Source organism: Celerinatantimonas marina (genome assembly GCF_046054165.1).
Taxonomy (GTDB): domain Bacteria; phylum Pseudomonadota; class Gammaproteobacteria; order Enterobacterales; family Celerinatantimonadaceae; genus Celerinatantimonas.
Genome location: NZ_JBFNXK010000014.1, coordinates 1 through 57,671, shown reverse-complemented (window position 1 = coordinate 57,671; position 57,671 = coordinate 1). Strand labels below are relative to the sequence as shown.

57 protein-coding genes (1 of these 57 running past the window's edge) are annotated in these 57,671 nt (G+C 44.3%); 19 read left to right on the top strand and 38 right to left on the bottom strand.

Going from position 1 to position 57,671, the window contains the following annotated elements:
• The 3 genes from ABUE20_RS14725 to ABUE20_RS14715 all read right to left on the bottom strand — a co-directional run.
• Positions 1-436, bottom strand: partial view of a sigma-54-dependent transcriptional regulator gene (locus tag ABUE20_RS14725; protein ID WP_408620708.1) — the 5' end (the start) only. Its footprint begins 926 nt before the window's first position; 436 of the gene's 1,362 nt are visible here — the first part of the coding sequence; its start codon is at positions 434-436; its stop codon lies off the left edge, out of view.
• 4 nt (positions 437-440) lie between these two features.
• Positions 441-1,475 carry a sensor histidine kinase gene (locus tag ABUE20_RS14720; protein WP_408620707.1) on the bottom strand — a complete coding sequence of 345 codons (1,035 nt, stop codon included), beginning with the start codon at positions 1,473-1,475 and terminating at the stop codon, positions 441-443.
• 121 nt (positions 1,476-1,596) lie between these two features.
• Entirely contained in the window at positions 1,597-3,042 is a 1,446-nt protein-coding gene (locus ABUE20_RS14715; protein ID WP_408620706.1) for a sigma-54 dependent transcriptional regulator, read from the bottom strand.
• Positions 3,043-3,349: 307 nt separating this feature from the next.
• Here ABUE20_RS14715 and pseB point away from each other — a divergent pair, with 307 nt between their 5' ends.
• Genes pseB through ABUE20_RS14700 form a run of 3 tightly spaced genes read left to right on the top strand, consistent with a single transcriptional unit; the run spans position 3,350 to position 5,951 of the window.
• Entirely contained in the window at positions 3,350-4,333 is a 984-nt protein-coding gene (gene pseB, locus ABUE20_RS14710; protein WP_408620705.1) for a UDP-N-acetylglucosamine 4,6-dehydratase (inverting), read from the top strand.
• Between the two features lie 2 nt (positions 4,334-4,335).
• Positions 4,336-5,538: a UDP-4-amino-4,6-dideoxy-N-acetyl-beta-L-altrosamine transaminase gene (pseC, locus tag ABUE20_RS14705; protein ID WP_408620704.1), complete on the top strand. Its 1,203-nt coding sequence runs from the start codon at positions 4,336-4,338 to the stop codon at positions 5,536-5,538.
• A gap of 8 nt (positions 5,539-5,546) precedes the next feature.
• The gene (locus ABUE20_RS14700; protein ID WP_408620703.1) at positions 5,547-5,951 is read left to right on the top strand and encodes a hypothetical protein; all 405 of its coding nucleotides are present in this window, start codon (positions 5,547-5,549) and stop codon (positions 5,949-5,951) included.
• On the opposite strand, the gene ABUE20_RS14695 is transcribed toward ABUE20_RS14700, so the two are convergent.
• The 19 genes from ABUE20_RS14695 to ABUE20_RS14605 all read right to left on the bottom strand — a co-directional run bounded on the left by ABUE20_RS14695 (position 5,941) and on the right by ABUE20_RS14605 (position 25,730).
• Positions 5,941-8,778, bottom strand: coding sequence for a motility associated factor glycosyltransferase family protein (locus ABUE20_RS14695; protein WP_408620702.1), 2,838 nt, complete (start codon positions 8,776-8,778; stop codon positions 5,941-5,943). The genes ABUE20_RS14700 and ABUE20_RS14695 overlap by 11 nt on opposite strands.
• A gap of 11 nt (positions 8,779-8,789) precedes the next feature.
• Complete coding sequence (locus ABUE20_RS14690; RefSeq protein WP_408620701.1) at positions 8,790-9,092, bottom strand: hypothetical protein; 303 nt, start codon at positions 9,090-9,092, stop codon at positions 8,790-8,792.
• Positions 9,092-9,514 carry a flagellar export chaperone FliS gene (gene fliS / locus ABUE20_RS14685; protein WP_408620700.1) on the bottom strand — a complete coding sequence of 141 codons (423 nt, stop codon included), beginning with the start codon at positions 9,512-9,514 and terminating at the stop codon, positions 9,092-9,094. Before fliS ends, ABUE20_RS14690 begins: the two co-directional genes overlap by 1 nt.
• 21 nt (positions 9,515-9,535) lie before the next feature.
• Positions 9,536-11,080, bottom strand: a complete 1,545-nt coding sequence (gene fliD, locus ABUE20_RS14680) for a flagellar filament capping protein FliD (protein ID WP_408620699.1) — start codon at positions 11,078-11,080, stop codon at positions 9,536-9,538.
• A gap of 23 nt (positions 11,081-11,103) precedes the next feature.
• Positions 11,104-11,496: a flagellar protein FlaG gene (locus ABUE20_RS14675; protein WP_408620698.1), complete on the bottom strand. Its 393-nt coding sequence runs from the start codon at positions 11,494-11,496 to the stop codon at positions 11,104-11,106.
• Between the two features lie 55 nt (positions 11,497-11,551).
• Positions 11,552-12,379: a flagellin N-terminal helical domain-containing protein gene (locus ABUE20_RS14670; protein ID WP_408620697.1), complete on the bottom strand. Its 828-nt coding sequence runs from the start codon at positions 12,377-12,379 to the stop codon at positions 11,552-11,554.
• Positions 12,380-12,897: 518 nt separating this feature from the next.
• Complete coding sequence (locus ABUE20_RS14665; RefSeq protein ID WP_408620696.1) at positions 12,898-13,728, bottom strand: flagellin N-terminal helical domain-containing protein; 831 nt, start codon at positions 13,726-13,728, stop codon at positions 12,898-12,900.
• Between the two features lie 204 nt (positions 13,729-13,932).
• A complete protein-coding gene (gene flgL, locus ABUE20_RS14660; RefSeq protein WP_408620695.1) occupies positions 13,933-15,135 on the bottom strand; it encodes a flagellar hook-associated protein FlgL in 1,203 nt (400 codons plus the stop codon).
• Positions 15,136-15,141: 6 nt separating this feature from the next.
• The gene (gene flgK / locus ABUE20_RS14655) at positions 15,142-17,103 is read right to left on the bottom strand and encodes a flagellar hook-associated protein FlgK (RefSeq protein ID WP_408620694.1); all 1,962 of its coding nucleotides are present in this window, start codon (positions 17,101-17,103) and stop codon (positions 15,142-15,144) included.
• Positions 17,104-17,120: 17 nt separating this feature from the next.
• Entirely contained in the window at positions 17,121-18,143 is a 1,023-nt protein-coding gene (gene flgJ / locus ABUE20_RS14650; RefSeq protein ID WP_408620693.1) for a flagellar assembly peptidoglycan hydrolase FlgJ, read from the bottom strand.
• A 12-nt stretch (positions 18,144-18,155) separates the two neighbouring features.
• Positions 18,156-19,253, bottom strand: a complete 1,098-nt coding sequence (locus ABUE20_RS14645) for a flagellar basal body P-ring protein FlgI (protein ID WP_408620692.1) — start codon at positions 19,251-19,253, stop codon at positions 18,156-18,158.
• A 32-nt stretch (positions 19,254-19,285) separates the two neighbouring features.
• Positions 19,286-20,074 (bottom strand): flagellar basal-body rod protein FlgG, encoded by a 789-nt coding sequence (flgG, locus tag ABUE20_RS14640; RefSeq protein ID WP_408620691.1) that lies wholly within the window; start codon positions 20,072-20,074, stop codon positions 19,286-19,288.
• Positions 20,075-20,089: 15 nt separating this feature from the next.
• A complete protein-coding gene (gene flgF, locus ABUE20_RS14635) occupies positions 20,090-20,839 on the bottom strand; it encodes a flagellar basal-body rod protein FlgF (RefSeq protein ID WP_408620690.1) in 750 nt (249 codons plus the stop codon).
• A 110-nt stretch (positions 20,840-20,949) separates the two neighbouring features.
• Complete coding sequence (gene flgE / locus ABUE20_RS14630) at positions 20,950-22,254, bottom strand: flagellar hook protein FlgE (RefSeq protein WP_408620689.1); 1,305 nt, start codon at positions 22,252-22,254, stop codon at positions 20,950-20,952.
• 30 nt (positions 22,255-22,284) lie between these two features.
• A complete protein-coding gene (locus ABUE20_RS14625; protein ID WP_408620688.1) occupies positions 22,285-22,980 on the bottom strand; it encodes a flagellar hook assembly protein FlgD in 696 nt (231 codons plus the stop codon).
• A 16-nt stretch (positions 22,981-22,996) separates the two neighbouring features.
• Positions 22,997-23,416, bottom strand: a complete 420-nt coding sequence (gene flgC / locus ABUE20_RS14620) for a flagellar basal body rod protein FlgC (RefSeq protein ID WP_408620687.1) — start codon at positions 23,414-23,416, stop codon at positions 22,997-22,999.
• Positions 23,417-23,418: 2 nt separating this feature from the next.
• Positions 23,419-23,814: a flagellar basal body rod protein FlgB gene (gene flgB / locus ABUE20_RS14615; protein ID WP_408620686.1), complete on the bottom strand. Its 396-nt coding sequence runs from the start codon at positions 23,812-23,814 to the stop codon at positions 23,419-23,421.
• Between the two features lie 146 nt (positions 23,815-23,960).
• Positions 23,961-24,782: a CheR family methyltransferase gene (locus tag ABUE20_RS14610; protein ID WP_408620685.1), complete on the bottom strand. Its 822-nt coding sequence runs from the start codon at positions 24,780-24,782 to the stop codon at positions 23,961-23,963.
• Positions 24,783-24,806: 24 nt separating this feature from the next.
• The gene (locus ABUE20_RS14605) at positions 24,807-25,730 is read right to left on the bottom strand and encodes a chemotaxis protein CheV (protein WP_408620684.1); all 924 of its coding nucleotides are present in this window, start codon (positions 25,728-25,730) and stop codon (positions 24,807-24,809) included.
• Positions 25,731-25,905: 175 nt separating this feature from the next.
• Here ABUE20_RS14605 and flgA point away from each other — a divergent pair, with 175 nt between their 5' ends.
• From flgA to ABUE20_RS14590, 3 genes are all read left to right on the top strand, one after another.
• Entirely contained in the window at positions 25,906-26,586 is a 681-nt protein-coding gene (gene flgA / locus ABUE20_RS14600) for a flagellar basal body P-ring formation chaperone FlgA (protein ID WP_408620683.1), read from the top strand.
• Positions 26,587-26,674: 88 nt separating this feature from the next.
• Complete coding sequence (gene flgM, locus ABUE20_RS14595; RefSeq protein ID WP_408620682.1) at positions 26,675-27,004, top strand: flagellar biosynthesis anti-sigma factor FlgM; 330 nt, start codon at positions 26,675-26,677, stop codon at positions 27,002-27,004.
• 12 nt (positions 27,005-27,016) lie between these two features.
• Complete coding sequence (locus tag ABUE20_RS14590) at positions 27,017-27,442, top strand: flagella synthesis protein FlgN (protein ID WP_408620681.1); 426 nt, start codon at positions 27,017-27,019, stop codon at positions 27,440-27,442.
• A 430-nt stretch (positions 27,443-27,872) separates the two neighbouring features.
• Here the strand turns inward: ABUE20_RS14590 and ABUE20_RS14585 are convergent, their stop codons facing one another.
• The 3 genes from ABUE20_RS14585 to ABUE20_RS14575 all read right to left on the bottom strand — a co-directional run bounded on the left by ABUE20_RS14585 (position 27,873) and on the right by ABUE20_RS14575 (position 29,798).
• Entirely contained in the window at positions 27,873-28,637 is a 765-nt protein-coding gene (locus ABUE20_RS14585) for a FlgO family outer membrane protein (protein ID WP_408620680.1), read from the bottom strand.
• An 86-nt stretch (positions 28,638-28,723) separates the two neighbouring features.
• On the bottom strand, positions 28,724-29,194 hold the full coding sequence (locus ABUE20_RS14580; RefSeq protein WP_408620679.1) for an LPP20 family lipoprotein: 471 nt from the start codon (positions 29,192-29,194) through the stop codon (positions 28,724-28,726).
• Between the two features lie 19 nt (positions 29,195-29,213).
• Positions 29,214-29,798, bottom strand: coding sequence for a FlgO family outer membrane protein (locus tag ABUE20_RS14575; protein ID WP_408620678.1), 585 nt, complete (start codon positions 29,796-29,798; stop codon positions 29,214-29,216).
• A gap of 152 nt (positions 29,799-29,950) precedes the next feature.
• Here ABUE20_RS14575 and ABUE20_RS14570 point away from each other — a divergent pair, with 152 nt between their 5' ends.
• From ABUE20_RS14570 to ABUE20_RS14535, 8 genes are all read left to right on the top strand, one after another.
• The gene (locus ABUE20_RS14570) at positions 29,951-31,615 is read left to right on the top strand and encodes a response regulator (RefSeq protein WP_408620677.1); all 1,665 of its coding nucleotides are present in this window, start codon (positions 29,951-29,953) and stop codon (positions 31,613-31,615) included.
• Between the two features lie 93 nt (positions 31,616-31,708).
• On the top strand, positions 31,709-32,521 hold the full coding sequence (gene xthA, locus ABUE20_RS14565) for an exodeoxyribonuclease III (RefSeq protein ID WP_408620676.1): 813 nt from the start codon (positions 31,709-31,711) through the stop codon (positions 32,519-32,521).
• Positions 32,522-32,911: 390 nt separating this feature from the next.
• The gene (locus ABUE20_RS14560; RefSeq protein WP_408620675.1) at positions 32,912-33,691 is read left to right on the top strand and encodes a DUF3450 domain-containing protein; all 780 of its coding nucleotides are present in this window, start codon (positions 32,912-32,914) and stop codon (positions 33,689-33,691) included.
• Entirely contained in the window at positions 33,688-35,001 is a 1,314-nt protein-coding gene (locus ABUE20_RS14555) for a MotA/TolQ/ExbB proton channel family protein (protein ID WP_408620674.1), read from the top strand. The genes ABUE20_RS14560 and ABUE20_RS14555 overlap by 4 nt, the downstream gene beginning before the upstream one ends.
• Entirely contained in the window at positions 34,991-35,503 is a 513-nt protein-coding gene (locus ABUE20_RS14550; protein ID WP_408620673.1) for a MotA/TolQ/ExbB proton channel family protein, read from the top strand. The genes ABUE20_RS14555 and ABUE20_RS14550 overlap by 11 nt, the downstream gene beginning before the upstream one ends.
• Positions 35,500-35,916: an ExbD/TolR family protein gene (locus ABUE20_RS14545; RefSeq protein WP_408620672.1), complete on the top strand. Its 417-nt coding sequence runs from the start codon at positions 35,500-35,502 to the stop codon at positions 35,914-35,916. Before ABUE20_RS14550 ends, ABUE20_RS14545 begins: the two co-directional genes overlap by 4 nt.
• A gap of 1 nt (position 35,917) precedes the next feature.
• Positions 35,918-36,565, top strand: a complete 648-nt coding sequence (locus ABUE20_RS14540) for an energy transducer TonB (RefSeq protein WP_408620671.1) — start codon at positions 35,918-35,920, stop codon at positions 36,563-36,565.
• Positions 36,566-36,568: 3 nt separating this feature from the next.
• Entirely contained in the window at positions 36,569-37,762 is a 1,194-nt protein-coding gene (locus ABUE20_RS14535; protein ID WP_408620670.1) for a tetratricopeptide repeat protein, read from the top strand.
• A 237-nt stretch (positions 37,763-37,999) separates the two neighbouring features.
• Here ABUE20_RS14535 and ABUE20_RS14530 read toward each other — a convergent pair whose 3' ends face one another.
• Complete coding sequence (locus ABUE20_RS14530) at positions 38,000-39,463, bottom strand: sensor domain-containing diguanylate cyclase (protein WP_408620669.1); 1,464 nt, start codon at positions 39,461-39,463, stop codon at positions 38,000-38,002.
• 637 nt (positions 39,464-40,100) lie between these two features.
• Between ABUE20_RS14530 and pncB the strand changes: the two genes are divergently transcribed.
• The 3 genes from pncB to cobO all read left to right on the top strand — a co-directional run bounded on the left by pncB (position 40,101) and on the right by cobO (position 44,115).
• On the top strand, positions 40,101-41,312 hold the full coding sequence (gene pncB / locus ABUE20_RS14525) for a nicotinate phosphoribosyltransferase (RefSeq protein WP_408620668.1): 1,212 nt from the start codon (positions 40,101-40,103) through the stop codon (positions 41,310-41,312).
• A 14-nt stretch (positions 41,313-41,326) separates the two neighbouring features.
• Complete coding sequence (locus tag ABUE20_RS14520) at positions 41,327-43,429, top strand: nitrilase-related carbon-nitrogen hydrolase (protein ID WP_408620667.1); 2,103 nt, start codon at positions 41,327-41,329, stop codon at positions 43,427-43,429.
• A gap of 95 nt (positions 43,430-43,524) precedes the next feature.
• Positions 43,525-44,115: a cob(I)yrinic acid a,c-diamide adenosyltransferase gene (gene cobO, locus ABUE20_RS14515; protein ID WP_408620666.1), complete on the top strand. Its 591-nt coding sequence runs from the start codon at positions 43,525-43,527 to the stop codon at positions 44,113-44,115.
• Between the two features lie 117 nt (positions 44,116-44,232).
• Here the strand turns inward: cobO and ndk are convergent, their stop codons facing one another.
• The 11 genes from ndk to trmJ form a co-directional block, all read right to left on the bottom strand.
• Positions 44,233-44,655 carry a nucleoside-diphosphate kinase gene (gene ndk, locus ABUE20_RS14510; RefSeq protein ID WP_408620665.1) on the bottom strand — a complete coding sequence of 141 codons (423 nt, stop codon included), beginning with the start codon at positions 44,653-44,655 and terminating at the stop codon, positions 44,233-44,235.
• Positions 44,656-44,703: 48 nt separating this feature from the next.
• Entirely contained in the window at positions 44,704-46,002 is a 1,299-nt protein-coding gene (pepB, locus tag ABUE20_RS14505; protein WP_408620664.1) for an aminopeptidase PepB, read from the bottom strand.
• A 59-nt stretch (positions 46,003-46,061) separates the two neighbouring features.
• Positions 46,062-46,262, bottom strand: a complete 201-nt coding sequence (gene iscX, locus ABUE20_RS14500) for a Fe-S cluster assembly protein IscX (protein WP_408620663.1) — start codon at positions 46,260-46,262, stop codon at positions 46,062-46,064.
• A 130-nt stretch (positions 46,263-46,392) separates the two neighbouring features.
• A complete protein-coding gene (gene fdx / locus ABUE20_RS14495; protein WP_408620662.1) occupies positions 46,393-46,731 on the bottom strand; it encodes an ISC system 2Fe-2S type ferredoxin in 339 nt (112 codons plus the stop codon).
• Position 46,732: 1 nt separating this feature from the next.
• Positions 46,733-48,586 carry a Fe-S protein assembly chaperone HscA gene (gene hscA / locus ABUE20_RS14490; RefSeq protein WP_408620661.1) on the bottom strand — a complete coding sequence of 618 codons (1,854 nt, stop codon included), beginning with the start codon at positions 48,584-48,586 and terminating at the stop codon, positions 46,733-46,735.
• Between the two features lie 6 nt (positions 48,587-48,592).
• A complete protein-coding gene (gene hscB, locus ABUE20_RS14485) occupies positions 48,593-49,111 on the bottom strand; it encodes a co-chaperone HscB (protein ID WP_408620660.1) in 519 nt (172 codons plus the stop codon).
• A 29-nt stretch (positions 49,112-49,140) separates the two neighbouring features.
• Positions 49,141-49,464 carry an iron-sulfur cluster assembly protein IscA gene (gene iscA, locus ABUE20_RS14480; protein WP_408620659.1) on the bottom strand — a complete coding sequence of 108 codons (324 nt, stop codon included), beginning with the start codon at positions 49,462-49,464 and terminating at the stop codon, positions 49,141-49,143.
• Between the two features lie 23 nt (positions 49,465-49,487).
• Positions 49,488-49,871 carry a Fe-S cluster assembly scaffold IscU gene (gene iscU / locus ABUE20_RS14475; RefSeq protein ID WP_408620658.1) on the bottom strand — a complete coding sequence of 128 codons (384 nt, stop codon included), beginning with the start codon at positions 49,869-49,871 and terminating at the stop codon, positions 49,488-49,490.
• Between the two features lie 26 nt (positions 49,872-49,897).
• Positions 49,898-51,112, bottom strand: a complete 1,215-nt coding sequence (locus ABUE20_RS14470; RefSeq protein ID WP_408620657.1) for an IscS subfamily cysteine desulfurase — start codon at positions 51,110-51,112, stop codon at positions 49,898-49,900.
• Positions 51,113-51,162: 50 nt separating this feature from the next.
• Positions 51,163-51,651, bottom strand: coding sequence for a Fe-S cluster assembly transcriptional regulator IscR (gene iscR, locus ABUE20_RS14465; protein ID WP_408620656.1), 489 nt, complete (start codon positions 51,649-51,651; stop codon positions 51,163-51,165).
• A gap of 77 nt (positions 51,652-51,728) precedes the next feature.
• The gene (trmJ, locus tag ABUE20_RS14460) at positions 51,729-52,454 is read right to left on the bottom strand and encodes a tRNA (cytosine(32)/uridine(32)-2'-O)-methyltransferase TrmJ (RefSeq protein WP_408620655.1); all 726 of its coding nucleotides are present in this window, start codon (positions 52,452-52,454) and stop codon (positions 51,729-51,731) included.
• Positions 52,455-52,708: 254 nt separating this feature from the next.
• Between trmJ and suhB the strand changes: the two genes are divergently transcribed.
• On the top strand, positions 52,709-53,509 hold the full coding sequence (suhB, locus tag ABUE20_RS14455) for an inositol-1-monophosphatase (RefSeq protein ID WP_408620654.1): 801 nt from the start codon (positions 52,709-52,711) through the stop codon (positions 53,507-53,509).
• Positions 53,510-53,582: 73 nt separating this feature from the next.
• Here suhB and ABUE20_RS14450 read toward each other — a convergent pair whose 3' ends face one another.
• Positions 53,583-55,163: an RICIN domain-containing protein gene (locus ABUE20_RS14450; RefSeq protein ID WP_408620653.1), complete on the bottom strand. Its 1,581-nt coding sequence runs from the start codon at positions 55,161-55,163 to the stop codon at positions 53,583-53,585.
• Positions 55,164-55,572: 409 nt separating this feature from the next.
• Between ABUE20_RS14450 and ABUE20_RS14445 the strand changes: the two genes are divergently transcribed.
• Positions 55,573-57,360, top strand: a complete 1,788-nt coding sequence (locus ABUE20_RS14445) for a sensor domain-containing diguanylate cyclase (RefSeq protein WP_408620652.1) — start codon at positions 55,573-55,575, stop codon at positions 57,358-57,360.
• The last annotated feature ends 311 nt before the right edge of the window (positions 57,361-57,671 follow it).

Sequence of the window (57,671 nt, the reverse complement as noted above, 5' to 3'; positions counted from 1 at the left end):
CTTTATCAGCTAACCCTAATAAAGCTTCGGTTGAAGGATCACCAAAAATAGGCTGACAAGTTTCAACCTTTTGCGCCGGGGCATAACGCCCGACCTGATTGAGCAGTACTTCCGGTGAAAATGGCTTGGCAATATAATCAATCGCCCCTTGGCGCATGGCTTCGACAGCTGCATCAATTCGAGCATAAGCTGTCATCAATAATACGGGGAGTTTCGGATATTTCACCTTAATACTCTGCAGCAGATCAAGACCACTGATCCCATCCATTTGCACATCACTTACCACCAGATCGATCGCCTGATCGCCCAGCAGTAATAATGCTTCTTCACCACTTTCGGCTTCAATGCATTCATAGCCGGCAATGAGCAGTGTATCGACCAGCGCCTCGCGCAGGCCTGAATCATCTTCGACAACTAAAATTCTTGATTGACTCATGAGCTTAGCCTCCTACGACTTGAGATTGAGCACAAACCTGATAAACCGGGAAATTCACAGTAAAACAACAGCCCTCTCCGGCACGTGATTCGACTGCAATCGTTCCTTTATGAGCTTGAACCACTGACTTCACAACGGATAAACCTAATCCGGTTCCATTCTGTTTGGTTGTGACAAACGGTTCGAAAAGTTGACTACGAACCTGTTCATCGAGTCCGGGTCCACTATCGACCACTGAAATTTGAACATGCTGGCCATCGGTTCGGGCATATAAGCCAATTAAACCGTCTTTATGACTCACATGAATGGCATTATCGATTAAATTCGATAGTGCAGAGACCAAGCTGTTCGAGTTCGCCATAATCAACACATCCGGATCGCAGTATTCCAGATCAATCCGCAATCGTTTCTGTTGCAGCTTCGCATCCATCGCCTGAGAAAGCTGAGTCATTAAGGTCACGACAGAAACCTGTTCCGCTAACGGTTGTTCACCATTACGCGCAAATAACAACATATCATTGACCTGATTTTCTAAATCGGCCAACCGAGCCATCATCTTGGTCTGAAAGTTTTTACGTGCGGTTTCCGGAAGGTGATTATTCGCTAAATTAGAACCATAAAGCATGGCCGCTGATAATGGCGTCCGAATTTGATGAGCCAACGAAGCCACCATCCGGCCTAATGCTGATAATTTTTCAAGACGGGATATATTCGCCTGAAGCTGGCGAGTAGCAGTGACATCAGTCAGCATAATCAACTGACTTTCAGAATCCAACAACGTGGCGAGCGTCAGTTGGATCCGGCGGCCATTATGTAGAGACAGTTCATGTCCATCATCAGCCTGCGGGACAAAGACCTGCAAGGCAATATTCGACCAACGCTGACCTTCCAATTCGCAATTGAATAGCGTTCGGGCAGCAGGATTCGCCTTGGCAATATAGCCATATTGATCTAATAAAATGAGTCCCGATGGCAGGACATCAAAAACTTGCGCCAGCTGCTGCTGTGAAAATGACTGCTGATGATTCGATACAGGCACGAGGACTGTCCTATGTCAAAAATATGTTCTTGAACAGGATAGAGTCAATTTCTGTGCCAATTTAATCGTAAAGTTTTTGACTAATCTAAAAAATCTTTATATTTCAATGAATAAAGTATAACTAATCCTTAGTTAACTGATACTTTTTCATTTTTTCAACCAAGGTTGTCCGTCGCATTTGCAATTGTTCTGCGGCTCTGGCAACGATGCCCTCTTGTTGCTCCAAGGCCTGTCTTATCAAATCAACTTCAATTTCACTGAGAAGTTCTTTTAGATTCAAACCATCTTCAGGTAAACGGGTTGAAAGTAAGCTAGCATCCACCACCTGTGGCTCATTTGCAGCAGGTGCCATCGGTTCTGGCTCATCGGCAAAAATCGCCATTAAAGCATCTCGTTCAGTCAGCTCATCCTGATATTCCGGGACAAAATCATCCCCTTCAATATGCTGATATTTAGGAGGCAAATCTCGAACATCCACGATCTTATTAGGATGCAAAATAATTAACCGTTCAACCAGATTCGATAATTCCCGGATATTCCCAGCCCAGGGATGTAACATAAGCGATTCAATACTACGCTGCGTAAACCGCACCACCGCACCATGCTGCTGCTCATGACGAGACACCAGCTCCTGAAGTAACAATGGAATATCGTCACTCCGTTCCCGAAGTGCCGGAACTTCAATTGGAAAAACATTGAGTCGGTAATAGAGATCTTCCCGGAATTGACCTTCCCCGATCATTGTTTCCAGATTGCGATGAGTCGCGGCAATAATTCGCACGTCGGCTTCCATGATTTTGCTGCCACCGACCCGTTCAAAAACACGTTCCTGCAAAACCCGCAGCAGTTTTACCTGCATCGGCATTGGCATATCACCGATTTCATCTAAAAAGAGCGTTCCACCACAGGCCAATTCAAAACGCCCTTTACGGCAGGTAAATGCACCGGTAAATGCGCCTTTTTCATGCCCAAACAATTCACTTTCCAAGAGTTCTGCAGGAATTGCGCCACAGTTAATCGGAACAAAAGGACCATCTTTACGGATCGACTGTTCATGAATGGTCCGGGCGACCACTTCTTTTCCCGTTCCTGATTCACCCAAAATCAACACATTCGCACGAGTCTGAGCCACCTGTTCGATCAGATGCCGAATCTCCTGCATCGCAATTCCTTTACCGACCAAATCACTGGTCACGGTTGGAATATGATCTGAAGATGTTGCCGGAAGTTGAGAGAGATAAGTTTGAGCTCGGTGGAGAACCCGAGTTAATTCGTCATAATTAAACGGTTCATGTAATTCCCCCAGAATATTGCTCTGCAACAATATTTCTTGATCAGAACCGATCACAATCAAAGGCATCCCTGGATAATTCCGGGATAATGCCTCAATATCACAAAATGCCGAATTAATCATCAAAACAGGATTTTCCGACTGGCTAATCACCGCAGGCAATGTATCAAACGAACATTGCTCTCCCTGTTCACCAATAAACCCTAAAATTGTCAGTAATGTATCGACGCGTTCACCTCGATCATCACACACTAAAATGGTCGTACTAAAATCCATTTTTAGCCCCTAGACACAGTATTAGTTATTAATTGCTAACCCGATAGCAGCTTGATTCTAGTTACCCGTCAAAATATAGCAAGATAAAAGCGTCAGATGTGCCAGAAAAGTGACACTTTGCTTTTTTTATAGGCAATAAAGAACTAAAACTAATCAAATCATATTTTAATTTAGTTATTGGCACATATAATGCCTTGTTATCATGACGGTACCCTTTGCCTATCATCTATCGAGCAATTTATCAAGGAATACGCTAAGATAGGACACAATCGCGGCAACAGGGCTCAATTAAGTTTAGGACAGCTACATGTTTAATGGAAAGCAGATCTTAATCACCGGGGGAACAGGTTCTTTTGGCAATAAGTTTGTCAAAAATTTGCTGCAAAACTATTCTCCCAAACGGGTGGTCATTTATTCACGGGATGAACTGAAACAATATGAAATGCAGCAAGTCTACAATCAGAGTTGTATGCGTTATTTCATCGGTGATGTACGGGACAAAGAACGGATCACGATGGCGATGCAAGGGATCGATTATGTCGTGCATGCCGCCGCGCTTAAGCAAGTTCCAGCAGCTGAATACAATCCCATGGAATGTATTAAAACCAATATTAACGGCGCTGAAAATATTATTCACGCAGCCGTTGCCAATAATGTGGACAAAGTAATCGCCCTTTCAACAGATAAAGCCGCTAACCCCATTAATCTCTATGGTGCAACCAAGCTAGCTAGCGATAAATTGTTCGTTGCAGCCAATAACATGGTCGGCAGTTGTAAAACCTGTTTTAGTGTCGTGCGTTATGGGAACGTCGTAGGTTCCCGGGGCTCCGTGGTCCCCTTTTTTAAAAAATTAATCGAGCGGGGTGAAACATCACTGCCGATCACCCATCCGGATATGACCCGCTTTTGGATTACTCTAGATCAAGGTGTTCAGTTCGTGATTCAAAACTTTCAACGGATGCATGGGGGTGAAATATTCATTCCTAAAATTCCATCGGTACGGATTATGGATTTGGCCCACGCATTGGCCCCTGATTTAGCCACTCACATTGTTGGTATTCGCCCAGGCGAAAAACTGCATGAAGTGATGGTCCCGGCAGATGACTCCTACCATACCTATGAATTTGACGATCATTTCGTGATTGCACCGAGTATTTCATTTAACAGTCGCCGTAATGATTTTCATATTAATGCTCTGCATCAGCAAGGCCAACAGGTTGAGATCGGATTTTCCTATAACTCTCTAGATAATCCAGTCTTTTTAACCCTTGAACAAATCCGTGATTATTAGTTATGACACATGCGCTGTATTATGGAAAACAGACGATTGAGCAGGCGGATATAGAAGCCGTCACGCGCGTATTACGCTCTGATTTTTTAACCCAAGGCCCTATTGTCAGCCAATTTGAAAATCAATTAGCTGAGACGTTAAATGTCGCTCATGTGATTGCCTGTAGTAATGGGACGGCAGCGCTACATCTGGCCTGTTTAGGACTGAACATCACCGCAGACGATGAAGTCTGGGTCTCTGCGGTCAGCTTTGTAGCGACCGCCAATTGTGCCCGCTACTGTGGTGCCCGAGTGCGTTTTATCGACATTGACCCTCTCACGGCTAATGTCAGTATTCAGGCCCTCTCGGATATGCTTCAACAAGCTCAGCAGCAGGGGAGCCGTCTTCCAAAAGCGGTGATCGTTGTACATCTGGGTGGCTCCAGTTGTGACATGCAGGCGATTCATCAGCTTTGTCATCCGCGTGGAATCGCCATTATTGAAGATGCCTGTCATGCGTTAGGCGGACACTATCAGCAACAACCTATTGGCAACTGCCACTATAGTGATTGTTGTGTATTCAGTTTTCATCCGGTCAAATCCATCACCACAGCCGAGGGGGGAGCCGTCAGTTGTCAGGATCCCCAATTCGCACAACGGATACGGTTACTAGCCAGCCACGGGATCACCAAAGACCCACAGCACTGGTGTGGCGATACCGCCGGAATATCCCCTGGGTATTCAGAACAACAATTACTAGGCTATAACTTCCGGTTGTCGGATCTTCAGGCCGCACTGGGAGTAGCCCAATTAACCCGATTAGAACCATGGATTGAACGTCGCCATCAAATTATCCATCGTTACCGACAGGCCTTTAATTCAATACTGGACATGCAACATATTTTACCGGATAGCTACAGTGCTTATCACTTGGCTATTATTCTGTGTCAGGATCAGCAACAGCGGGATCAGTTATATCAGTCACTCGCTCAGCAGCATATTTTTGCCCAATTGCACTATATGCCAATTTATCGACATCCGTATTATCAACAGCAATCTCCGGAAGATTTTGCGGCATATCCAGGTGCCGAAAGCTATTATCAACGCGCACTGTCGCTACCGATATATCCCCAATTAAGTGATATTGAACAACAACAGGTTATTGATGGTACACTAAGCAGCATAATCGCCTGTAGAAGGCCCAAATTCGCCACCAGCAACCGATAGAGGATACTATGGAATCTGTGAACATTACTGAACTCATGCAAGGATCAGCTAAAGATGCGATGGCGTTTGCTCAGGAACAGAATATCAATTTAGATCTCAGCCTGGACAGCGTTCCTCTTGTTCAGCAGTTACTTGAATTACTGCAAGAACAACCGATGGATGACAAAACCAACTTTACACTTTCTTATATGCTTGGGGCCTATCTGGGTGAACTATTTATTCGCCAATATGGCGGCCACTGGCTCTACGAAGCCGAACAGGGCAACGAACCGCCTCAGACCTTTGTTGTACATGAACCTTACAAATATGCGTTTCCCAGTTTGGTCTATCACTATCTGCAGGGGCGACAAGAACAACCTCTGACCCTTTATTTCGAACAGATAGCCCAGCAACATTCATCCTTTAAAAATTAAGACCGGGAGTCTGATCAAAAACACTCTCGGGAGACTGATAGTGTTTTTGAATCGCTTTAATATAATCGATCCAAATCGCCTGCCCTTGCTGATAACGTTGCATACAAAGCGGTTCATCATCACAGGAAAAAGCGAGCCTTGTCAGATAAGTCAGTGAAAAATTAATCGTGCCTCGCATCAGCACAAAAAACAGTGAACGCGTATTCTGAGCCGAAGCCGCCAGCAACGCCATTTGCTGATTCTGTAATCGCAATGCTTCACTCCAGTTTTGACAAGGTTGTTCGGCTAATTCTAATAATTTATCCAGAAACATCAGCATATGACCATCACCGAACCAATCGGCTAAATGCGCAGCTAACACGGAACTCTGATTATCATAGGCTTCTGACAATAACCATTTGCGAAAGGCCGACTTATCAATGGGATCATTCGTGATCAGCAGATAATCGAGCGGCAGCGGGATGGTCCCTTGAATAAAAGCACCGTGACTAGTGTTATAGCAATCGACCCCACGATATTCCGCCAAGGTTTTTTCAATAATCTCCGCCGAATAACGAAACTCGTATTTGGTAAACACATAATCATCAAAATTACCGGGGACCTGCAACCCAACACCGTGCTTGGTGTAATCATAGATTTCCTTTCCGTCTTGTTCCTTAAAATAAGCCGACTGCTGACTATGATGATAACGAGGATCGGTAAATCCTAAATCCACACCAAATAAATATAACTGTTTAAATCCCAAGGCTAAAACATAGGCCACGGCACAATTAGAAACCGTAGGGTAGGAATATAAAATATCCTGATAACGTCCAGCATCTGGATCCGCTAACAAAGCTGCTAATGTGGCTGCTTCACCGCGTTTAAAACAGAGAAACGTCTGCCGGAATAATGACGAAACATCGGGATGAACCCCATTAACAGTCAGTAAATCAATTTGTTTCAGCCACGCTTTATCCGGTACCTGACAAATCCAGTGATATGTAGAACGGGTCTGTTCGACCTCGGCATGAAAATCCGGCTTGATCCCATATTTATATAATGCTTTTAAACTAGTCCCACAGGAAATGATAATCGCCCGATCCTGATAGGCTTTCAGCACTTCAACCGATTGATCCAATGAAGGTCCATTCCCAACAATAAATACCGGAAGATCAGCCATCTGCTGCCGATAGACCGGCGATAATTGCTTGAGCAAATAGGGACAATTCTGTGTTAATGACTCCCGGGTATGCGTCCAGTTATAAAAGGCATGATCATAATACTCACTAATATTCAGCAACACCTTCATATGTTCACGGGTGTGACGAATATGCTGATCAAAATCGCGCTGATAATAACTAATGTAAAAAAAGGTATAGGAGAGGATATGCATCCCACTGTAATTCAGGCGGCTTAAAATATCATCCACCATATGCTCGCCATTATCCCCGATATTCAAGTATAAATTGCTCTGCAGCGAATCTAGCCGCTGTAAAACATCACACCAATTCATCGTAAATAAAGATGCATAAAAATAGTCGGCATTAGGCTCATACAGAATGAAATTATCAATCTCATAATGCATCACTAACTGTTCCAATTGATATCCCAAGCCACAACCGTACATTAAAAACGAAGGTAATTTATGCGGCAGGCTATGAAATCCATCTTCCGGCAGTTCCTGAACTAGAGTCTTCAGTTGATCGGAATAGCGATAATGCAAATAGGGACTGGCTTTACGAGCGCCGATCCGAGCATCCATTTTTTCCAGTTTAGGATGGGCTTGATAGTGCGCCAGATAATCAAGGCTTGCTTGCTGTCCATCATCCAGATATAGCGTTGTCCCCTGCTCTAAATCCAGTACATTCGGCTGTTGATGAGCATCTGCGAACAGGATCCAGCGCTGCGGCTGATATTGACGAAAGGAGGCTGCAATATCCGGCAAAAATTGTTCAAACGACTCGGCATTGCGTTTAAATAGCGACTGATCCGCCACCGAATGGGATGACTCTGACAAGTAATGAGCCAGTGAAAAACCGAACTCATAATGACGCATTTCCATCGATTCCGATACCGCTAGCTCATCCAAACGAGACCAGTGGATCCGTCCCAATGCCAAATCCAGTTCCAGCCGATTAAACAGAGGATATTGATAGTGACGATACAGATAAAAACCAACCACATCCTGCTGCGTCAACCATTGCGTCACCGAGTGAAGTAATTCATGTCCCTGTTGCTGCGTCTGAATTTCCAATGCAATATGATGAGAATTGCAATAATCTAAAAACGCAGCCCAATCCGCGGATAACAGAGAAACTTTAAGCAGATCAAATTCCGGTTCAACCAGTAATATCGAAGACCAACAGCCCGCTTTAACCAACTCCAATAAGTGCAGTCCCAGTCCACATCCTAAAATCACCAGCGATGCCGAACGCGTCGAATCAACCGCCTGATATCGCGCCTCAATCCCCGGATAAATTGTATTTAAAGAAGCGCCTGGACAAATCTGCGGTTCGATGACCGAATAAGTCTGCTGTTTATCAACATACAAAGCTGCCTGATAAAAATCGGCAAGTTGTTGCTGAACTTGCTGCAAAGGCGTAATACCGTAGAGCGCCCGAGCCCGCATCACATACATAATGTTAAGCTGCTGTTCACGAGTCACAAATGGGGAAAAACGAGTAGGCTGGTATTGCTCCAACTGTTGTCCGAGCTGCGGGAAATACTGCCCTAAAGCCAGAAGATTGGTTCTGTTATTTTGTAGCATAACAGGAGCTAGTTGAGTTTCATTCGCCTGCTGACGAACTTCATCATGACAAAGTTGGTAATCAATCGCATTCAGCATAAAAAATGATCTTAGCGTTGTGCATCATAAGTTTTTGCGAGCCGACGAGTCTGATGAATCGCATTCAACCCTTTTTCCGCATTCTGCTGAATATGCTGGATGGTTTCGACCAGTTGTCGAAGTTTATTTAACCGTTCCTGAAGGCAGACTTCTCCGACATCTAACTCGACCAGCCGAGTTAATACTTGCTGGTGTTCGACTAAGAAATGTTCGACCTGTTCAGGTAAAATATCACCTTCCAATGCCTGGGCCATCAGCTCTAAAATTTGATCAGACTGGGCAACCAGTCTGATTCGTTCACTCTCATTATCCATCAAGAGGCCGCACTATTCCGCATCCGATACGCCGCCTGTTTATCCGCCTCCGGGATCTGATCCCAGGCTGACTTAATCGGAAGCATAATTTCGATCACATCGGCAATAATTGCCGGATTATTGGTCAGTGAAGCTTCGGAAAGTTGCTCTAACATGAAGGTGTATAAACTATCTAAATTCTGGGTAATCTCCCCGCCGACCTCATGATCCAGAGTATTTCTGAGTGAAGAAATAATAGAAGTTGCTTTGGCAATAGGTTTTGCCTTATTCACCAGATCATGGCGCTCCATACACCCTTTGGCAATCGCCAAATTTTCTAGCACAGCCTGCATTAACAGCTGAGTAATCTTATGTGGATCAGCGGTTGCTATTTGATCTTTGATACCAACCTGCCGGTATTGATTGATCCCTTTTTTATACATAATCCTATCTCTCAACAGACATTAACTGAGATGGCTCTGAACATAATTCATCTGTTCATTTAACCCGCCCATCATTTGGTCGAATGATGCAAAGCGAGAACGCAATGTTTTCTCGTACTGATCCATTCGATCATTGAGTGCAGCTTCATCATTTCGGTTATCCGTTAACTGAGCCTGAACATTCCGCTGACGATGATCCAAAATACCGCCAGTCTGTTCATAACTCTTCACAAAATGAGAAAACCGATCAGCCACACCCCCTTCTGATGCAAAAAACTGGCCAACACTATTTAAATTATTATTCAGCTCTCGTCTCAATACCTGATCATCAACCGACAATTTGCCATCTCGATCCATTGAGATCCCAACGCCATATAACGTTCGGGTACGATCAGGATTATCCGTATTTGTAAACCCACCACTGGCTAACCGCCCCATCGCAAAGCGCATGGTCCGCAGCATCCCGTCACCGCTTAACGGTTTTCGGTTACTATTATCGTCACCCCGTTGGACCGGATCGGATTTACTATATTGATCAACCTGAGTGATCACTTTATTGTACGCATCCACAAATTGATGCACATTTTTTACAGCCCCCTCCACATCGGGTTGGATCTGTAAATGAGCCGGTTCAGTCGTCAAATGATTGGCAGTTAAACTAATCCCTGAAATCACATTATTAAATTGATTGGTATCACTGGTCGCACTCAGGCCATTAATCTCAATCGCAGCACCAGATGAACTCCGCGTGGTATCCAAATTAGAGACAAAATCCACCAATTCACTATTATCGAGGAAAACAGGTTGCTGAGTGGTAGGATCGATGACCTGCTGTCTTTCAGTAGTAACCACCAGATCATTAGGATTACCGTTATCGGGGTTATTATCATCGTCAACACCTGATTTAGAGCTATCTAATACCAGATGCGTCCCTTCCTGCGAATTAATTAAATTAGCCGTCACGCCAAAATTACCCGATGCCGAATTAATTGAGCGGCGTAATTGCTCAAGGGTCATCCCAGCATTAACATCCACACTAAACGACTGTTCTTTATCACCTTCACCGGCCCGAAACGTTAATTTGCCATCTTGATGGCTGATCACTTGATCAGATGAATCATAAAGTTCTTGGGATGTCAGTCGGGAACCCGATGCCAACTGCCGGATCTGCACATCATAAATCCCGTTGACGGCCCGATTGGACAATGAAACGGCGAAAGGCTGATCGCCACTGGCAGCGGTATTATTTGATGAGGTAGAAGAATCCGATGAATTATTATCATTACGGCTATCAGAATCCGTTGATGAGCTGCCACTAATGACCTGACCATTTAACAGGGCTTGTCTTGGCAAAAACTGTTGCTCATTACCGGCTTTATCAAGCTGAGTTTGAAAGTCACTTAACGCAGACCTTATACTGCCAACAGCAGACAAGGTCACGTTAAGTGTATTCTGTCGTTGATTGATCCGAGTCTCTTGAGGCTGACGCTCAGCAGAAATATAAGCCCTCATGAGTGATTCAAGATCAAGTCCACTACCGACACCTGCCGCAGTCATTCCGGGCATTTACATTCTCCTAATCGTTTCGCCTAAACGAGCTGATCAACTAATAGCCCCGCCTGATCAGTCGCATCCTGATACTCTTTAAGTCTAGCGGATATCTCCCGAAGTTCCTGAGATGGAATTTCACGAATGAGTTCATTAGTACTCGAATTATAAATCGAAGTCACCATTTCCCCATCTGATTTATCCACTTTAAACCGAACCGCTGTCGGCTGAGCTTCAAGGATTTGATTAGCAGCAGCAACTATATGACCAACATCCTCGTCAGACAGCTGAGGTTGCGTTGATTGCTGATCAACTGCCTGCAAGTTTCGCGCCTCATTTGTTGCATTGGCGGCGCGATTCTTGCTATCGCCTGCCGTCTGATGAGAAACCGATGCCATGCCATTTGTTATGACTGAATCAATATCATTTGACATATTTCAGCCTCCCAATCAGTCCCCGGGAGTCATGGACTCACCGGAGTCATGCCCATTAAATCAGGGCAAGTGCAGCTTGTGGTCGCTGATTCGCCTGACCCAGAATTGAGGTACTGGTCTGCTGCAAAATCCGAGCTTTTGTCAAATGCGCAGTTTCTTTAGCAAAGTCAGTATCCCGGATCCGCGAACGAGCTGATGTCACATTTTGTGAAACGTTGGATAAGTTTCGAATTGTGGAATCAAACCGGTTCTGAATCGCACCTAATTTTGCCCGTTGGCTATCCACGGTTTTAATGGCTGTATCCAGAGAACCAATCGCGGCACTTGCATCGGCAACAGAACCGACCGTCAAACCACCAAGACCTAATCCCTGCGCACCCCAACCATTCGTACGACTAATATTGACACTGATGTTTTGGTTTGCACCCGCATTCGCACCAACTAAGAATTTGGCGGAGAAATTACCATCCAGCAAATTCACACCACCAAACTGAGTGGTCTGGGCGACACGGCTCATTTCTGATTTCAGAGATGAGACTTCAGCCTGCAAAGCCGCACGGTCATCCGAGTTGTTGACACCATCCTGAGATTGAACGGCCAATGAGCGCATCCGCTGCATCATGGTTGTCAATTCATCCATTGCACCTTCAGCGGTTTGAGCCACTGAAATGCCATCCTGACCATTCATTGTTGCACGATCGAGGCCCTGGATCTGAGAGGTCATTCGGTTTGAGATCTGCAGACCTGCTGCATCATCTTTAGCCGAGTTAATCCGGAAACCAGAGCTTAATCTTTGGTATGCCGTGTCGAGTGAATTACCAGAACTATAAAGTTGTCTCTGAGCATTCAATGACGACACATTCGTATTGACAACTACTGCCATAATTTGAGCCTCCTAAGAAATAAACTAACCCGATTGAACCGGTCGGATTAGCCCTAAAACCAGGATGGTTGTTGAACCTCTTAGCGCCTGAACCTGGCAACCAAGACAACCTTATCCTTGAGTGAAGTCTTAATCTTCAATCTCTATAACGGCCCTAAAACGGCAACCTTTAGGATTATTTATTAAAAATTCGGAAATTTATTGCCGCTCACTGCCATCACAACAGTCTAACGAAATATCACGAGGAAAGAAAAGAGGGACTAAAACCACTTAATCATGGTGATCCAGTGCGTCAAAAAAATATTACTTACATGTGGCATATATCATGCAAATAAATCAGCGAGCAGTTTGAACCACTGCAAAAAAGGCCAGGGAAACCTGGCCAATCGCTCAATATGATAGGAGATTGAGAGCGAACCTTTGCGCTTTGTCTTATTCTAGGAAATGAGCCTCCTAAGAGTCTTTCAGCGCGAAACCTCCCAAGGACGGTGGACTGAACCCCCACCGTCCTTTTCTTATTATCCGAGCAGTGATAACGCGGCTTGCGGCCGTTGGTTAGCCTGCGCCAAAATTGTGGTCGCAGTCTGCTGAATAATACGATTCTTGGTTAAGGTAGCTGTTTCTTTTGCATAATCAGTATCCTTAATACGTGAACGAGCTTCTGTCACGTTATTCGAAATATTAGTCAGGTTTCGAATGGTTGACTGGAATCGGTTTTGAACCGCCCCCATTTTAGCCCGCTGTGAATCTACTTTTTTAATCGCATCATCAACCTGGTTGATAGCTGCTGAAGCTAAAGGCACGGAGAGCACGCTTAAAGCGTTTAAGTTCAAGCCACTAGTTCCCCATCCACCGGCATTTTCGATGTTGACGCTAATGTTCTGCTGTTCACCTGCGTTTGCACCGACCAGGAATTTAGCTGAAAATGTTCCATCCAGAATATTGACCCCACCAAACTGGGTGGTCTGGGCGACACGGCTCATTTCAGTTTTAAGCTGAGAAACTTCCGCCTGCAATGCATTGCGGTCATCAGCATTATTCACACCATCCTGAGACTGAATCGCTAAGGTACGAATCCGTTGCAGTGATGTGGTAATTTCATCCATTGCCCCTTCAGCCGTCTGGGAAATCGAAATCCCATCCTGAGCATTCAGAGTAGCCCGGTCCAACCCCTGAATTTGAGATGTCATTCGGTTTGAAATCTGCAGACCTGCTGCATCATCTTTTGCCGAATTAATTCGAAACCCAGAAGAAAGGCGTTGGAACGACGTATTCAACGCATTACTAGATTGGCTAAGCTGCCGCTGGGCATTTAACGACGATACGTTTGTATTGACATAAAGTGCCATAATGAATATCTCCTATCTACAATCTGACGCTATATTCGGTTTTTATTTGGACAGCTTATTATCTGCTGACTTACCTTATTTAGCGGCCGTTGTTCCAAATCCTTTAGACTTTTTTATATCTCTTAAAGAACCGGACAATAAAAAAAAGCATCTCACATGAGATACTTTATTTATCGAACCAAGACAGGAAAACTTTAGGCTTTTTTAAATATAATTAAATAAAGTCATTTTACTAATTTTGCTATAGGCAGAATAAGAGGTATTCAGCGCTAGTTCAGCCTTAGAAAGCTGCGTAACCGCTTGCGAAAAATCAACTTCTCCGACCGAGGCTCTCGCCTTTTTATTCAAAACATCAATGCTAGATGAGGCTTCACGCAACGAATCTAATCCATTTCCACGCGCCCCTAAAGACCCCATCGTCAAGTTTAATTTATCCGTCGCATGATCGATCCCAACTAGAAAATCTTCCTGCGCTTTATCAAAATCTTTACCAATCACATTCGGATCATTGAGCTTATTAATAAACTCACCCAGAATATTTAATATATTATCCTTGCGAGGTTTCTCTAATGTAAATGTTTCCGTCGTCCCCGGAGCTGAATCTAGTTTAATTTTAAGACCTTTGAATTCAAATGGCTCACTTTGCTGATATTGACCGCTTGCTAATTGTTCTCCAGCATTATTAAAAATGGTATATTGAGGGGGTTCAGAAGCAGTTGTCGTAATCGTATAATTATTATTACTAGTATTTACATCATCATAATTATTTTGAAAGAAGGTATCAAAAGTTCGCTGCTCTTTAACAGCGACATAAATACCCGAAGAATTACCATTAGCTTTACGCCGCAATTCAACATCTTCAAATGCATCTTTTCCAGTCGTATTATTTTGAATATAGACTGAAGAGCTGACTTTCAGTTTCGTCTTGCCGTTATCCCCTACATAGTGATATTGATTTCCATCAAAGACATAAGGTTGGATCTGAGTTTGAAAGCCCGCAAAAATATAATTGCCGTTGGCATCGCGGGTATTGACCAAGTCGGCCATCTGACTGCGTACTTGGCTCAGTTCTTTTGCCATCGACTGCCGCTCACTCATCCCATTAAGGCCATCTCCCGCCTGAACCCCAAGCACCCGAGCGCGCAGCGCACTCCCATGCATACTATTGAGGATACTTTCCTGATAGCTTAGAGCGTTTTCCAGAGAAACCCCATTTTTCTGGTACTGAGCATTCTGATCAATATCTGTATCGTAGGACATTTTTTTCGACATATCCGACGGACCATCCCCCGCCACCAGCAGTCGTTTATTGGTCACTAACCGGTGATTGGACTCTTCCACCTTCTGTTGGGCATTTAATATCCCATTCATCGAGGTATTATATAAATTTGCTGTTGCAACCCGCATCTTAGATTACCTCACTGCATTCAAAAGCGTTTCGAAGGTTCGCTGGGCCGTTCCTATCACCTGTGCTGAAGCGGCATAGGCCTGCTGGAAACGGATCATGTTGGAGGCTTCTTCGTCCATATTGACCCCCGAAACGGAGTTCTGCCAATCTTCACTCTGCGTTAATAACGATTTAGCCGCATCCAAATCCAAGTGACTTTCCGCCGCGGTTCCGCCCACAAAACTGACCAAGTTGTTATAGGCATCGTTAAACGTCATTTTATCGTCACCACCGGCGGTCGTTAATCCTTTACGAACAAGTGACTTTTGCTGTAAATCAGCTAGTTGCAGACCATTAAAGTTATCTGCATAGCCATCGGTGTTATAGCTAATCGTAAACACATCCCCAGGTTTCGGTTGCCCCTCAATCGAGACATCGTACCCGGGAGACAAGTTCGCTCGGCTTAAAATATTTCGACCATCATCGGTTGCAGCCAACTGACCGACCCGATGGCCATCTTCATCATAAATGTCATAGCCACCATCCGCAGTGACCTCAATTCGCTGCGGAGAATGGATCATCAATCCACCGGGTTGCGTGAATCCAGATGTAGCGGGATCGGTATCCGTCACGGAAGATAAAACAATCTTCGCATTACTGGTGTTATCCAACTGTGAATCGACTCGAACCGGTGCGGCTAATGCCAGTTTTTCCGGCTGAGTCATGGTCAGTGAAACCTGCTCAGCCGCATCTTTAGTCGGCCGTAATAAAAATTTATCGCCACTCGAAAAACTACCGGAAGAAAAATCTAAACTCATCCCATCAATCTGATAATCATTGGATGTGGTTCCCGCTATCGCTTCACCAACCGACTGTTCTCCGTCATAGCGCTGGATGGTAAAACTGTTTCCTCCGGTAAAACGGATGTGGTAATCATAAGGCGTAAGCTCCTGAGCTTCACCTTGACGAACCGTTGCAAACACCTCTCCAGAGCCCTGATTTTCCTTAAAATCCATCGCCCGAACCCGCGGAAGCGAAAAAATATCCCCCCCTAGTTTTCCCTCCAGATCCATCCCGAGATGGTTCTGACGGTTAAAGGCATCGGCCATCGACAATGCAACCTGACCTAATTTATTTTTACTAGGCTCAAAAATCTGTTCCCGATAATTAAGAATCCCATCAATCGACCCCCCAATTTTTCCAGGATCCAAACGGGCTTCTGTGGTATGCCAATCCAGATACACATCAAATTTCATAGGATCAGGATTCCCTGGACGCAGATCTAAAGAGGCACTACTTTTTTCAGTCACCAGAGCATGGCCATTACCCATAAACACCAATCGAGCCCCACTGGGCTGCTCAATCGAGTTAATTTTGATTAATTTTGATAACTGATGAATAGCTTCATCGCGTTTATCTTTGAGGGTATCTAGTCCCCCTTTATCCGGTGCTTCATTGAAACTCATGATCTGTTCATTCATCTTCCGAATCCCAACAATCAATTTATTCGCGGAAGAAACTTTCTCTTTTAAATCACCATTAATATTTTTCTGTTGATGCTCGAACTGCGAGGAAAGCAGACGGAAACGCCGGGTCAGTGCTTGAAATCGATCGAGAGTCAAAGCTCGGGTAGAAGTCGACATCGGCGTGTCGTTCATGGCATGAATATTTTCGAATGTTTTATCAATGCTCGGGCCTAGTGATAACGAATCGTCACTTAAAAAACGATCGATTTCGTCGACCGAATTAACATAAGACTGTTGCTGATCATGTTCCGAAGTATTTCGCCAGACAGCGGCTTGTGCAAACTGATCGATCACCCGTTCAGTCCGTCCACGACCGACCCCCCCAGTCACTTCGGGTTGATATTCGGTCCGCTGCATTGAATAGCCTTTAGAATTGACGTTGGAGACGTTATTCCCGGTGGTGACCAATAAACGCTGATGCGCCATGACGCCAGAGCCACCGACATTTAATAAATCTTGCATAATTCATTACTCCATCATCAATCTTGATATTCAGCCATTACCCCGCTATTTAAGATGCGTTTGATCTTAGTGGCGTAATTCGGGTCCGTCGCATAACCGGCCTGCTGAAGTTGGTCGGCAAATGCATGAGGATTCGAGCCTGACTGCAACGCTTTTTGATAACGCGGGGTTTGCATCAGGGCCACATAATCTTTCAGGCTGTCTTCATATGACGCATAGGCCTTAAATTTTTCCCGTTTAGGTTTGGCGACCCCATCTTCAAATTCCAAGGTCTGTACCTGTGTGGTAGCACCATCCCAATTTCGGTTTGCTTTGATCCCGAACAGATTATGACTGCTTTGTTCCGGACCTTGATCCATCACCCGCTGACCCCATCCGGTTTCCAGAGCCGCTTGGGCGACAACGGCCAAGGGTGAAATTCCCGCTGGAGCCGCAATTTTTTGAGCCAGCGGCATCAGTTGTTTCACAAATTCTTGATCAGAGGCAAACTGCTGCCGTTTACTTGCCGTAGCCGTTGCTGCTGAAGCTTGAGCGACCGGCGATTCACCATAAAAACGACGAATCTGAAAATCTGTTATCGGTGAATGAGCAATATTCTTGCCATTTTCTTTAGAAATCGTAGAGTCAGCCGATAAAGTGGAATTAGGCATTTTAAAATGCTCGGCTCGATTCCCGCCGCGCAGCTGACTGGCTGGGGTAATATGGGCACTGTCCGGATCCAACTGTTGAACCATTAAATCCGCCAACCCCAGAGAACCATTTTTCGATAAATTCAGCGCTAACTGTTTGTCATACATCTGCTGATAATTTTTGACATAACGGTTATTCATGGGAGAATCACTGCTTTCAAAAGCCGTATTTGACTGACGCATCTCTTTGAGCAACATCTGCATAAAAATTGCTTCAAACTGATGGGCCACCTGACTCAAAGCTTTGTGGGGATCTTTCTGTGCCTGACGGCGCAGTTCATCCAGCTGATTCAGATCACTGTATGTTTCCGGAACCTGTGATGTCCCGATGGATTGCATTTTTAAATCCATGACATCCCCACTTTAAATAACGATTAAATCACCCTGAATCGCCCCGGCTTGTTTCAGAGCTTCCAGGATCGAGACTAAATCTCCCGGTGCGACACCGACCCGATTAACCGCCTGCACGAGGTCATCCAAAGAGGCTCCAGCATCAAACTTGAACATCCGACCATCCCCCTTATCGACCTGAATATTCGAATTTGGCGTCACGGTCGTATTTCCCTGTCCCAAGGCATTAGGCTGTGAAACCTGTGGATTTTCAGATATTTTAACCGTCAATCCCCCATGCGTAATCGCTGCAGGCAACAACCGCACATCTTTACCGATTACAATCGTTCCAGTCCGAGAATTCACAATAATTTTGGCCGATTCCGAAGCCGGATTAAATTCAATATTCTCCAGCGTGGCTAGATAATTTACCCGCTGCCCGGGATTTCGGGGCGCATAAACTCTCACGGATGAAGCATCTAAGGGCTCAGCAGTCCTCGGCCCCACCATGGCATTAATCGCATCGGCCAATCGTTTCGCTGATGTAAAATCCGGCTGTTTTAGGTTAAAGGTAATAAAATCACCCTGATCGAAAGGCGAACGAATAGACTGTTCCACAATCGCGCCATTCGGGATCCGTCCGACAGTCGGCGTATTAGCGATAATTTTTGAGCCATCGGCCCCTTCAGCACCAAATCCACCCACAACCAAACTTCCCTGAGCTAACGCATACACCTTTCCATCAGCCCCTTTCAAAAAAGTCTGGAGCAAGCTTCCACCACGTAAACTTTTTGCCTGACCAATAGCAGACACCGTGATATCTAGTCGCTGGCCCGGCTTAGCAAATGCAGGAAGTGTTGCCTGAACCGCTACGGCTGCCGTATTTCGGATCCGTAACCGTGAACCTGAAGGAACCTGGATCCCAAAATTACGCAACATACTTTCAAATGATTGATCGACGAAGTCATTGCCGGATTCACCGGTCCCGGCTAACCCCACAACGAGCCCATAACCGATGAGTTGGTTATCTCGAACCCCAGCGACATCAGCGACATCTTTAATTCGGGTGGCCTGACAACTTAGTGTCAGAAACCACACGCCTAACCACAACCATTTGAATTGCTTATTCATGCTTTAACCTCACCACTCATGCTACTTCAAAACTACAATTGTTGAGTCGCAAAATTGAGCATCTGATCCACACTGGAAATGACTTTAGAATTCATTTCATAGACGCGCTGTGCTTCGATCAAATCCACCAGTTCTTCTGTCACATTCACATTAGATGTTTCCAAGGCGCCTTGCTGGATCGACCCCAATCCATCTTCCGTGGCAACCCCTTCCTGAGCGGCACCACTAGCAGCCGTTTCAACGAACAGGTTCTGCCCCCGAGGTTCCAGACCTGCCGGATTGACGAAATCAGCGACGGTAATTTGTCCAACGACCTGCGGCTGAGCCTGACCGGGAACAACTACACTGACCTGACCATCTTCAGACACCGTCATACTTTGCGCATTCTGAGGGATCTGAATAGCAGGTTGTACCGGATAACCCGCCCCCGGAGTTACTAAAGTACCATCCTGATTCAATGAAAACTGACCATTACGGGTATAAGCCATGGTGCCATCCGGCATCTGAACCTCAAAAAAACCCTTCCCGTTGATCATCAAATCAAACGAATTATTGGTGGTTTTGACATTCCCCTGAGAGAAATTTTTCTGCGTCGCAACCACTTTTGCCCCAGCCCCCAGCATCAAACCGGTTGGGGTCAACGTATTTTGTGAAGAGCGGCCACCGGGCTGATTGACAGTTTGATAGAGCAAATCTTCAAACACCCCCCGACCTTTTTTATAGCCGACGGTACTCGCGTTCGCCAAGTTGTTCGAGATGACCGAGACATTGGTTTGCTGAGCATCAAGCCCAGTTTTACTAATCCATAATGCGGGGTTCATGAGTTACCTCCGGTATTAACTACGTAAATTCAGCAATCGTGTGACACTGCGATCATTGTCCTCAGCCGCTCGCATCATCTTCACTTGCATATCATAATTTCGTTGTAAATTGATTAACTGCGTCATTTCCAGAATCGGGTTCACATTACTCGATTCCAGCGCCCCTTTAATCACTTCGACATTCGCATCCGCTGTAATCGGTGCATTATTATTTAAACGGAATAATCCATCAGTCCCCTTGCGAAGATCCTGAAACGCCGGATTGGCCAATTTGATCCGGTTTGCCACTTCAACTCCATCGGCCGGAGCTCCCTGTGGCCGAACTTCCACGGTTCCATCACGATTAATATTGACCTTTTCGACCGGGAGTGGAATCACAATCGGCTGATTGTTATTTCCTAATACCGGATGCCCCGTCATCGTCTGTAATACACCTGCCGCGGAAATAGTCAAATTACCGTCGCGAGTTAATGCTTCTTGCCCATTCTCGTCTTGAATAGAAATCCAACCCCGATTGGCAACGGCGATGTCCAGATCTCGACCGGTCGTTTTCAACGCTCCGGGCACAAAATTTTGTCCGGGATTTTCCCGCATGGCAAAGACCCGACTGGGAAGACCATCCCCATAGGCCTGCATCGCCCGGGCCTGTTCGAAATCACTTTTAAACCCGGTGGTATTGGCATTGGCGAGGTTATTCCCATGCACGGCCAGTGCATCCATCCCCTGAGCCGCTCCGGTCATCGATATGTAAAGAAATTTATCCATCTGGCTAATCCTGCGTCAAATCACTGACTTTCAGCAATGTTGCAAAAGCAATGCCAAGAAACGAAAAAAGCCCGCTTTGCGGGCTTTTTATACCAATGAATATGCAGCTATTAACGGATCTGAATAATCGTTTGTTGCAGTGTACTGTCCACTTCCAACGCCCTTGAGTTGGCCTGGAAGTTTCGCTGCGCTGAAATCAAATTCACCAACTGATTGGTCAAATTCACGTTAGATTGCTCCAGTGCCGATGAATTAATCTTCCCAAAAGTACCTTTATCGGGTTCCCCGGCAATCGCTTCACCAGAACCTTGAGACTGCTGCCAAGCTGTATCCCCAGTCTGACTCAGTCCCTGAGGGTTATTGAATTTAGCCAATGCCACTTTGGAAACGAAGCGGGTTACACCATTACTATAAGAGGCTTTCACCAACCCATCGGTTCCGATATCAATACCGGTCAATTTCCCGACGGTTGACCCATCCTGAGACAGATCCGTAACTTCAAATGCAGAAGAGAACTGGGTTGAACCATCGACTCGGAAGTTCAACGTTTGAGTCGGATCGACCGCACCATTCGCCGAATCCCATACCCCGCCTAAAGTACTCAATGGAGCGGTAGTCACACCGGCTGGCGGTACAGGATTGGTCAGTGCCCCGGCATTATCAAATTGCAGCGTTTGAGCCGCGACCCCATCCACACCAATCGCAGAACCACCGACCACATTCAAAGGACGACCATCGACATAGATCGCCTGATGCCAGGTATTCGGTACGGCACGGTCTTTAATAAAGTAAGATTGAGCAACATGCGATCCACCCAACGAATCATAAATAGTCGCTGAGGTCGATGAGGTATACGTCGAGGTATCGTTCGGATCAAATGTCGTTGGATCCAAGCCCTGTTCCCCACTGGGCAAGTTAAAAGACATATCCACATTTGTTGTCATGGTCGGTGAACCGACTTCACTATTGATCTGGATCGGAGAAGTTCCCGCCATACTGACCGATGAAGGTGTTCCCTGAGCATTAACGCCATACCCCTGCAAGAAATCGCCCTCTGAATTCACAATAAAGTTATCAGAATCTAGCTTAAAGGCACCCGCTCGGGTAAATTTATGGTTGAGGCTGTCGCGATCTTCTGAGGTCACAAAAAAGCCTTCACCACTCACCGCTAAATCCAGTGAGTTTTGAGTGAATTTCATAGACCCTTGGTCAAATTGCTGTGCGACTGCAACGGTTTTCGTCCCGTTCCCAGTAGCTGTTTTCGCGTTGGAAAACAATGAATTTGCATACACATCTGCAAATTCGGCGCGAGAACGTTTAAAGCCGGTAGTATCAACGTTGGCGATGTTATTCGACGTTGTATCCAGGTCCTTTTGTGATGCGTTAATGCCGCTAAGGGCGATACCAAATGCCATCTCTCAATCTCCTATCGTTCGCTTAACGTACTAGCCTTCACCGACTTCAAGCACGTCCTTCATGTTAAATCCGCCCAGTCCTGCCAGGTTCAGTTTGACACCTTTTGATCCCTGACCAGAAAGACTGACACTGCTAACATGACCATAAGTCGCCGCAGGTAATTCAATATTTTTATCGCCCTGCTTCGCACTAATTTTTACGTGGTACTCACCGGCTGGTGCCGCCTTACCCGTGGCATCTGTTCCATCCCATGAATACTTCATATTTCCTTTACCATCCCCCAGGTTGATCGACTTAACGAGTTCCCCTGCAGAATTCTCAATTTGGACCGTTACCCCGGTTGCCCCTTTATCGGCAATCGCAACCCCAGAAAATCCCTGTCCGTCACTCATTCCTTTCGTCGCTGGAACTAACACGGAACGTCCTACCAGAGTTGAAGCCTGCAATGCTGCGGATGAGTTCATGACATTGTTTAAATTCGCAAACTGATCAGTCAATTTCGAAATACCATCGGATGTCTGAAACGATGACATCTGTGAAATCATCTGAGCATTGTCCACCGGCTTAGACGGATCCTGATAAGCCAACTGTTGGGTCAGCAAAGAGAAGAAATCTTTTTGATCTAATCTCTTATTATCACTGGGAGCAGACTCTGGCTTAGGCTCCGGCTGTTTCGCCTTCTCCGGCCAATAGATACTGCTATCTAAACCTTTAATACCTGCCATTTACCCACACTCCTGACTAACTCTTACCTAAATTTAATGTTGAGTTAAGCATTTGCTTCGCAGCATCGGCGACCTGAACGTTCGTTTGGTAAGAACGAGAAGCACTGATCATATCCGCCATCTCTTCCATCACATTTACATTCGGTTTGTAAATGTACCCATCCTGATCGGCTAAAGGATGATTCGGATTATATTCACGACGCAAAGGTGCATCACTTTCAACAATCCCTTTCACTTCAACCCGAACCGCGGGACTCTGAGCGTCCATCGCCTGATTAAGTTCTGCTGCAAATACAGGCTTACGAGCTCGATAAGTATCTTCAAAATTAGAAGACACACTATCGGCGTTTGCCAAATTACTCGCGGTTGTATTCAGACGGACAGACTGTGCTTTCAATCCGGAACCTGAGACATCAAATACATTAAATAAACTCATTATTATTGTCCTGTAATCGATTTTCTAAGCCCACTAATCTTACTATTCAAAAAATCCACACTGGCTTCATAGCGCATGCCATTTTCCATATAGCGTGTCTTTTCCGTCTGCATATCAACCGTATTGCCATCACCGGTATCAGGTTGGTCCGGAATTCGGTATCCAACAGCGGGGTCAAACGCCCCAGTACCGGCAATATGTCTTTCGTTAGTTCTTAGTAAGCGAAAATCGTGCCCATTCATCGCAGATGCTAAAGCTTTTTTAAAATCGAGATCTTTAGCTTTGTAATTTGGCGTATCGGCATTAGCGATATTACTAGCTAAAAGTTCAGCCCGACGCGAGCGGACTCCTAGCGTGTACTGGTGTACACCGAATGCTTTATCAAATGTAATCGACATACCTACCTCCTGAAATACCTGAGAGGGAAACTGCAACTAATATGCCATTACAAATTTTTGACGATTAAAAATGGGGAAGAAAACGGCAGAAACAAGATGAAGAAGCGGCAACAAAGCGGCAAATCTTTCCGCTTTGCCACGTCTGTTTATTTTAAACGATAAATAATTCCGGGGTTACAACGAATCATCTCAAAGCGATCCGTTAATCCGGTCAGAGATTCAGAAGCCCCTAATATCAGATAGCCGCCGGGATTCAACGAGCCAGCAAACTGATTGAGGATCTTAGATTTCACATCTGCGGAGAAATAAATCAATACATTGCGGCAGAAAATAATATCGAATTTTCCCAGCAACGCATAACTATCCAAAAGATTCAATGGTCTAAAACTCACACTCTTTTGAACCTGTGCGCTCACCTTAAAACGACCATTTCCGATATCTTCAAAAAATTGGCGCTTACGTTCCGGTGACAACCCTCGCGCCAAAGCCAAGGCATCATATTCGCCTCGTTTACAATGCTCCAGCATCGAAGGTGAAATATCCGTCCCAATAATCTGCACACTCGATAACGCACCAGGACGTTTTTTCTGAAATTCCTGAATGATCATCGAGATCGAATAGGGTTCCTGTCCGGAAGAACAAGCAGCTGACCAGATTTTTACACCTCGACGCTGCTTGGATAATTCTGGGAGCAACCGATCTGTTAACAACTGAAAAGGATATGAATCACGAAACCATAATGTTTCATTGGTGGTCATCGCATCCACAACAGAAGCCCGCAGATCCCGCTGTCGTAAACTCATTGCCTGTTTGATTAATTCATGCAATGTTCCCGTCTGATATTTTTGTACCAATGGCGACAGCCGGCTTTTGACTAAATACTGCTTGTTCGTTCCCAGGACGATACCGCATTGCTGTTCTAAAAAACTACTAAACTGAGAATACAGCTCATCCGAAAGCTCTTTCACGCTATAGCTACCTATTTATATGTATTATGATTCTATTGATTCTCGTACTGCAGACGCCAATTCATCAGGATTAAATTTAGCAATAAAGGCGTTCGCACCCACTTTATCAACCATAGCCTGATTAAAAACACCGCTCAGAGATGTATGAAGTATCACTTTGAGATCCCGTAATGCCGGATCAGAGCGAATTTCAGCAGTAAGGGTATAACCATCCATTTCAGGCATTTCAATATCAGAGATGACCAAAGCATAATAATCGGTAATTTTATCGCTTTCTTTAGCCTGTGCTTTCAGTACGTTTAATGCTTCACGCCCATCTTTGCAAAGATCAACTTCAATCCCTAATGATGATACGGCTCGTTTCACCTGATTTCGAGCCACAGATGAATCATCAGCCACTAAAATCTTACGATCGCCCAACGCAGCGCTTGTTTCAGCTTCATCGATAATGGACTCACTGACCTCAGTGGGTGCCGGAGAAATTTCATCTAGGATTTTTTCAACATCCAAGATAGAAACCAACTCTTTTTCTACTTCCGTCACAGCGGTTAGATAGTTGAATTTCCCGGCTCCTTTAGGGGGTGGAAGGATATCTTCCCAGTTCATATTGATGATTCGTTCTACAGAACCGACCAAAAACCCCTGAACCGAACGGTTATATTCTGCGATGATAATAAAAGCCTTGCTTAAATCAGCGATAGGACGACCACCAGTCGCACGACTTAAATCAATGACCGAAATCGTTTGCCCACGAATATGAGCGATCCCACGAATCACCGAGTTTAACTTAGGCAGCGCGGTTAATGGAGGACACTGCAAGACCTCTTTGACCTTAAATACGTTAATCCCATAACGCTGTGAACCATTCAGCCGAAATAGCAACAACTCCAGCCGGTTCTGCCCAACCAATTGAGTTCTCTGGTTTACTGAATCAAGAATTCCCGCCATGCTATCTTCTCTCCTTGAGCAAAAGGCATAACTTTTGCGTGCTATCATCGTATATGGGTTACGGGGCCAAACGTCAGAAAATTGACAATCACGCCTTAAACCAAATACATTTTTACTCTATATAAGCATAGACAAAAGCTTAAACATTCACTGCTTTATCGACCAAAAACAAAAAATGATTAAACTGATTTATTTCGCTATTTTACTCTGTATGCTGAGTTTTCATACTGTTGCACAACCCACTGTCGCACAAAAAGTCCGCGCAGCCGCAGAAAAATTTGTCCAAGACAATATAACTCCTAAAAAAAATCAACGTATCTCAGTTGAAGCAGTTAATATTGATCCTAGAACCAATTTTGAACAATGCCAGAATTTTAGCTATTACCTGCCGGCAGGGGAAGTAAAACCCACTACCACGGTCCGCGTCACCTGCCGGGAATCCGCAAAATTCCGACTTTATATTCCCGTCAGGGTCACATGGCTTATTCCCGTCGTAACCATGAAAAGAGCAGCCGATCAGGGAACGACCCTCGATCAAAATACGTTAAAAATGGGTTATGTCGATAAAAATAAAATTTATGGGGGTCACTATACCCAAATTAATCAGTTAATTGGAGCTAAACTAAAAAAACGGGCTCAACGCGACGAGATAGTTAATAGGCATGATGTATGCATGGTTTGTCGTGGAGATTCTGTTACGATTATCGCAAAAGGAAAAGGAATTTATCTAAGTACAACCGGTACTGCATTGTCAGATGGTCGAATTCGAGATACCATCCGCGTGAAAAACACGCAGTCCCAACGGATTATAAGAGCAACCGTAACAGATGTAGGAAAAGTTAGCGTAGAGATGTAAAAAAGAGTTAAAGCTCTTTGGCTGACAGCCGATAAAATGGTCAGCTTCATTAATACATGTTGAACGAAACAGTGACAAGGTGCCAATCATGGCTATGAATATCAACAACATCAATAGTAATCGTAACAATGCGATTGATAACAGCCGCCAACAGGATCGCAGCCGGGTTTCAACATCCGACCAAAGTGCTCAGACCGCTTCTACTTCTGCACCTCAGGATTCTGTTATGTTAACTGATCAGGCTCGCCAGCTCAGTCAGATTGAGCAAGGCTTAAAACAAAGCAGTGGTACAGATAATAGCCAGAGGATTGCAGCACTAAGACAAGCTGTCTCTGATGGAAGCTATCAAGTCGATGCACCTCGCGTGGCCCAGAAGATGGGAAGTATGGAAGAACAAATGAATACATTGTATCGCTAGAATTAAGATACGATGTTATCTCTCGAAACACTTCTCACCCACCAACAGCAATATCTCCAGGATTTGCTGGCTTTACTCGTCGACGAACATCAGTCCTTGGCAAAACGGGATGTGGACGCGATTCATCAAGTCGCGACGGATAAAAATGCATTACTGCAAAAATTGATCAAAACCGATCAGTTATTAGCAGCCCACCCGCAACGCGAATCACTAAAAACCGATCCTGCATTAAATAAAAAACGGCAACAGCTTGAGCAGCTTTTAAATGACTGCCATCAGGCTAATGCAATCAATGGCCGGATTATTGAAGCCAGTAGTGCTGAGATCGAACGTTTAGCTCACGACTTAAATAAATTACTGCAACAGCAATCCATGACCTATGACAAATTAGGCAAGCGCCACTCCGCCAGTCATCATGGCAAAAGTTTTAAAGTTTAATCAGACTCACTCGATCAGCGATAACCTAAATTATTTCCTTCGATCATCGTTAATCACATTAGGATAGATCACATAATCCTAATAAAGTTGGATGCGTCTCGGTAAAATGCCTTAGAACAGCTTTTGCTCTATATCTCTCTATATTAACTTCCGTATTTTCGAGCTGTTCATGATCTATCACGGCCTTTATTTTCTCTGAGGCAATCCGACAAAAGCTTCATATATATGCGCGTGTATGCTTGATGTGTGGCTAAGGTTTTTACATAGACGATGCTGATGGATCAATGCAGAAAGTGCTAGCTTGTTGTTTGTTTAAACAAAATCGGCTCTCAATACTTCAACCATTTTTAGCCATAAAAATGCCCGGTAAAATTCATGACCGGGCATTTTCATCAATATTCGTTATTCAGCTGATATCGGTATCACGTCCTTAATTGGAACGAATCAATACCACACCATCTTTCACTTTAGGCTTAGCGCGTGATGGATCAATATCCATCGCATTATTATAAACCTGTGTCGGGATCAGCTGCTGGGCTGAAGCCACCACTACTTTAGATTCAGCCCCAACAATGCGAGCATTCACCATATAACCATAAGAGGTGCGCGTATAAGTCCCAACCAACAAATATTGAATCGGCTGTTCTTTAGCTAATTCTTTGACGTTTCGGCTATAAACAAAGTCACCACTGGGCGTGATCCGGATAAAACCAGTCGCTTTATAATCGATAACCGACATTCCATGTTGCTGCATTTCATACACAAAACTTTCCGCCAGTTGCATCCCAAAAACATTCGTCTGACGTAGGTCATTTAAAGCAACAAACGATGCGACCCCTATTGGTGTGGATGGATTCACATAACGAGCACTGTTAAGCATTTGCTGCGCCATACCCGCTACATAATCCGCCAGATTATGCTTCATCAACGGCTGCACTTTTTCATCATCAACTGTTTTCACAACCGGTCTGGGAGCGGGTTTCGGCTGTTCCTTTTTCTTGTCAGAACCAAAAAACAGCTGGCTCCAGAAACCTGGTTCCTCTTTTTTTTCCGCTGTGGTGGTAGATACCGGCTGATAATAACCCGGTTGTTCCGGTTGTTGATTACTTTGATCGGATGACGAATCGCCCCACCCTAGCATCGAACAGCCAGATAGCATAGACGTCAAAACAAGACCCAGCATAATCGATTTCATTGCTTATTCCTTTTCGGGATATTCTCTACATGGCTACAGACCTATTATCGGCTATAGCAGGCATAACTTTAACAACCGCGCTTGGCTTAGTCTGTCGATCCTAAATAATCGGTATCATCTTCAATCGTCGGCGACATCGACATGGCTACGCGATAAACCTCACGGAAATCCAGCTCCATTTCTGTCACATAGGTATCATCCATTCGGTACGACTTAATCACTCTGGCCCCGCGGATAATCCCATAGACAGAAGCTTCCAATGCTTCATTACCTAAAACTAAATCATTCACAGTGACATTACTGGCCACTTTTTGCCCATAAACCCTCTCAGAAAGTTCCCGATAAGCATCGAGCTTAGACGCACGCATGGCCTTTAACTGCTTCATCGCATCACTGGATCCCATCTGATCACTGATCGGGGCATAACCCACAGCTCGAATCACAGCAAATTCTTGCGGCGGTTTTTTGGTAAACGTATCCTCTTTATGTATTTTGGGCAGTTTAATATCTGAAAACGTATTTTTGATCGTGCTGCAACCAGACAGTAACCCGATCATCAAACCTATCACCCACCATTTATGGCCGAATATCATCTCGAATTAACCCTCCGTTAACAGCTCGAACCGCAGGGACTAAGGGTGCGATATCAGCTGGAAAAAATTCATAAGCTGCACTAACGACAGCTCGATCACTCAAGCGAATCATCCGCACATTCACATGTAATCCGGAGCGACTCGATTGATAACTACCGACCAACATATAGGTAATATGCATTCGGTTGGCCAATTTTGAAGCCTCACGACTCAGAGCAAATTCTCCAGCCCCAGGGACGGTATGTAGATTCCCGGTCAACCGAGGTTCCACTAAATGAACGCCCTGAGATTCAAAAGCGGCAAACATGGACTCTGACAGTTGCCGCCCGAAGCCATCCGTCGCATCTAATTTATCCAAATTTACAATGGTCGTAATTGCCACCGTCTGTGACGAGCGAACCTTCGGCATATTTGCTAAAATACGATCAGACAAACGTAACACGACGCTATAAAACTGATTATCCTTACTTTCTTTCGGTGGAATGTAAGTATATTCAATGCGATGATCGGTTATCATTTCACAGCCACTTAATAAGGCTATGATTAATCCAATAAGGCAATAACGCATCTTTGACTCCTTTCGTTATGGCCTTAAGGAAGCAATATTCATTCCAATTTAAATTATTTAGCTGTGTTAAACACTCTACGCCGAAGGCTAAACCCATTCGTCGAATAAATAAGGTATGGTAGAATGCGCGGGTTACAGGGATAGATGGGCATATGAGCACACAATTTAGTTTTGTTGGAAAACAAGTTTTGATCGTTGATGACCAACGCGCTTTCCAGATTATGCTGCGATCTATGCTCCAAAATTTTGGCGCTACAGACTTTCATTTCGCGGCGTCGGGCGAAGCGGCCATTAGAACTTGTCAAAAATACAGTTTTGATATTCTGCTCGTCGATTACAATCTTGGTACCGGGAAAAACGGAGCGCAACTGCTCGAAGAGCTGCGTCTGACTAAGGCGATTTCGCCTTCGGCGCTATATATTATCATCAGTGGCGATAATAATCGCAGCATGGTACTTAATGCTCTGGAAATGGAACCCGATGATTTTTTAACGAAGCCATTTTCGCAGTATCAGCTGATTAACCGGATCGCTCGTGCGTATCAAAAACGGCAGGAATTACTTCCCATCTATACTCATTTGGATGAACATCAATACCAATCGGCTGTCGAGACCTGCAAAAGCTATATCCGTGACCAAGGGCGTTATCAGTCCTATTGTCATAACCTAATGATCGAATCTTTTATTCACCTTCAAGATTATGAAAATGCACATATCCATCTGTGCCAACAACTAAAAGAACACCCCCAAACATGGGCTCTGGCCACATTAGGACAAGTCCAGTTTTTAATGGGTGACTACGCTAAATCCATTCATACTCTGGAACTAGTCATTGAAGAGCACCCATTGATCTTATTGGCTTATGATCATCTGGCCAAGGCTTACCGGGCCAATAACCAACTTCCTGAAGCATTGAGCATCATCCAAAAAGCTAATCAGATATCGCCTTATTCAATATCCAGACAACAGTTGATGGCCGAATTGGCACTAGATAGCCACAATTTAAGTTTGGCTAAAGAAACGTTTGGCCGCATTTTACAACTCGCCAGACGTTCTATTCATCGTGGCCCACAACACCTGTGTAATTTCATTAGGAGCCTCATTGATGAAGCTCAAAATGAAGAGGATTTATATCGTAAAAATCGATTACTTCAGGAAGTCAACTCCGTCTTGCATAAGGCCCGTTATGAAGAGGGGAACTACGATGGTTTTGATTTTGAGGCCTTCGAAGGCCTGAGTCAGGCTCGGGTACATGCTACAAAAGGTGAAATGCATCGTGCTAAACAGATCTTATTTTCCAGTAACGAAGGCGCACTTGAATCCCCCGAGCAAATTGACGACATTCTACTTCCAGATACTTTTTTAACACTCAACTCCGTTGGCGAATATGAATATGCCGTCCCGCTGGCGGATGAACTGAAAAAACGGGACAAACTCGAGTATTTTTCCACACTGATAGCCAATAAATTGGCTGATAGTCCAGCTTTTGTAGAGCGATTAGATACCTTCCGAGCTCTAAACCATCAAGGGATCACGTCTTACAGCGAGGGTAATTACCTCAAAGCATGCCAGTATTTTCGTAAGGCCTTGAAAGAAGCACCGGGGAATACCGGGGCCATCTTAAATAAAATCCAAGCGATATTAAAATTCTTAGAAACATCAACAGGACGACATTTATCTGAATTAGAAGAGTGTAAACAAGCAATTAAATCATTAGATGGCTTACATCTGAGTGAATCCCATAAACAACGTTTACAATCTTTACGGGAAGAATTTGAAACGCTAGTCAATCTAAGAAATTCAGGCTCACGTTCATAAATCGATGGATCATCCGAAAATAAGTATACAATGATTTCAGCAATATTGATATTTTGTTAACATCTTGTCACCGTCGTTCAAATAAAACTTGCTATGAAAATTGTCTCTTTCAATATCAACGGCCTGCGGGCCAGACTTCATCAATTAGCGGCTCTGATTGAAAAACATCACCCCGATGTGATCGGGCTACAAGAAATTAAAGTACATGATGATGTTTTCCCTAAAGAGGCGGTAGAAGCGCTGGGATATCACGTTTACTACCACGGACAAAAAGCCCATCACGGTGTTGCAACGTTAACCAAACGACCTGCGATTGCTGTTGAAAAAGGACTGCCTTGGGATGAAGAAGATGCCCAGAGACGGATGATCATTACCACCGTTGAAGACGAAAATAATCAGCCCATCAAAATTTTTAACGGTTATTTCCCGCAAGGAGAAAATCGTAGCCATGAAACTAAGTTTCCGGCTAAACAAAAATTTTACGCCGATCTCACACGCTATTTAGAAGAATCACACTCCCCCGACCAAGCGATTGTCGTTTTGGGAGATATCAATATTTCACCCACAGATTTAGACATCGGGATTGGGGAAGCCAATGCCAAACGCTGGCTTAAAACCGGTAAATGTAGTTTCCTACCAGAAGAACGAGAATGGCTCCAAAAATTGCTGGATTGGGGACTTGTTGATACTTATCGACAATTAAATCCAGATATCAATGATCAATTTAGTTGGTTCGATTACCGTAGTCGAGGCTTTGATGATAACCGAGGCCTTCGAATCGATGCTATTTTAGCGACTACCAAACTCGCGCAGCGAGCCTCACAAAGCCATATTGATTACCCTTTACGAGGCATCGAAAAACCTTCGGATCATGCACCGCTCTGGACTGAATTTACTCCCGAGTAAACACGTCTACCCGGCAACATATTGCCGGGTTATTTCCGCATAGACAAATATCCGGCCCCATCGACTTCACTTGAAGAACCCATATTAAAAATCAGGACAAATCCGCTACCGACAGGTCCCTATCTAAACGGGGATAACCACCCATCCAATCCCAACATTTTTATCCAAATGATCCCCAAACAACCTAGGACTGATCACCGATCTCTTCCATAAGATATAACATCGTCGATTTATTAAACGATAACAATTCTTATTTTTATTTGGATTGATTTATATAAAAAGATCGCTAAGATGATAGGCTACTTTCATTCAACTGAATGAAGGGGTATGTTGTAAGAATATCCCTTTATTTTGTGCATATTTACAAAAAGTCAATCCAAGATGTGTCTTATGTTGAAATTTTTCTTTAAAAATATGACCGCACTCGCGATTTTTAGCTACTTGAGTGGGATCAATGCCAGTTATGCTGCCGAACTCTCCCAGAGTCAGCAACAAGTCGAGCAGGCCCACCAACAGGATGTCCAAACGCAGATCACCATTGATAAGCTGGACGAGCGCACCCGAAGCGACTTAGCCAACTATCAACAAAATCAGCGCCAAGCCGACCTTGTTGAAGCATATAACCAGCAATTGGAAAAAATGATTGTGTCGCAGCAACAGGAGCAGCAACGGGTTAATCAACAACTGGACTCATTGGATGAAACAGAGCAAACCGCACTTCCAATGTTGGTGACCCTATTTCAGCAACTCAAAGACTTTGTCGCTCAAGATCAACCCTTTTTAGCCAAAGAACGTCAGCAACGACTCGCGCGACTGCAACGCATTATTGATCGGGCTGATGTGTCATTAGCCGAAAAGTATCGTCAGGTTTTAGATGCTTATCAGGTTGAAATTGACTACGCCTCCAGTATTGGGAGTTATCAAGGAACTTTGTCCACAGCGCAAGGGACAACCCAAGTCCGTTATTTTCGTTTGGGGCGTACCGCTTTCTATTACCAAACATTGGACCGACAAAGTGGCGCTCTCTGGCAACCGGCCTCTCAAAGTTGGCAAACACTCACAGATACACAAAATCGGCAGCTGACCACCGCAATTGCCGTTGCTGAAAAACAAAAAGTACCTCAACTTCTCAATCTACCGTTACCTGCGCCACAGGAGCCCCGTTCATGAAAAAGTTCATTGTTTCACTCCTGATGGCGACGAGTTTTCAAGTTTTATCCGCACCGGTTTCTATCCAGAACAATGCGACGTCAATTCGTCAGCATGATCAGGCTCTCAATGCCAGACGTCAGGCTACATTTCTAGCCGACCAGCGTCACCAGCATCAATTATTAGAGCAAAGTGAAAATCGGCTTCAAACCGCAGAAAAACATCAACAGCAATTAAAAGCAACCTTTGCCAAAAATGAAAAAACACTGACGACCCTTTCTGAAACATTACGTCAGCGTAGTGGCGAATTAGGTCAGGTATTTGATGTACTCCGTGGCGAAGGTCAAAAATTTCAACAAGCCATCGACCTATCGCTGGTCAGTGCCCAAACACCACTACCGGCATCGGCCTTTCAGTGGGTTCATCAGGAACAAATTCCTTCCGCAGCAGATTTACGCTCACTTGCTACTATTTTACACCAACAACTCCAGGGGGCTGGTGCCATTACCCATTTCAAACGGGATGTGATTACGCCTCATGGCCAAAGCAGCCACCAGCAGGTGATTCGTATTGGTGAATTTGAACTATTCAATCAGCAGGGCGATTTTCTGAACTGGCAAAGTGACAACCAATCTTTACAGGTCATGGGTCAACAGCCGGGATCCGCCACCCATTACCTTCAAGATAAAACCCATTCAGTTTTAATCGATCCAACCCGTGGTCAATTATTAAAACTAGCGGGCCAACTCCCCTCAATTTGGCAACGCGTTCAGCAGGGGGGCGTCATCGGATATGTCATTATCGCTTTAGGATGCTTAGGCTTACTCATTGCCCTATATCGATTACATGACCTGATATTTACGGAACAAAAAGTTAATCGACAATTAAAAACCGAGACTCTGCGGGAAAATAATCCATTAGGTCGGGTGTTATCACGGATCCCTTCAGGTCAGCACCAACTGGATGAATTGGAACTACTCGTGGATGAAGCGGTGAGTCAAGAATTACCGCGACTGGAACGGAGCCATACACTGGTCAAATTATTTGCGGGGGTCACCCCTTTATTAGGGTTACTGGGAACGGTGACCGGAATGATTGCCACTTTCCAAAGCATTACATTATTCGGAACCGGTGATCCTAAAATGATGGCCAGTGGTATATCTCAGGCTTTGATGACAACCGTACTGGGATTAATCGCAGCCATTCCTCTGTTATTTGCACATAACTTACTCACAACCCGAGCCCGTCGAATCAGTCAAATATTGCAGCAACAGACGCTAGCCCTATTGGCCGACCGCCTCAAACAAGAGTCTGAAGAGTATGGGAATTAGTCATTATTGGGTATCGCTGACAGCCTTTTTAAATGCAGGAGGCTGGGTCCTTTATACCCTCTTAGGGCTATGCTGCATTTTGATGACACTCTTGCTTGAGCGTTACTGGTTTCGCAACATGCTATACCCAAAGCTGAAACAACAGACTCTGTACCAGATCCAAGGGCAACGCCAGTCACTGAGCTGGCTCAAGCCCTACTGTGAATTAGATTTAAAGCTTCAGCAACAACTCCCGTTAATCCGGGTACTGATTAGCCTCTGCCCTCTCATTGGTTTATTGGGAACGGTCACGGGGATGATCCAAGTATTTGACACGCTGGCACTTGATAACGGTGCCGATCCTCAACTCATGGCCGGAGGTATTGCCAAAGCGACGTTACCAACTATGGCAGGGATGGCTATCGCAGTGATGGCTTTGATTTTATATACCCATCTGCAGCGCTGGAGCATCCACCAACGACAGATGCTCAGCCAGCAGACAGGAGCGAGTGATTATTCATGAGACGCAACCGTTTATTTCAGCAACAAGATGCCGATGAAGCCCAGATTGATCTAACCCCCATGTTAGACATCGTCTTTATCATGTTAATTTTCTTCATTGTATCGACTTCATTTGTGCAGGAATCGGGAATTGAAGTAAACCGCCCGGTCGCCCAAACCGGTTCAGCCAAAAGCCAAAGCGCCCAATTGATTGGGATCTCTGCCAGTGGCGATATTTGGCTCAACCATCAGCAAATCGATAAACGACTCTTATCGGCTTCGTTAAATCAACTCAAAGCGACGAATCCGAAACTGGCCGTCGTGATCGAAGCTGACACCCAAACGTCAACCGGTCACCTCATCGATGTGATCGATATTATTCGGGAAGCTGGAATTACTTACAGTGTGGCAACCCAGAAAGGGGTGGCGAATTAAGATGCGCCAAGCTGTATTATTTTTAATTCCGGGATTGGCTTTAAGCCTCGCGTTCTTCCTGTTTCTAGGCCAACTTATCGGTGTCAACGGTCATCCCGACACCGAGCGAAGCGAAGCGATTCATCTAACACTTACCAATAATGGTACGCAGTCCCTGCAGACCCGGCAACGTCGAGAACCCCCTCCACCGCCGCCTAAAATGGCGCAGATGCCTAGCCTGCCCACCGTCAATGCAGGGACGAGTAACCCGGTGAATACCCCTCAGGTTAACGCCGTCAATATAGCATTGAATCAACAACTCAGCAGTAGTGACATTCAGCTCAGTGCCAGTGTCGGAAGTTTGACGAATGTTCAAGTGTCGAGCGCTATTGAAGATAACCCAGTTGCGGTCTCTCAGATCCCACCGCAATACCCGCAGCGAGCACTTCGACATCGAATCGAGGGGGATGTTACGATCGAATTCACAATTTTGCCGGATGGTCGAGTTAAGCCAGGGAGCATTCAGGTTGTTAAAGCGAATCCTGAACATATTTTTGATAATGCCGTGAAACGAGCCGTCTATGGCTGGCGATTCCAGCCGAAACAGTTTCAGGGAAAAGCCATTGCTTTTCAGGCTCGCCAGACCTTAGCGTTTAAGTTGGAGAAATAAACGATGCAACGGATCTTATGGGTTTTGTCACTCATTTGGCTCTTCATAAGCCTGAACCTTCAGGCCGCTGAATTATCAGCCTACGATTATCAACAACTACAACAGGCTGATAAACTGATTGAACAACAACTCTACCCTCAGGCCAAAATCTACCTAAACGATTATTTAAAACGTTTAGGCTCTAATGATCGTCCATCTTATCCTCAAGCGTTGGCTCAACTTGCTTTGGGGCGGATTGCGCTGGCAGAAGATCACTACTCGCAGGCCTATCCCTATTTTAATCAGGCCTATCAAGGCAAGGTCTTACCCGAAGCCCAGCAACTATCATTACTGTTGACGCTCGCTCAGCTGGATCTCAATCTTGAGCATTGGCAACAGGGAGTGATCCACTTGCAACAATGGTTTAAACAAGCGCCACCGGAGCAACAAAAAGCCCGTCATTATCAATTATTAGCTTTTGGTCAATATCAATTAAAACACTGGACTGATGGATTGGCGGCCATGCGACAAGCTTTCAGCATGCGCAACAATCCACCTCAAAATTGGTATAATCTCGGGGTCGCATTAGCTATTGCTAATCATTCTTGGCCACAGGCTATCCAATGGCAATCCCATTTAGTCGAACTAGATCCTCAATCCATGCAGCAATGGCAGCAATTGGCCGCCCTGCAAATGCGAAACCATCAATCTAAAGCGGCATTAGCAACGATGCGACTCGCATGGCAACGAGGGCTATTTAATCGTACAGATCATTATCAGCTGCTCGCACAACTAGCCAACACGGCTAAAATTCCATATCTTGCCGCTCAGGTTCTGGATGATGGAATTGATAAACATGTGGTCAAAGCCAATATCAGCCACGTACGTTGGTTAGCCGGACTTTGGATCCAAGCCAGACAATTTGATCAAGCCATCGACCGCTATCAACAACTTTGCCAGCTAGAACCTACCCGACAAAATTATCACCAATACTTGTCATTACTGGCGAACCAGCAACGCTGGAAAGAGCTGTTACAGAACGCCACTCTGGCTGAACGACATGTTCAGTCCCCTCGAATCGATCTTTTAAAAGGTATTGCCGCTACCCAGTTACAAAAATACACTCAGGCGGAACAATTTTTTAAACAAGCCAAACGATCAGAACAATATGCGTCATCCAGCCAATCTTGGATGAATTATATTCAGCAAATTCGATAATCTTCCCGGCCCATAGTCCCGAGAAAAATCTGAACCATTGGAATTGATGTAGTTTGGCGGAGCAACAATTGTTGCTCCGCCTACAAAACAAGCACCGATGAAAAAAGAATAGCGCCGAGTCATTGCTAAACCAAGCCATCCGCAATAGATCGCCTCATCGCCTTGATGTTGAAAGCCCTGTCCCACTAGAAATGAACCACGGACTATTTATCAATATTAGATTCAATGCAGGCTAAACTAATTCTGTCGAATCTGATCCCGTCCACTCTGTTTGGCTTGATACAGTGCTTCATCAGCCCGCTTTACGGCCTGGATCAATGGTTCTTCATCACGGATCAACGTGACGCCACCACTCAACGTGATAGAAATAGCCGAATCCTCAGTTACAATCGGTTGGCTTCGAATAGCCACTCGCATATTGTCTGCAATTTGACTGGCATGTTGCAACGTACAATCCGTTAATAATACCAGGAATTCTTCGCCTCCCCAGCGACAGATAATATCCTGTTTACGCACTTGCCGACCAAGACGTTGCGCTACGCATTTTAAGACATCATCACCAGCATTATGCCCATATTGATCATTGACCAACTTAAAATAATCGATATCAAAAATCAGTAATGAAACCGGGGCTTTACTCCGAGCTAGATATCCCATCAACTGTTTATAAAGGATCGGTAACATCTGCCGATTAATCACACCGGTCAACTTATCGGTCGATGCCATTTTTTCCAACTGGCGCTGATATTTTCCCATTGTCAATCGCAGCACAATCATAAAGATAATCGTCACTACAATACTAATGAATATGTTAATAATAAAGGTTCTTGAGATATCCTTAATCGCATGATGCTCGTGCTGTTCAACAATCAAATACCAGTCAAATTCAGGAATTAAACGCGCATTCAAATATACGGGAAGCCCATTTTTAAGATAGGAATAGGAGCCACTGGGTTCACTCAATAATTTCGGAGCCAGCGCCCTCATGCCCTCCCTGGAATTTAATGGTGCCAAGTCATTATGGCGTTCCCCATGAAGCACAACATTGCCCTGACGATCCACAAAATAAATATAACGCTGATAACGCTGCTGATAATGCTCAATTAACTCTTTTAATTTGGTAACGGATAAACCAACCCCGATAATACCTAGAAACCGATTCTCATAATCGTAAACTTTATGATCGATAAAAATATCCAAGTGTCCGGGACGTTCCGGATCGATCCCGGTGGTAATTCGATAACTTTGATTTTCAGGCAGATGCTTTGCCAGCTGATACCACTGATGTTCCGGCTGTTCCAATGGAAGGATCCGATCACTGCCCAGATAATCGTAATAACGTCCACTGCGATCGGAAACAAAGAAAGTTAATGTCGTTCCAAAACGATGTTGAATCGCAGTAAGATAACGTACCATCGCAGCTTGATCATGATGAGGCTGCAAAGCCCAATCTTTAACAAAAGTATCATGAGACATCAAAGATGCAATAAAGATAGGTCGCAGTAAATCCTGTTGGATTTGTGAATAAATATTATCACTAGTTAATGGCAGTGACTGCTCTTCAATTTGCTCATTTAAAGAATCATGCGCAACCTGATAAGCCAACCAGCTTACTGTAAAAAACGCGACAAATAACAGCGTGCACATCAACCATAATTTATACGAACGCAGCTGCCAAAATTGCATCGACCGAATAGGCAAAATCAATATCCTTATCAAATTTATTCACTGTGATAGATTATATCTCAATAAACTAACGCTCACAGAAGCTTGCCAGGTCTGATAGATATCCCTACCAACCTTTCAAAAGAAGGGGCTATGATATTCTTATTCTCACGGGAGTTGAATCCCACAACACAGATATTCTGCTGTTTTTTTAACCATCCATGACTTACTGATGATCTTCTGATCCCCATATATCCTTTAAAATACAAGCCATGGAATAAACTCTCAGGAGTTATCTATTTTGAACGTACCTGATTGAGCAACTTCTTGATATTATAGCCCCCTGTCGTTTGAGAAAATAAGATCAGGGGTAGCTGCATCAAGGGCTGTTGGTATTTTAGTGTTGCGTTTTTCGAAGTTAAAACAGACAAATAGCAATTTATTCAGAACAATCTGTATTACTAACATATCGTTAAATCAAACATTAGATACAATTCTTTCTAATTCAGTACCTCTGCCTTGTAGCGACCTAAACTCAATTAAAGCAACGATTGATCGATGCCTAATTCCAAGCATCTGATCCTAATCGGATTTAGATTATAAGTATTTGTCAATGTACGGCATGCTGGCAAACACTGAACGATGTTGACCTCAAGTCAACTAAGGAAATGCGATGCCAACACCAACAGAGCTGTTCCATCACCCGCTCAACTTTTCGGCTTTAGATAACGATTTTTATAAAATGAACATGTGGCAATGTTTCATGCATCAGTATCCATATGTTGAAGATGCCGAATACAAACTGGTGGTTCGCAACGATATCGATCTGCGTCCTTATCGGGATGAAATTGAACGCGAACTCGAAAATCTAAACGGTCTGGGATTCACAGCGGATGAAATCCAATGGCTGGAAACCATTCCCTGGTACACCAAAGACTTTATCGAATGGGTCCGGATGTGGTCCTATCAAACCCGTTTTTTGGATGTCAGTGAGGAAAATAATCAACTATCCATTCGGGCTCGTGGCCCGCTGATGCATATCAATAATTTTGAAATGCCAGTACTTTCAACTATTTCTGAAGTCTATAACCGCAATAATTTTCCAGATAAAACATTTGCGGATGTCGAACAACGGGTTGATGAAAAAGTAAGTTGGCTCAAGCAACAAATCAAGCTTGATGGAGCCTATCATCTGACGTTTGCTGATTTTGGAACGCGTCGTCGTTTCAGTTCAGCAGCACAATACCGTATGGTTGAAATGATGAAAGATCAGTTGCCGAATGTATTTACCGGCACCTCGAATATGTACCTTGCCAAAGAGTTAGGACTTACCCCCATTGGTACGATGGCTCATGAAATATTTATGCTATCCCAGCAAGTGGGGATCCAGCTGGCTAATTCCCAGAAACACACCTTGGAATGTTGGGTCAAAGAATTTAGAGGACGCCTTGGATGTGCATTAACAGATGTCATCGGGATGGATGCATTCGTCCGTGATTTCGACCTTTATTTTGCCAAATTATTTGATGGCATTCGCCATGATTCCGGTGACCCTAAAGTCTTCGGCGACAAAGCGATTAAAATGTATGAAAATCTAGGCATTGACCCAATGACTAAAACCATCGTCTTTAGTGATGGTTTGAATTTTGAACAGATGATGGACATCTATCGTTATTTTCAGGGACGGATCCGAGTCTCATTTGGCATCGGTACTTATTTATCGAATGATATTAAAGGCGTCCAAAGCCTCAACATCGTTATGAAACTGGTTCATGTCAATGGCCGCCCAGTCGCTAAGATTTCAGATGCACCAGGAAAAACTTTATGTGAAGATGAGCAGTTCGTTGATTACCTTAAAAAGGTTTATAACGTGACTTGGGCTTAATCATAGGAACGATCATGGCCGATTATTTAACCATAGCAACAGCTTCCCTGCGGCAACTTCCTTTCGATTTTGCAGGAAATACCCAGCGTATTATAAAAGCAATTGAAAAAGCCTATCAGGCAAATGCCAATATTTTGTTAATGCCGGAACTGGCATTAACCGGATATGGCTGTGAAGATAATTTCACATTTCAAGAATTTCATGAAGCGACGGCCAACGCACTCGAACAAGTGCTTCAGGCCACATCAATGCTGGGACAAAAGTATCAAACTCCGATGCTAATTGCATTAGGGCTGCCGCTATTGTATCCCGGTGGGCAAGTTTATAATGCATCCGCTATTTTCAGTGCAACAGGATTACACGGATTCACGTGTAAACAGTTTTTGGCTCGTAATGGGCTCCATTATGAACCCCGCTGGTTTGAAGCCTGGCCTCGTGATCAGGTAATCACCCATCCTCACTATCAGGTACCGATGGGAAATATTGTGATCGATAGTCTCGGTGTCCGGATCGGTTTTGAAACCTGTGAAGACTCCTGGATTAGTAATCGCCCCGGGCGCGATCTTTATCAGCGAAACGTCGACATCATTTTAAATCCAAGTGCTTCTCATTTTGCGGTCGGAAAATTTGATATTCGGGAACAATTTATTCTGGAAGGATCACGAGCCTTTGGGGTGACCTATGCTTACGCGAATCTGAATGGAACAGAAAACGGAACCAGCATTTTTGACGCAGGCTGTATGATTGCCTCCGAAGGCCGAATGGTTTCCTATGGTGACCGGTTTAACTGTCAAGATGTTTTACTCAACTATGTGGTCGTCAATCTAAGCGCTAACCGGGTGACCCGAATTATTAGTAGTGAGGCCATCAACAACCATCAACAACAATGGGATGTTAAACTCTCTCTCAAACTCACGACTCAAATCCCGAATTGGAACCATACCCCCTCCATAACGATCGCCGATAATAATTTACTACATGAGTTTTGGGACGATTTAAACGATGACGATCAGGATCATAGTGAAATCTGTTATGCATTAGCCAATGGACTCTGGGATTGGATGCAACGCACACACACTGAAGGATTCGTCGTCAGTATGTCAGGTGGCGCCGATTCAGGACTTGCAGCGACATTAGTTTATCTATCTCACTATTTGGCCTTACATCAGTTCGGTGCGACTGATTATCGGCAAAAACTACCAACAAAATGGTTAGAAGCCATCCCTGAGTACAGTGATGAATTAGGCGATTACGGCACCTGGCTACGCCGTTATGTCATGCCGAAAGTGTTAGTGTGTCTATATCAGGGAACCGATAATAGTTCAGCTGTAACCTTCAATGCCGCGCAGGCTGTTGCTGAAAATATCGGAGCCACTTTCCATCACTGGAATGTGCAACAATTAGTTGACGGTTATATTCACTTAGTCAATGCAGTCTACCCTGAGCATCCACTCAACTGGGAAGATGACGATATTGCCTTGCAGAATATTCAAGCCCGAACTCGGAGTCCCGGAGTTTGGATGCTGGCAAACCGAGAAAATAAATTACTGATAGCTACCTCCAACTTATCAGAATCCGCTCTCGGCTATGCCACCATGGATGGTGATACCTCCGGCGTATTATCGGTTGTTTCCGGGCTGTCTAAAACGCGGATCAGAAAGCTCAATAGTTGGCTGGAAAAACAAGGACTTCCGATCGATGGTAAGCATGGATTCCATCGTCTGACCATTCCGGCACTGTACCAAATCAATGTCCAGCAACCAACGGCTGAACTACGACCAACAGAGCAAACTGACGAAGAAGATTTAATGCCATATATTATCTGTGACAGTATTATGGATAGTTATCTGATTCGGCAGATGTGGCCTAAAAGTATTCTCATTGATTTACTAATGCAAGGATATGGCCAAACGTATACGCCGAAACAATTGGGATTTTTCATTGAACGCTGGTTTCGGTTATTCTGCCGCAATCCGTGGAAGCGTTATGGAACCCGTGCTGGATTTCATGTTGAGCAAATTTCGCTGGATCCCAAAACGTTCCATCGTTTTCCACTTCTCAACGCCAGTTTTAAAGAGCCACTCGAGCAAATGTGGCACTATATTGATACGCTTTAATCACGCCAACGCCTGCATTCTGCAGGCGTTTTTGTATTGTATGCCGGGATATTTTATAGTACCTACATACATTTTTTAACATGTAGATCAAGCTCATGAACGATACACGCTACCAGCAACGCCAACAAAAAATCAAAGATCAGGTCGATGCCAAAATCAACCAAGCTACCGAGGAACGAGGTCTACTCTTAGTCATTACTGGCAATGGAAAAGGTAAATCGACATCAGGCTTCGGGATGATTACCCGAGCTATCGGGCATGGGCAAAATGCGGGAGTTTGCCAGTTTATCAAAGGAAACTGGGCCTGTGGTGAACGAAATTTACTGCAACAACATGGCGTCGAATTTGCCGTCATGTCTACGGGATTTACCTGGGAAACACAGAATCGAGAGACCGATCAGATTGCTGCACAACAGGTCTGGCAACAGGGGAAAACCATGTTGACCAATCCTAATTTAGATGTCGTTTTACTCGATGAGCTGACCTACATGGTGAATTACGATTATATTGACTTAGACGAAGTCATCGATGTCATCCAAAAACGCCCTGAAAAAATGTCGGTCATTATTACTGGACGAGGGGCACACCGTCGATTGATCGAAATTGCCGATACCGTCAGTGAAGTACAATCTCGAAAACATGCTTTTGAATCTGGACTAAAGGCCCGACAAGGAATTGACTGGTAATGTCATCACAACTTACCAACGCGAAACGCCGGTTGAACTGATATCGACCACTTGCTGATGATACTTGAATGAGAAAACGGAGGCTAAATCAATAGCCTCCGTCATCGGGCTATCAACCTAACCCACAACCTCATCATCGCTAAAAAAATACGCGATTTCCCGAGATGCAGATTCCGGAGAATCAGAGCCATGAGTGGCATTGCTACCGACACTGGAACCAAAGCGAGCCCGCAACGTTCCATCTGCAGCCTGACTTGGATCAGTCGCGCCCATCAATTGGCGATACGCTTTAATCGCATTTTCCCCTTCCAGCACCTGAACCATAATCGGGCCACTCATCATAAAGTCAACCAATCCTTCAAAGAATGGTTTTCCTTCATGTTCAGCATAAAAGCCTTCAGCCTGTGCTTTCGTTAGATGCAGCATTTTAGCAGCGACGATTTTTAGATTCGATGCTTCGAGTTGTTGATAAATATCACCAATATGCTTCGCTTTTACTGCATCGGGTTTAACAATTGATAGTGTACGTTCTAATGCCATTCACATTCCTTAGTTATACTTGTTACTTTATTTACTACGAAACACCAATTATGGCAATTTCGTTAACAAATAGCTAATAGTTCGTATGCCATGACCTTTAGCCCCGGCGGCCCAAAGTTCGTTTGCACTCGCCTGATAAGAACCTGATAAATCAAAATGCACCCATCCCTGCTCCGGAGTTTCAACAAATTTGGATAAAAATGCAGCGGCAGTGCTCGCTCCCGGATGCCCATCCCCACTATGGACGTTTGCAATATCAGCAAAGGCAGAACTCAGAGCATCCACATGCCAGGATTCTAACGGTAACGCCCAAGCATATTCCTGTTCATTTCCTGCGGCATCGAGCGCCTGATGCACTAAACTCTGATCCAATCCCAATACCGAATTAAAATCGCGACCAACAGCTACTTTGGCCGCTCCAGTTAATGTAGCCGCATCAATAATGAGAGGGGCGTTCGTTTCGCTGGCACAAATCAGACCATCGGCTAAAACTAATCGACCTTCAGCGTCCGTATTTAAGATCTCGACACTCACCCCATTGCGATACTCAATCACATCCCCTAATTTGAAGGCATTTCCCGATACCAGATTTTCGGCACTACAAATAAATAATTTCACCCGTTTATGCAGGCCCCGACAAATAGACAATGCCAGAGCAGCACTGACCGTGGCAGCCCCCCCCATATCGCTCTTCATCGTGACCATGCCACTGCTGGGTTTCAGACTATATCCCCCGGAATCAAACGTGATCCCTTTTCCCACCAACGCTGCGGCCACAGGTTCGTCAGCATTGCCGGTTGGATTATAGTCAAGCTGCAACATAGCCGGAACTTTCTGACTTCCTCGGCCGACCTCATAAATGCCATAAAACTGCTGTTCCAGTAACGACTCACCTTCAATCACTTGATAGGTCACATGTTCTGGAGCCAGTTCTTGAATAAAGGACGCTACAGTGTCACACAAGGTTCTCGGATATAATTTCGACGGCCCCATATTGATAAGTTTTCGGGCCCAATGAATGACACGGATACGATTTTCCAACTCTTGTTGATCATTTCCCGGTAGCGTCGGAAAATCGATCGCCGTATTTTCTTTCGGTGTGTAAAAACCCTGTTGAAACGCCCAACATAATTCTAAGTTCCAATCCCCACCGGCTAGTTGAACTTCACTAATCCCCTGTCCAACCAATTTACGGGCAGCTTTTTGAACCAATCGCAGTATGTCACTCTGCTGTTTTGCTTCACCAATATGGATAATCGCTCCATCACTGATAAAAGAAAGCATAGCATTATTTCCCCATTTTGATGGGGCCGGTTGCTGGGATAGTGACACGTACATTTGCGACATAACTCCTTCCTTTTCTCTTAAAACAAATAAAGCCACAGCAAGCTGTGGCTTTATTTTAACTAATCGGTTTCATCTATCCAGGCCTGCTGAATAGCTTCCAAAATCTGTTCATTACTCCGTTCAGGGTTATCATCGAATTCATCTAATTCAGTTATCCAACGGTGTAAATCCGTAAATCTTACTTGAAGTGGATCCTGATCAGGAAACTGCTCTGACAACTCGATAGCGATCTCTTGAATATCGCTCCACTTTAGTTGCATCTGTCTCTCCCGGAATTGATTGAATAATATTCAGCGTTAAATGAGTTGAACTAACCCGTCACACTCGCTCTATAACTTTCCTCTTCTGACCTAAAACAGGCCTAAACACTTGATACAAAATCTATCCGTATCAATGATTTTCTGAAACCATATTCACTGTATATTGAGGGATTTCCACTACTAAATCTTCGTCAGCGATCACAGCCTGACATCCCAACCGGGACTCAGATTCAAGTCCCCATGCTTTATCCAACATATCATCTTCAAGTTCATCACTTTCTTTGAGTGAGTCGAAACCTTCTCGAATAATGACATGACAGGTCGTGCATGCACATGATTTCTCACAAGCATGCTCAATCTCGATCCCATCGCGTAAAGCAACATCGAGGACCGTTTCACCTGGTTGCGCTTCGACTACAGCACCTTCAGGACATAGCTTTTCATTAGGAAGAAAAATAACTTTAGGCATATTAAATCCCATCAATATTCTGGCCTCTTAAGGCCTCTCGAATTGAATGATCCATTCGCTTAGCTGCAAAATCCGCTGAGACATGGTCGAGCTTTTCAATCGCTTGTTCAATCGCATGCACATCACTTTCTGATGATACAGCGACTAACTCATCCATGGCCTGCCGGATCAATTGCAACGCCTCAGCGCTAAGTAATGCCTGATCGGCATCCAGAGCTGAGCGCATATTTTCCAGTATGCGAGCGGCTTCAACCTGCTGCTCTTTTAACATTCGAGCTTCTATATCGACCTGAGCATTAGAGATCGAATCTTTCAACATATCCGCAATCTGGTGTTCTGCAAGTCCATAGGATGGTTTCACTTGGATCGAGGCATGCACTCCTGTCATTTTTTCCATCGCCGTAACCGACAACAAACCATCGGCATCAACTTGGAAAGTTACTCGAATATGGGCTGCACCTGCCGCCATCGGCGGAATATCGGTCAAAGTAAAACGCCCCAAAGAACGACAAGCTTCGACTAATTCACGCTCGCCTTGCAATACATGAATCGCCATTGCTGTTTGTCCATCTTTAAAGGTCGTGAACTCTTGAGCTCGAGCCACCGGGATCGTGGTATTCCGGGGAATAATTTTTTCGACAAGCCCCCCCATCGTTTCAATCCCCAAAGAAAGCGGGATCACATCCAACAAGAGTAAGTCGCTGTCTTTTTTGTTTCCAACTAAAATATCAGCCTGCAATGCTGCACCTAAGGCAACCACTCGATCCGGATCGATATCAGTCATTGGAGGCCGGCCAAAGTACTCCCCAACTCGTTGCCGCACTAACGGAACTCGAGTAGAACCACCCACCATCACCACATTGGTAATCTCATCCAGCTCAATATCTGCATCTCGAATCGCCCGACGACAGGCGGTTATCGTCCGTTTAATCCACGGCGCAATCAATGTTTCAAACGCACTTCGGGTTAACTCTCCCTGCCAGCTTAAATGCCCATATTGCAGAGTGATCACCGTTGAATCATTAGCTGATAAATCAATTTTAGCTTGAGTAGCCAAGCGCTGCAGTTCACGACGAACGCCAACCCCAGATAGATCTTCAATCCCCGATTGTTCCACAATCCAATCAACAATTGCGGCATCAAAGTCATCGCCTCCCAGCGCCGAATCGCCACCGGTCGCTAAGACTTCAAAAACACCACGACTTAAACGTAAGATAGAAATATCAAAGGTACCACCACCCAAATCATAAACGGCGATCACGCCTTCATCCTGACTATCCAGTCCATAGGCAATCGCCGCTGCGGTCGGTTCATTTAATAATCGCAATACATGCAATCCGGCTAATTGCGCCGCATCTTTGGTGCCTTGGCGCTGAGCATCATCAAAATAAGCAGGGACGGTAATCACCACGCCATCAAGATCGCCCCCCAAAGTGCTCTGCGCCCGCTCAGCCAAAGCCTTTAATATTTCGGATGAGACCTGCACCGGATTCACAATCCCGAATTCCGTACGCATGGCCGGAACATTCGATGTTAAATCAAATACGTAAGGAAACATCTGAGTATCTAACTCAGACATACTTTTCCCTAATAATCGTTTCACCGAGACAATCGTATTCGCCGCATCATCGACGGTATGTTGTTGTGCTTCAAAACCTGTCGTAATCAGTTCTTGTTGATAACGAACAATCGATGGGAAAATATGTCGCTGCTGTGAATCAGGCAGCGTATCCACTTTGCCACTGCGGACAGTTGCAACCAATGAATTAGTCGTTCCTAAATCGATTCCAACTGCAAGTTTATGTTGATGAGGCGCGGCAGCCTGACCCGGCTCCGCAATTTGAAGTAACGCCATAATGCCCTATAAGTCGAGAAGCTTATCTTCTAATTGTCTTAATTGCTCACGCAAGCGGATATAAAACTTCATTTTACGAACACAATCCGCTGCTTTCGTATAAGCCTGTTGCTGATAAGCCGTCACAAAATCAGCTTCCAGTTGCTGTTGTTGCTGCTTTAACTTTGCAGAAAACCGCTCCATCGCAGATTCCGGATCATCCAATTTTTCAATGGATTCCAGTTCTTCCCGCAGTGCCATTTGTGACATTAAAAAGTCCATATCCTGCAAGGTTTGCTGTTCTGCTGAAATATCGATACCCACCAGAGACAGCATATACTGAGCCCGGCTCTCCGGATGTAATAATGCCTGATAAGCCTCGTTAATTTCTGATGCTTTATGAAGGGCTAATGCTTGTTCCCGATCATCGCCACCGGCAAAATTATCGGGATGATATTGACTTTGTAACTGTCTAAAACGAGCGGATAAGGTATTTTTATCGATAGCGAAACCGGGCTCAATGGAAAATAATTCAAAATAGTTCATGCGACTCCCCGGTGAGTGATTTGATTCGACTAAACGTTAAAGCTTTCACCACAACCACATTGATCTTTGATATTCGGATTATTAAATTCAAAGCCTTCATTCAGCCCTTCTTTAACAAAATCCAATTCCGTCCCATCAAGATACACTAGACTTTTTTCATCCACGATGATCTGAACCCCATGACTTGGGAAAACTTGATCATCATTGGATAATTCATCAACAAATTCCAAAACATATGCCATACCAGAACACCCTGAAGTTTTAACTCCAAGGCGAATGCCGAGGCCTTTGCCCCGGTTTTCCAAATAATGGCTAATATGGTTGGCTGCAGCTTCAGTGACTGTAATCGCCATCACCACACTCCTTTAATTATCGCTTACTGAACATTTTTCTTTTTGTAATCTGCGATCGCTGCCTTAATGGCATCTTCAGCCAGAATAGAACAGTGAATTTTCACCGGTGGAAGTGCCAGCTCTTCTGCAATAGTGGTATTTTTAATCTCAGCCGCTTCATCCAGTGTTTTACCTTTTACCCATTCGGTCACCAGTGAGCTCGATGCAATTGCACTACCACATCCATAAGTTTTAAAACGGGCATCTTCAATGACCCCATTTCCGTTCACTTTAAGTTGCAAACGCATCACATCACCACAGGCAGGAGCGCCGACCATACCGGTACCTACAGATTGATCATCATCTGCAAATGTACCAACATTGCGTGGATTTTCATAATGATCAATGACTTTATCGCTATATGCCATAATTTTATCTCCTCAAATTCGCACGATTAGTGCTGCGCCCACGCAACCTGATTCAGGTCTACTCCAGATTTATACATATCCCATAACGGAGACATTTCCCGGAGACGACCAATGGCTTCGTGAATCACTTTAATTGCGTAATCCACTTCCTCTTCGGTGGTAAAACGACCAAATGAAAACCGAATCGAACTATGTGCCAATTCATCATTACGACCAATTGCACGCAATACATATGACGGTTCCAAACTTGCAGAAGTACAGGCAGAACCGGATGAAACCGCCAAATCTTTGAGTGCCATCATCAGTGATTCACCTTCAACATAGTTAAAGCTCACATTCAGATTGCCAGGAACGCGCTGTTCCATATTGCCGTTCACATACACTTCTTCGATATCTTTAATGCCGTTCCAAAAGTGATTACGCAATGCCAGTAATCGTGCTGACTCTGCCGCTAATTCTTCTTTAGCCAGATGGAAAGCTTCACCCATACCGACAATCTGATGAGTCGGCAACGTTCCACTACGCATCCCACGTTCATGACCGCCGCCATGCATCTGTGCTTCAATACGAACCCGAGGTTTACGGCGAACATAGAGCGCACCGATCCCTTTAGGTCCATACACTTTATGCGCCGACAACGACATTAAGTCGACATTCAAATTTGCTAAATCAATCGCCACTTTACCGGCACTTTGCGCCGCATCGACATGAAATACGATTTTACGTTCACGACACATTTCGCCAATTTTAGCGATATCCTGAATGACACCGATTTCATTATTCACGTGCATAATGCTCACCAAAACAGTGTCATCACGCATTGCGGCTGCAAGCTTGTCTAAATCAATCAAGCCATCTGATTCAGGTTCAAGATAAGTGACTTCATATCCTTCTCGTTCTAATTGACGACAAGTATCGAGTACCGCCTTATGTTCGGTTTTACAGGTAATAACATGTTTACCTTTTTTGCCATAAAAATGAGCAGCGCCTTTAATGGCTAAGTTATCTGATTCCGTTGCCCCTGATGTAAACACAATTTCACGCGGATCCGCACCAATCAGATCTGCAATTTGATTACGCGCAATATCAACCGCTTCTTCAGCTTGCCAGCCAAATCGATGTGAACGGGAGGCCGGATTGCCAAATACACCGTCTTGTGTCAAAAATCCCATCATTTTTTCAGCAACGCGCCGATCAACCGGTGTAGTTGCTGAGTAATCAAAATAAATCGGCAGATTCATCTCTTATTCTCCAAAGCACTCTGTCTGTCACATTAAAGGCGGACAGATCTTTATAATCTTACATCTATATTCATTGAACCATTTTGACCCGCATGGCTATTCATGCGTTGTTCCTGAGAGGCCATAACCTGTTCCACTTCATGCTCATTCATTAGCTCTCCTAAGGTAATACCATCTAGGAATGCAGAAATGCGATTACTTAAATTTTCCCATAATGAATGAGTCAAACAACGTTCACCATCCCGACAAGATCCGGCCCCTTTGCAATGAGTCGCATCAATAGATTCATCAACAGCGTGAATAACCATACTAACCGCAATTTTGTCAGCATCAAGGCCTAATCGGTAACCGCCACCGGGGCCACGAACACTACTGACTAAACCTTGTTTACGCAAACGCGAAAACAGCTGTTCCAAATAGGACAATGAAATCCCCTGTCGCTCAGAAATATCGGCCAGCGGTACCGGACTTTTATCAGAATGAAGAGCAACGTCTAACATGGCTGTAACTGCGTAGCGACCTTTAGATGTTAAGCGCATAATACCTTTCCCATAGCGTGAAATTACACTTATCGTCACATACCCGAGTATTTCAGTCAAGTATTTAACCGAGTAATTTAGTCAGGTTTTATCGTTTTCCCATGCGCCGTGCGGATAATAGCCGTTAAAATACCTCGCATCGTATTCAGCTCATTCTGCTCCATACGAATCCGATTAAACATTCGGCGCATTTTTTCCATCACTTTGCCCGGATGTTTGGGAACAATAAAGCCGATTTCATACAATGCTTCGTGAAGATGATCGTAGAAATTTTCCATATCAAGATTATCGGGGAAATGACGCGCTTCTGGTTCTGGATTACCCAGATAAGCCATCCGCACTTCATAACATAGGATTTGTACCGCCATCGCCAGATTCAGGGAGCTATATTCCGGATTGGTCGCTACATTCACATGATAATGACAATGCTGAAGTTCTTCATTGGTTAACCCGGTGCGCTCCCGACCAAACACAATCGCAACTTGTCCCGATGACTCTTTGATCACCATTTCGCCAGCTTGACGCGCATTAATGAGAGGCCACTCCAAAGTTCGACTTCTGGCACTAGTTCCAATCACTAATTCACAAAGAGCTATCGCCTCTTCTAAAGAGTCAAATATTTGTACATTGGCTAACACATCCGACGCACCGGCCGCTAACGCAACTGATTTTCCATCAACTTCGGTATCGGGGGTAACCAACACTAATTGTGATAGCCCCATTGTTTTCATCGCCCGAGCTGCAGAACCGATATTCCCGCTATGGCTGGTTCCGACTAACACGATGCGAATATTATCCAGCATGACAAACTCCAATAAAAAAAGCTGCCATATAATAGCACAGCTCTATCCAGAACTTTACATCCGAGATAAGCTGATAAAAACCAAACACGACAGGTTATATCGTTTACATCCAAGGAGCATTGAAACACACTCAATCTGAATAAAATTCAACCATTAAATATGTAAAGACACCGAGTCTATTACTTGCTCCACTATCCGCTTTATCCTATAATCGCGCCGTTTCAAACGTTCTTTTTCAAATTGGTGGTTAATTTATGCATCCTATGCTCAACATAGGCGTTCGTGCTGCACGTAATGCCGGTAATATCATTGCCAAAGCTTATGAAAATTTCGATAAAGTTGAAGTTCAAAGTAAAGGCTTGAATGACTATGTCACAAGTGTCGACAAAGCGGCCGAACAAGCCATTATCGATACCATTCAAAAATCATACCCTGAGCATGGCATCATTGCAGAAGAAAGTGGCATTATTGAGGGTCAAGAAAATGACTGTCAATGGGTCATTGATCCACTGGATGGCACCACCAATTTTATCAAAGGTATTCCCCATTTTGCAGTTTCGGTTGCGCTACGCGTCAAAGGTAAGACTGAACATGGGGTCATTTATGATCCTCTTCGAAATGAATTATTCACCGCCAGCCGTGGGAATGGCGCTCAATTAAATGGTTACCGGCTTCGAGTGTCTAACTCTCGGGATCTGACGGATACGGTGATTGGGACAGGCTTCCCTTTTAAACAAAAACACTTAACTGAAACTTATCTAGCCATGTTTGGAGCTATCTTTGCTGAATGTGGGGATCTGCGGCGTGCCGGTTCGGCAGCTTTAGATCTGGCTTATGTCGCAGCAGGACGCCAAGATGGTTTCTTTGAATTAGGCCTAAAACCTTGGGATATCGCGGCTGGTGAACTCATTGCTCGCGAAGCAGGTGCTTTAGTTTCCGATGTAGCCGGTGGTTATAACTACATGAAAACCGGAAATATTGTGGTGACTAATGCCAAAATGATGAAAATCATGTTAGGTCTGTTGCGCGAACATTTAACAGACTCGATGAAATAACCTTTCAAAATTAAATAGATTATATATAAAGGGGCTTGATGCCCCTTTAATATAGTAAAAATTTGACGCCCAATTATTGAGGGCCTGTTCCTCCATCAACAGCACTCCCTAAATTATGAGGATCATCCAACGTATAGGGATACATCGAAACGTCAGTGAAAACATTATCCCCGGTGGCTTTGTAAGTATCTGTTGCTGAGATTCCGGTATAGACATTTCCAGACGCTGAGAAATAACCATTTCCCTGATTCCATTGTACCCGAGCACTATTTTCGAAATAATTATTCTCGGCTAAGACTTCACCGCCATCTCGAGCACCAATAGCAAAATAAGTTATATCTTTCCAATAGTTATTATACAAATGAACACGACTATTACCTTCTACTAATGGATTTCGGCCTGCAGCCCGATCCCAAAAATTATGATGGAATGTCACCTGCGAATTATTCACCAAATTTGTATACCAGTGCTGATTGGCACACACATCCGAATTATATCCATAGAAACGATTCCAACTTAACGTCACATTATGACTATTAGAGATATCAACAAAGCCATCACTAATTCGATTGAAAGCTACATGATTAACAAACACATGGCTACTATCGTTCACCGTAATCCCATCTCCAGCTTCGACTAAGGCGGGGTTAATTTCATCTAACGTCAAATTATGAACAATCACATTTTGTACATGACTTAAATACAAAGTGGCTCCGGATACTTTTGAACCGCTGCCAAGCCCTTCCAGCGTTTTATTGGAGTGAACATAAATCGTAGTTGCATTCTGGTTCACATTGACAGTATGATTTGAAGAACTTCCCAAGCTCTCACACGTCTGACTACTATCCGTCGGGAGCCGATACCAGGTTTTTCCGGGATCATTCCAATTAGCACAATCCAACGGACAGGCAGCTACCAGCTGATTTCCTGGATGACAATCAATTGTCGTATTATCCGGGATCTGTATAACCGCTGCAGCAGAAGATGACAACGCGGTTCGAAGTGCAGAACAACTGGTTACTCTTATTGGGGTTGTATTTCCCCCTCCTGTTGTCGTCGAAAGGCCATCACTACCCGATTGACTTGCAAACCCATCTACACCAGATGCACTTCCACAACTACCATTTACCGGATTAAAAAACCATCGCTGTGAACTTTCAGCAGCATCAGCATTCTGATACACATTAGCTACATTTTCAGCCCCAGCCACAGTGACTGATTTACCACTATGTCGAGCCCTGATGTTAAAGGCTCCAGTAGTTGACTGAACCAACTGCCACTGCTGATTTTCCCCACCCCAGTAGCCATAAGTGTCAATGTTAGCACCATCCGATGTCGATACATTCAACACTTCTAAATCCATATTGTTATAAGCAGACTGGATCCGCCAGTAACCATCACTTTGTTGATAAAGATAAAATTGCTGATTCGTCCCTCCCCAATATTCATAAGTAATGACATTAGGTGTTGCACTGGTATCTGAAGTATTCACATCCAGAGCCAACCCTGAACCTAAATTAACGATCGAATACAACTGACCTGACACTGGTGCCGCCGTACAATTTGCAGCATAAGTAGCGATTGAATAACAACTTACAATCAGGCCAAACAAAATACGACTGATAAACCGTAATAACAACCGAATGGATGTCATGGCATGCTCCTCATTTCCTTTGATAGCAATGACAGCTCATCACTGAACCGTATGATTTACCAAAAGTAAAAATAACCTGCGAATCTAGACTTATAAATTCAAATTATTACTAATAGGATGATCAATAATAAATGGAGAAAAATATCATTTTTGTGATGCCCTCATCTAAATTAATCATTTAGTCAATAATAAAATAAGATGCCCGAAAATCTGTCTAAACAGGCTAATAAACGCAGAGATACCGCGCTATCCGCGATAATTGAGGCTCAACTGATTTAAGATTTCTTAGTCATTAAAGAAATCTCATCAAAAAAATCCGTCTAATTTATAATCAATATAACGTAAGAGGAGGCACTTCTTCTGCCATGATAGCCGCAGAGGCTCTTCCACTATCGAATCTGAGAGCAACATGCAACACTTTATAATTACTGTAAAATCAGTACCACAATTACAAAGGGAGCTGAACGCTTTATGTTCAGTCAATCATGATGTTGTTACTCTATGCAACAGTACCTTAGTTCAGATCTACACGACTAATCCCAATCATCAATGGCTGAATGAGATTGAACAAACCGTTGCCAATCATCTACCTGAAGCTATTATTGTAGGATGCTCAGCTTTAGAAGTGATTAGTCCTGAAGAATTTCTACAGGCTCAAACTGTAATCTCATTCCTTTTCTTTAAACAATCTCAAGTACAGGCATTCAGCCAGTCTATTTCAGAGCATCAAGAGTTAGACACTGGACAATTGATAGGCGAACAATTAAGCCAAAATGATCATCTACAAGGCGTGCTATTACTCGCAACGCCACTATCCATCGACTGTCAGCCACTCTTACAAGGCATGCAGATCCATTTAAAAAATATCCCCATATTTGGAGGTGGGGCTGGAAATCAGAACATTGATAAATCAACCTTTGTATTTTATAAGCACCAAATCCTTGACCAAGGGATCGTAGCGGTTGCCTTGAGTGGTGAGCGGTTACGGATCCAAACCTTTAATTACCTAGGCTGGATCCCTTTTGGGAATAACATGACGATAACTTCAGCCGATTACAATATTGTACACTCGATTGATCACCAATCGGCTTACCAACTTTACCGTCACTTCATCGACATTGATAAAAATAATTTTTTTGATACTTCCGTCGAATTTCCTTTGATCCTACATCGCAACCAAAAAGTGATTGCCCGAGTTCCCTTGGAAATTATCGATGACCAATCATTGCGTTTCTTTGCCGAAGTAAAAACAGGCGATCAAGTTCAATTTGGTTATGGTGATATAAACGCTATTTTGAGTGATCTCAGTTATTCCTATCAGGCCCTAAAAGCATTTCAGCCTGAAGCAATCTTCGTGTATTCCTGTTGCTGTCGACTCTATTTTCTAAAAGAAGACGCTCGCCAAGAAATATCACCGTTTAAAAGTATCGCTCCTGCGGTTGGCTTTTTTACCTATGGCGAATTCGATAGCCACCATGCACAAGAAGAGATTTTAAATGCAACAATTGTTTCCGTAGCTATAAGTGAAACAGATAAAAAAGAATACAAAAATTATAATGATATCAACAATAGCCTAATCATCGCACCATCAAAACATTTAGTTCGATTAAAGCGACTCATGCATTTTATTTCCCGAATGACAGAACAACTTGATATTGCTAATCAGGAACTCAAAAATCTAGCCCAAAAAGATTCTTTAACAGGGATCTATAATCGTCGGAAATTTGCAGAAAAGCTAACAGAAGAGATCAATCGAAGTCATCGTTACCAAATCCCATTGTCACTGATTCTAATCGACATTGACCATTTTAAATTAGTAAATGATCAATATGGACACCTCATTGGGGACAAAGTCCTTATTCAGGTCACCCATACCATTAAAAATGAAATCCGTCAAACCGATCTACTAGCCCGATTTGGTGGCGAAGAATTTGTTATTATTCTTCCGGAAACCAAGCTTGAACAGGCGGCTCATCAAGCCGAAAGAATACGTAAAAAAGTTGCCTTTCAACCCGAACAGACCACATCCGAGAGATTACCGGCCATAACCTGTTCATTCGGTATTTCATCTTTAAGAAATACCCAAATGACATTTGAACAACTCTTGGATGAAGCCGATAAAGCCCTTTACCAAGCGAAATCACTTGGTCGAAATCAAGTCTGTCTTGCCAAGAGCATCGAGAAACATAAAAAATAATTAGAACAGATCTGTAGTTCTCTTTCATTATGCTTTGAGTCAGCTCCCGGATTTTACATTGCTCTATCCAAGCGACCAGAGATAGGACACCATCTGCATCCGGGCTACACCATTATCGGGATTGAACGAGACACACCGCTTTATTCGTAGCCCGGATGCAGCGGAGCGCAATCCGGGAGAGCCAGCATGGGATGGTTTGGGATACTCGGTAGATGGCGATAAATGACAGCCATAAAAAAAGCCCCGTCCGGATGGACAGGGCTCTCAATGGGTGCCTGGCAGTGACCTACTCTCACATGGGGAAACCCCAC

Excerpts from the sequence above, each read along its gene's own strand:
- ABUE20_RS14555 (WP_408620674.1), top strand. The coding sequence starts at position 33,688 with ATGAAAAAGTTCATTGTTTCACTCCTGATGGCGACGAGTTTTCAAGTT.
- ABUE20_RS14715 (WP_408620706.1), bottom strand. The coding sequence starts at position 3,042 with ATGGATTTTAGTACGACCATTTTAGTGTGTGATGATCGAGGTGAACGC.
- ABUE20_RS14675 (WP_408620698.1), bottom strand. The coding sequence starts at position 11,496 with ATGTCAAATGATATTGATTCAGTCATAACAAATGGCATGGCATCGGTT.
- flgM (WP_408620682.1), top strand. The coding sequence starts at position 26,675 with ATGGCTATGAATATCAACAACATCAATAGTAATCGTAACAATGCGATT.
- cobO (WP_408620666.1), top strand. The coding sequence starts at position 43,525 with ATGAACGATACACGCTACCAGCAACGCCAACAAAAAATCAAAGATCAG.
- flgE (WP_408620689.1), bottom strand. The coding sequence starts at position 22,254 with ATGGCATTTGGTATCGCCCTTAGCGGCATTAACGCATCACAAAAGGAC.
- hscB (WP_408620660.1), bottom strand. The coding sequence starts at position 49,111 with ATGAACTATTTTGAATTATTTTCCATTGAGCCCGGTTTCGCTATCGAT.
- ABUE20_RS14625 (WP_408620688.1), bottom strand. The coding sequence starts at position 22,980 with ATGGCAGGTATTAAAGGTTTAGATAGCAGTATCTATTGGCCGGAGAAG.
- ABUE20_RS14585 (WP_408620680.1), bottom strand. The coding sequence starts at position 28,637 with ATGAAATCGATTATGCTGGGTCTTGTTTTGACGTCTATGCTATCTGGC.
- xthA (WP_408620676.1), top strand. The coding sequence starts at position 31,709 with ATGAAAATTGTCTCTTTCAATATCAACGGCCTGCGGGCCAGACTTCAT.
- ABUE20_RS14605 (WP_408620684.1), bottom strand. The coding sequence starts at position 25,730 with ATGGCGGGAATTCTTGATTCAGTAAACCAGAGAACTCAATTGGTTGGG.
- ABUE20_RS14520 (WP_408620667.1), top strand. The coding sequence starts at position 41,327 with ATGGCCGATTATTTAACCATAGCAACAGCTTCCCTGCGGCAACTTCCT.
- trmJ (WP_408620655.1), bottom strand. The coding sequence starts at position 52,454 with ATGCTGGATAATATTCGCATCGTGTTAGTCGGAACCAGCCATAGCGGG.
- flgF (WP_408620690.1), bottom strand. The coding sequence starts at position 20,839 with ATGGATAAATTTCTTTACATATCGATGACCGGAGCGGCTCAGGGGATG.
- iscA (WP_408620659.1), bottom strand. The coding sequence starts at position 49,464 with ATGGCGATTACAGTCACTGAAGCTGCAGCCAACCATATTAGCCATTAT.
- iscR (WP_408620656.1), bottom strand. The coding sequence starts at position 51,651 with ATGCGCTTAACATCTAAAGGTCGCTACGCAGTTACAGCCATGTTAGAC.
- flgA (WP_408620683.1), top strand. The coding sequence starts at position 25,906 with ATGATTAAACTGATTTATTTCGCTATTTTACTCTGTATGCTGAGTTTT.
- flgJ (WP_408620693.1), bottom strand. The coding sequence starts at position 18,143 with ATGGATTTAAAAATGCAATCCATCGGGACATCACAGGTTCCGGAAACA.
- iscX (WP_408620663.1), bottom strand. The coding sequence starts at position 46,262 with ATGCAACTAAAGTGGAGCGATATTCAAGAGATCGCTATCGAGTTGTCA.
- ABUE20_RS14445 (WP_408620652.1), top strand. The coding sequence starts at position 55,573 with ATGCAACACTTTATAATTACTGTAAAATCAGTACCACAATTACAAAGG.
- ABUE20_RS14545 (WP_408620672.1), top strand. The coding sequence starts at position 35,500 with ATGAGACGCAACCGTTTATTTCAGCAACAAGATGCCGATGAAGCCCAG.
- pepB (WP_408620664.1), bottom strand. The coding sequence starts at position 46,002 with ATGTCGCAAATGTACGTGTCACTATCCCAGCAACCGGCCCCATCAAAA.
- ABUE20_RS14690 (WP_408620701.1), bottom strand. The coding sequence starts at position 9,092 with ATGGATAATGAGAGTGAACGAATCAGACTGGTTGCCCAGTCTGATCAA.
- ABUE20_RS14570 (WP_408620677.1), top strand. The coding sequence starts at position 29,951 with ATGAGCACACAATTTAGTTTTGTTGGAAAACAAGTTTTGATCGTTGAT.
- hscA (WP_408620661.1), bottom strand. The coding sequence starts at position 48,586 with ATGGCGTTACTTCAAATTGCGGAGCCGGGTCAGGCTGCCGCGCCTCAT.
- ABUE20_RS14450 (WP_408620653.1), bottom strand. The coding sequence starts at position 55,163 with ATGACATCCATTCGGTTGTTATTACGGTTTATCAGTCGTATTTTGTTT.
- pseC (WP_408620704.1), top strand. The coding sequence starts at position 4,336 with ATGACACATGCGCTGTATTATGGAAAACAGACGATTGAGCAGGCGGAT.
- ABUE20_RS14700 (WP_408620703.1), top strand. The coding sequence starts at position 5,547 with ATGGAATCTGTGAACATTACTGAACTCATGCAAGGATCAGCTAAAGAT.
- ABUE20_RS14665 (WP_408620696.1), bottom strand. The coding sequence starts at position 13,728 with ATGGCACTTTATGTCAATACAAACGTATCGTCGTTAAATGCCCAGCGG.
- fliD (WP_408620699.1), bottom strand. The coding sequence starts at position 11,080 with ATGCCCGGAATGACTGCGGCAGGTGTCGGTAGTGGACTTGATCTTGAA.
- ndk (WP_408620665.1), bottom strand. The coding sequence starts at position 44,655 with ATGGCATTAGAACGTACACTATCAATTGTTAAACCCGATGCAGTAAAA.
- flgL (WP_408620695.1), bottom strand. The coding sequence starts at position 15,135 with ATGCGGGTTGCAACAGCAAATTTATATAATACCTCGATGAATGGGATA.
- flgB (WP_408620686.1), bottom strand. The coding sequence starts at position 23,814 with ATGTCGATTACATTTGATAAAGCATTCGGTGTACACCAGTACACGCTA.
- suhB (WP_408620654.1), top strand. The coding sequence starts at position 52,709 with ATGCATCCTATGCTCAACATAGGCGTTCGTGCTGCACGTAATGCCGGT.
- ABUE20_RS14575 (WP_408620678.1), bottom strand. The coding sequence starts at position 29,798 with ATGCGTTATTGCCTTATTGGATTAATCATAGCCTTATTAAGTGGCTGT.
- ABUE20_RS14670 (WP_408620697.1), bottom strand. The coding sequence starts at position 12,379 with ATGGCAGTAGTTGTCAATACGAATGTGTCGTCATTGAATGCTCAGAGA.
- flgG (WP_408620691.1), bottom strand. The coding sequence starts at position 20,074 with ATGAACCCCGCATTATGGATTAGTAAAACTGGGCTTGATGCTCAGCAA.
- pncB (WP_408620668.1), top strand. The coding sequence starts at position 40,101 with ATGCCAACACCAACAGAGCTGTTCCATCACCCGCTCAACTTTTCGGCT.
- fdx (WP_408620662.1), bottom strand. The coding sequence starts at position 46,731 with ATGCCTAAAGTTATTTTTCTTCCTAATGAAAAGCTATGTCCTGAAGGT.
- iscU (WP_408620658.1), bottom strand. The coding sequence starts at position 49,871 with ATGGCATATAGCGATAAAGTCATTGATCATTATGAAAATCCACGCAAT.
- ABUE20_RS14550 (WP_408620673.1), top strand. The coding sequence starts at position 34,991 with ATGGGAATTAGTCATTATTGGGTATCGCTGACAGCCTTTTTAAATGCA.
- ABUE20_RS14540 (WP_408620671.1), top strand. The coding sequence starts at position 35,918 with ATGCGCCAAGCTGTATTATTTTTAATTCCGGGATTGGCTTTAAGCCTC.
- ABUE20_RS14645 (WP_408620692.1), bottom strand. The coding sequence starts at position 19,253 with ATGAATAAGCAATTCAAATGGTTGTGGTTAGGCGTGTGGTTTCTGACA.
- fliS (WP_408620700.1), bottom strand. The coding sequence starts at position 9,514 with ATGTATAAAAAAGGGATCAATCAATACCGGCAGGTTGGTATCAAAGAT.
- ABUE20_RS14470 (WP_408620657.1), bottom strand. The coding sequence starts at position 51,112 with ATGAATCTGCCGATTTATTTTGATTACTCAGCAACTACACCGGTTGAT.
- ABUE20_RS14535 (WP_408620670.1), top strand. The coding sequence starts at position 36,569 with ATGCAACGGATCTTATGGGTTTTGTCACTCATTTGGCTCTTCATAAGC.
- ABUE20_RS14695 (WP_408620702.1), bottom strand. The coding sequence starts at position 8,778 with ATGCTGAATGCGATTGATTACCAACTTTGTCATGATGAAGTTCGTCAG.
- flgK (WP_408620694.1), bottom strand. The coding sequence starts at position 17,103 with ATGCAAGATTTATTAAATGTCGGTGGCTCTGGCGTCATGGCGCATCAG.
- ABUE20_RS14590 (WP_408620681.1), top strand. The coding sequence starts at position 27,017 with ATGTTATCTCTCGAAACACTTCTCACCCACCAACAGCAATATCTCCAG.
- ABUE20_RS14580 (WP_408620679.1), bottom strand. The coding sequence starts at position 29,194 with ATGATCGGGTTACTGTCTGGTTGCAGCACGATCAAAAATACGTTTTCA.
- pseB (WP_408620705.1), top strand. The coding sequence starts at position 3,350 with ATGTTTAATGGAAAGCAGATCTTAATCACCGGGGGAACAGGTTCTTTT.
- ABUE20_RS14560 (WP_408620675.1), top strand. The coding sequence starts at position 32,912 with ATGTTGAAATTTTTCTTTAAAAATATGACCGCACTCGCGATTTTTAGC.
- flgC (WP_408620687.1), bottom strand. The coding sequence starts at position 23,416 with ATGAGTTTATTTAATGTATTTGATGTCTCAGGTTCCGGATTGAAAGCA.